This window comes from Sphingobacterium sp. UBA3519 (assembly GCF_002377215.1).
GTDB classification, from domain to species: domain Bacteria; phylum Bacteroidota; class Bacteroidia; order Sphingobacteriales; family Sphingobacteriaceae; genus Sphingobacterium; species Sphingobacterium multivorum.
This window is the reverse complement of sequence record NZ_DFPI01000018.1, coordinates 57,672-115,342: the sequence shown is the minus strand read 5'-3', so window position 1 is coordinate 115,342 and position 57,671 is coordinate 57,672. Positions and strand designations below refer to the sequence as shown.

General features: G+C 40.2%; 47 protein-coding genes and 2 pseudogenes (2 of these 49 cut by a window edge). 26 read left to right on the top strand and 23 right to left on the bottom strand.

Annotated elements, in window-relative coordinates; all coding sequences use genetic code 11:
* Positions 1-690, top strand: a pseudogene (locus B3297_RS08750) (slipin family protein); it begins 405 nt to the left of the window's first position.
* A gap of 102 nt (positions 691-792) precedes the next feature.
* The gene (locus B3297_RS08745; protein ID WP_070563998.1) at positions 793-2,214 is read left to right on the top strand and encodes an RtcB family protein; all 1,422 of its coding nucleotides are present in this window, start codon (positions 793-795) and stop codon (positions 2,212-2,214) included.
* Positions 2,215-2,274: 60 nt separating this feature from the next.
* On the opposite strand, the gene B3297_RS08740 is transcribed toward B3297_RS08745, so the two are convergent.
* The 4 genes from B3297_RS08740 to B3297_RS08725 all read right to left on the bottom strand — a co-directional run bounded on the left by B3297_RS08740 (position 2,275) and on the right by B3297_RS08725 (position 5,626).
* Positions 2,275-3,567 (bottom strand): chloride channel protein, encoded by a 1,293-nt coding sequence (locus B3297_RS08740; protein WP_236560203.1) that lies wholly within the window; start codon positions 3,565-3,567, stop codon positions 2,275-2,277.
* A gap of 92 nt (positions 3,568-3,659) precedes the next feature.
* Positions 3,660-4,118, bottom strand: coding sequence for a GyrI-like domain-containing protein (locus B3297_RS08735; RefSeq protein WP_046673474.1), 459 nt, complete (start codon positions 4,116-4,118; stop codon positions 3,660-3,662).
* Positions 4,119-4,179: 61 nt separating this feature from the next.
* Complete coding sequence (locus B3297_RS08730; protein WP_070564001.1) at positions 4,180-5,037, bottom strand: DUF6265 family protein; 858 nt, start codon at positions 5,035-5,037, stop codon at positions 4,180-4,182.
* Between the two features lie 31 nt (positions 5,038-5,068).
* On the bottom strand, positions 5,069-5,626 hold the full coding sequence (locus B3297_RS08725; RefSeq protein WP_070564004.1) for a DUF4256 domain-containing protein: 558 nt from the start codon (positions 5,624-5,626) through the stop codon (positions 5,069-5,071).
* A 133-nt stretch (positions 5,627-5,759) separates the two neighbouring features.
* On the opposite strand from B3297_RS08725, the gene B3297_RS08720 reads away from it, so the two are divergent.
* Positions 5,760-6,629 carry a DUF808 domain-containing protein gene (locus B3297_RS08720; protein WP_112374105.1) on the top strand — a complete coding sequence of 290 codons (870 nt, stop codon included), beginning with the start codon at positions 5,760-5,762 and terminating at the stop codon, positions 6,627-6,629.
* 75 nt (positions 6,630-6,704) lie between these two features.
* Here the strand turns inward: B3297_RS08720 and B3297_RS08715 are convergent, their stop codons facing one another.
* The 3 genes from B3297_RS08715 to acnA all read right to left on the bottom strand — a co-directional run bounded on the left by B3297_RS08715 (position 6,705) and on the right by acnA (position 11,852).
* On the bottom strand, positions 6,705-8,090 hold the full coding sequence (locus B3297_RS08715; RefSeq protein WP_070564010.1) for a WG repeat-containing protein: 1,386 nt from the start codon (positions 8,088-8,090) through the stop codon (positions 6,705-6,707).
* Between the two features lie 139 nt (positions 8,091-8,229).
* Positions 8,230-8,796 (bottom strand): pentapeptide repeat-containing protein, encoded by a 567-nt coding sequence (locus B3297_RS08710; protein WP_070564014.1) that lies wholly within the window; start codon positions 8,794-8,796, stop codon positions 8,230-8,232.
* Between the two features lie 287 nt (positions 8,797-9,083).
* Positions 9,084-11,852, bottom strand: a complete 2,769-nt coding sequence (gene acnA / locus B3297_RS08705) for an aconitate hydratase AcnA (RefSeq protein ID WP_236560202.1) — start codon at positions 11,850-11,852, stop codon at positions 9,084-9,086.
* Between the two features lie 233 nt (positions 11,853-12,085).
* Here acnA and B3297_RS08700 point away from each other — a divergent pair, with 233 nt between their 5' ends.
* From B3297_RS08700 to B3297_RS08685, 4 genes are all read left to right on the top strand, one after another.
* The gene (locus B3297_RS08700; protein WP_286778785.1) at positions 12,086-12,616 is read left to right on the top strand and encodes a TlpA family protein disulfide reductase; all 531 of its coding nucleotides are present in this window, start codon (positions 12,086-12,088) and stop codon (positions 12,614-12,616) included.
* A gap of 113 nt (positions 12,617-12,729) precedes the next feature.
* Positions 12,730-13,671, top strand: coding sequence for a homoserine O-acetyltransferase MetA (gene metA, locus B3297_RS08695; RefSeq protein WP_070564023.1), 942 nt, complete (start codon positions 12,730-12,732; stop codon positions 13,669-13,671).
* A gap of 60 nt (positions 13,672-13,731) precedes the next feature.
* A complete protein-coding gene (locus B3297_RS08690; protein WP_046673330.1) occupies positions 13,732-13,941 on the top strand; it encodes a hypothetical protein in 210 nt (69 codons plus the stop codon).
* 105 nt (positions 13,942-14,046) lie between these two features.
* Positions 14,047-16,050 carry a M13 family metallopeptidase gene (locus B3297_RS08685; RefSeq protein WP_046673331.1) on the top strand — a complete coding sequence of 668 codons (2,004 nt, stop codon included), beginning with the start codon at positions 14,047-14,049 and terminating at the stop codon, positions 16,048-16,050.
* A gap of 75 nt (positions 16,051-16,125) precedes the next feature.
* Here B3297_RS08685 and B3297_RS08680 read toward each other — a convergent pair whose 3' ends face one another.
* From B3297_RS08680 to B3297_RS08655, 6 genes are all read right to left on the bottom strand, one after another.
* A complete protein-coding gene (locus B3297_RS08680; protein WP_070564026.1) occupies positions 16,126-17,340 on the bottom strand; it encodes an MFS transporter in 1,215 nt (404 codons plus the stop codon).
* A 121-nt stretch (positions 17,341-17,461) separates the two neighbouring features.
* Positions 17,462-18,421: a bifunctional metallophosphatase/5'-nucleotidase gene (locus B3297_RS08675; RefSeq protein WP_046673333.1), complete on the bottom strand. Its 960-nt coding sequence runs from the start codon at positions 18,419-18,421 to the stop codon at positions 17,462-17,464.
* On the bottom strand, positions 18,399-19,160 hold the full coding sequence (locus tag B3297_RS08670; RefSeq protein ID WP_236560201.1) for a 5'-nucleotidase C-terminal domain-containing protein: 762 nt from the start codon (positions 19,158-19,160) through the stop codon (positions 18,399-18,401). The genes B3297_RS08675 and B3297_RS08670 overlap by 23 nt, the downstream gene beginning before the upstream one ends.
* 145 nt (positions 19,161-19,305) lie before the next feature.
* On the bottom strand, positions 19,306-20,373 hold the full coding sequence (locus tag B3297_RS08665) for an EamA family transporter (RefSeq protein ID WP_070564029.1): 1,068 nt from the start codon (positions 20,371-20,373) through the stop codon (positions 19,306-19,308).
* An 18-nt stretch (positions 20,374-20,391) separates the two neighbouring features.
* On the bottom strand, positions 20,392-20,865 hold the full coding sequence (locus B3297_RS08660; RefSeq protein WP_046673335.1) for an Lrp/AsnC family transcriptional regulator: 474 nt from the start codon (positions 20,863-20,865) through the stop codon (positions 20,392-20,394).
* A gap of 183 nt (positions 20,866-21,048) precedes the next feature.
* Entirely contained in the window at positions 21,049-21,552 is a 504-nt protein-coding gene (locus tag B3297_RS08655; RefSeq protein ID WP_286778784.1) for an FUSC family protein, read from the bottom strand.
* A gap of 210 nt (positions 21,553-21,762) precedes the next feature.
* Here B3297_RS08655 and B3297_RS08650 point away from each other — a divergent pair, with 210 nt between their 5' ends.
* The 8 genes from B3297_RS08650 to B3297_RS08615 all read left to right on the top strand — a co-directional run bounded on the left by B3297_RS08650 (position 21,763) and on the right by B3297_RS08615 (position 33,978).
* Positions 21,763-24,684 carry an FAD-binding and (Fe-S)-binding domain-containing protein gene (locus B3297_RS08650; protein WP_286778783.1) on the top strand — a complete coding sequence of 974 codons (2,922 nt, stop codon included), beginning with the start codon at positions 21,763-21,765 and terminating at the stop codon, positions 24,682-24,684.
* Positions 24,685-24,777: 93 nt separating this feature from the next.
* Positions 24,778-25,428: a hypothetical protein gene (locus tag B3297_RS08645; RefSeq protein WP_046673338.1), complete on the top strand. Its 651-nt coding sequence runs from the start codon at positions 24,778-24,780 to the stop codon at positions 25,426-25,428.
* Positions 25,429-25,586: 158 nt separating this feature from the next.
* Positions 25,587-26,801, top strand: coding sequence for a DUF763 domain-containing protein (locus tag B3297_RS08640; protein WP_070564034.1), 1,215 nt, complete (start codon positions 25,587-25,589; stop codon positions 26,799-26,801).
* 189 nt (positions 26,802-26,990) lie between these two features.
* Positions 26,991-27,287, top strand: a complete 297-nt coding sequence (locus tag B3297_RS08635; RefSeq protein WP_070564037.1) for a hypothetical protein — start codon at positions 26,991-26,993, stop codon at positions 27,285-27,287.
* A 178-nt stretch (positions 27,288-27,465) separates the two neighbouring features.
* Positions 27,466-28,548 (top strand): efflux RND transporter periplasmic adaptor subunit, encoded by a 1,083-nt coding sequence (locus B3297_RS08630; protein ID WP_046673341.1) that lies wholly within the window; start codon positions 27,466-27,468, stop codon positions 28,546-28,548.
* 21 nt (positions 28,549-28,569) lie between these two features.
* Positions 28,570-31,734 (top strand): efflux RND transporter permease subunit, encoded by a 3,165-nt coding sequence (locus tag B3297_RS08625; protein ID WP_070564040.1) that lies wholly within the window; start codon positions 28,570-28,572, stop codon positions 31,732-31,734.
* Positions 31,727-33,166 (top strand): TolC family protein, encoded by a 1,440-nt coding sequence (locus tag B3297_RS08620; protein ID WP_070564043.1) that lies wholly within the window; start codon positions 31,727-31,729, stop codon positions 33,164-33,166. The genes B3297_RS08625 and B3297_RS08620 overlap by 8 nt, the downstream gene beginning before the upstream one ends.
* Before the next feature lie 125 nt (positions 33,167-33,291).
* On the top strand, positions 33,292-33,978 hold the full coding sequence (locus B3297_RS08615; protein WP_286778782.1) for a Bax inhibitor-1/YccA family protein: 687 nt from the start codon (positions 33,292-33,294) through the stop codon (positions 33,976-33,978).
* Positions 33,979-34,083: 105 nt separating this feature from the next.
* On the opposite strand, the gene B3297_RS08610 is transcribed toward B3297_RS08615, so the two are convergent.
* The 5 genes from B3297_RS08610 to B3297_RS08590 all read right to left on the bottom strand — a co-directional run bounded on the left by B3297_RS08610 (position 34,084) and on the right by B3297_RS08590 (position 38,186).
* On the bottom strand, positions 34,084-34,569 hold the full coding sequence (locus tag B3297_RS08610; RefSeq protein WP_286778781.1) for an SRPBCC family protein: 486 nt from the start codon (positions 34,567-34,569) through the stop codon (positions 34,084-34,086).
* Between the two features lie 139 nt (positions 34,570-34,708).
* A complete protein-coding gene (locus B3297_RS08605; RefSeq protein ID WP_115048720.1) occupies positions 34,709-35,149 on the bottom strand; it encodes a carboxymuconolactone decarboxylase family protein in 441 nt (146 codons plus the stop codon).
* A gap of 124 nt (positions 35,150-35,273) precedes the next feature.
* Entirely contained in the window at positions 35,274-35,639 is a 366-nt protein-coding gene (locus B3297_RS08600; RefSeq protein ID WP_070564049.1) for a glyoxalase, read from the bottom strand.
* A 21-nt stretch (positions 35,640-35,660) separates the two neighbouring features.
* Positions 35,661-36,692 (bottom strand): glutaminase A, encoded by a 1,032-nt coding sequence (gene glsA / locus B3297_RS08595; protein WP_070564052.1) that lies wholly within the window; start codon positions 36,690-36,692, stop codon positions 35,661-35,663.
* A 102-nt stretch (positions 36,693-36,794) separates the two neighbouring features.
* The gene (locus B3297_RS08590) at positions 36,795-38,186 is read right to left on the bottom strand and encodes a hypothetical protein (RefSeq protein ID WP_070564513.1); all 1,392 of its coding nucleotides are present in this window, start codon (positions 38,184-38,186) and stop codon (positions 36,795-36,797) included.
* Positions 38,187-38,506: 320 nt separating this feature from the next.
* On the opposite strand from B3297_RS08590, the gene B3297_RS08585 reads away from it, so the two are divergent.
* The 6 genes from B3297_RS08585 to B3297_RS08560 all read left to right on the top strand — a co-directional run bounded on the left by B3297_RS08585 (position 38,507) and on the right by B3297_RS08560 (position 45,632).
* Positions 38,507-39,673: a porin gene (locus B3297_RS08585; RefSeq protein WP_083295856.1), complete on the top strand. Its 1,167-nt coding sequence runs from the start codon at positions 38,507-38,509 to the stop codon at positions 39,671-39,673.
* Positions 39,674-39,693: 20 nt separating this feature from the next.
* A complete protein-coding gene (locus tag B3297_RS08580; RefSeq protein ID WP_046673349.1) occupies positions 39,694-41,124 on the top strand; it encodes an anion permease in 1,431 nt (476 codons plus the stop codon).
* A 16-nt stretch (positions 41,125-41,140) separates the two neighbouring features.
* Positions 41,141-41,797 (top strand): succinate dehydrogenase cytochrome b subunit, encoded by a 657-nt coding sequence (locus B3297_RS08575; RefSeq protein WP_070564055.1) that lies wholly within the window; start codon positions 41,141-41,143, stop codon positions 41,795-41,797.
* 12 nt (positions 41,798-41,809) lie between these two features.
* Positions 41,810-43,726, top strand: coding sequence for a fumarate reductase/succinate dehydrogenase flavoprotein subunit (locus B3297_RS08570; RefSeq protein ID WP_046673351.1), 1,917 nt, complete (start codon positions 41,810-41,812; stop codon positions 43,724-43,726).
* An 11-nt stretch (positions 43,727-43,737) separates the two neighbouring features.
* Positions 43,738-44,487, top strand: a complete 750-nt coding sequence (locus B3297_RS08565) for a succinate dehydrogenase/fumarate reductase iron-sulfur subunit (RefSeq protein ID WP_046673445.1) — start codon at positions 43,738-43,740, stop codon at positions 44,485-44,487.
* A 248-nt stretch (positions 44,488-44,735) separates the two neighbouring features.
* The gene (locus B3297_RS08560) at positions 44,736-45,632 is read left to right on the top strand and encodes a polysaccharide deacetylase family protein (protein WP_236586054.1); all 897 of its coding nucleotides are present in this window, start codon (positions 44,736-44,738) and stop codon (positions 45,630-45,632) included.
* Here B3297_RS08560 and B3297_RS24855 read toward each other — a convergent pair.
* Positions 45,629-45,739 (bottom strand): GNAT family N-acetyltransferase, encoded by a 111-nt coding sequence (locus tag B3297_RS24855; protein ID WP_201639204.1) that lies wholly within the window; start codon positions 45,737-45,739, stop codon positions 45,629-45,631. The genes B3297_RS08560 and B3297_RS24855 overlap by 4 nt on opposite strands.
* Positions 45,702-46,010 carry a GNAT family N-acetyltransferase gene (locus B3297_RS08550; protein WP_070564064.1) on the bottom strand — a complete coding sequence of 103 codons (309 nt, stop codon included), beginning with the start codon at positions 46,008-46,010 and terminating at the stop codon, positions 45,702-45,704. Before B3297_RS08550 ends, B3297_RS24855 begins: the two co-directional genes overlap by 38 nt.
* A gap of 491 nt (positions 46,011-46,501) precedes the next feature.
* Here B3297_RS08550 and B3297_RS08545 point away from each other — a divergent pair, with 491 nt between their 5' ends.
* Together B3297_RS08545 and B3297_RS08540 are read left to right on the top strand one after the other, a co-directional pair.
* Entirely contained in the window at positions 46,502-49,717 is a 3,216-nt protein-coding gene (locus tag B3297_RS08545; protein WP_286778780.1) for a SusC/RagA family TonB-linked outer membrane protein, read from the top strand.
* A gap of 36 nt (positions 49,718-49,753) precedes the next feature.
* Positions 49,754-51,631: a RagB/SusD family nutrient uptake outer membrane protein gene (locus tag B3297_RS08540; RefSeq protein WP_112374115.1), complete on the top strand. Its 1,878-nt coding sequence runs from the start codon at positions 49,754-49,756 to the stop codon at positions 51,629-51,631.
* Positions 51,632-52,143: 512 nt separating this feature from the next.
* Here the strand turns inward: B3297_RS08540 and B3297_RS08535 are convergent.
* Positions 52,144-53,355, bottom strand: a complete 1,212-nt coding sequence (locus B3297_RS08535; protein WP_070564519.1) for an MFS transporter — start codon at positions 53,353-53,355, stop codon at positions 52,144-52,146.
* Between the two features lie 88 nt (positions 53,356-53,443).
* Complete coding sequence (locus B3297_RS08530) at positions 53,444-54,073, bottom strand: FadR/GntR family transcriptional regulator (RefSeq protein WP_286710292.1); 630 nt, start codon at positions 54,071-54,073, stop codon at positions 53,444-53,446.
* A gap of 234 nt (positions 54,074-54,307) precedes the next feature.
* On the opposite strand from B3297_RS08530, the gene B3297_RS08525 reads away from it, so the two are divergent.
* From B3297_RS08525 to B3297_RS08510, 3 genes and pseudogenes are all read left to right on the top strand, one after another.
* Positions 54,308-54,667 carry a hypothetical protein gene (locus tag B3297_RS08525; RefSeq protein WP_201639205.1) on the top strand — a complete coding sequence of 120 codons (360 nt, stop codon included), beginning with the start codon at positions 54,308-54,310 and terminating at the stop codon, positions 54,665-54,667.
* A gap of 368 nt (positions 54,668-55,035) precedes the next feature.
* Positions 55,036-56,831: pseudogene (locus tag B3297_RS24705) on the top strand (serine hydrolase).
* A 39-nt stretch (positions 56,832-56,870) separates the two neighbouring features.
* Positions 56,871-57,137 carry a hypothetical protein gene (locus tag B3297_RS08510; RefSeq protein WP_070564082.1) on the top strand — a complete coding sequence of 89 codons (267 nt, stop codon included), beginning with the start codon at positions 56,871-56,873 and terminating at the stop codon, positions 57,135-57,137.
* 80 nt (positions 57,138-57,217) lie between these two features.
* Here B3297_RS08510 and B3297_RS08505 read toward each other — a convergent pair whose 3' ends face one another.
* Positions 57,218-57,671: the end of a Na+/H+ antiporter gene (locus B3297_RS08505; protein ID WP_070564084.1), read on the bottom strand. Its footprint extends 1,124 nt past the window's final position; only the last 454 of its 1,578 coding nucleotides appear in the window; the start codon falls outside the window, past its right edge; it ends in the stop codon at positions 57,218-57,220.

Below are 57,671 nucleotides of genomic sequence, written 5' to 3'. Positions count from 1 at the left end.
AAAATTGAACCAAATGAGAAAGCCCTGCTTTTTGTAGACGGTGTGTTTGTGGATATCTTGAAGTCGGGAACGTATTATTGGTGGAAGAATGCAAAAACCATAGCGATTTCAAAAGCTGATATGCGGGTTTTGACCTTGGAGGTGGTAGGACAGGAGATCTTGTCTAAAGATAAAGCACAGATCAGAATCAATTTCACGCTGCAATATCAGATTGTGGATATTGTCAAAGCACTATTGAATAATAAAGACCACGAGAAGCAATTGTATTCGTTGATGCAGTAGACCCTACGGTCCTATATCGGGCAGATGACGTTAGACGAGCTGATGGAGCGGAAGACTGAAATACAAGGCTATATCTTAGAAAATACATTACAACAGGTTGCGAGCATGGGACTAACACTGTTGACCTGCGGTGTTAAAGATGTTATTTTACCAGGGGATGTGCGGGACATCATGAACCAGGTGTTGATTGCAGAGAAGAGGGCGCAGGCAAATAGCATCATGCGTCGCGAAGAGACCGCTTCGACACGGAGTCTGTTGAATACGGCGAAACTGATGGAAGAAAACAGTATGTTGTTTAAGTTGAAGGAAATGGAATATGTCGAAAAGATCGCAGAAAAGATCAATACGATTTCGGTTTCCGGAAATGGACAGATTGTTGACCAACTCAAACAATTGTTTGTGAAATAAAAGATTATTAAATTGAAAGAGGTGCAGGTAGCAACGTAAAGAGCTGTTGTTACCTGCTTTGGAGGATTTGTAAAGCTACTCTATAAATTAGAAAGTAAGAAAATGGAAAATAAGAGAATAAACGGCAATGACTTAATTGCTTTGGGATATAAAGAAAATCATAGCTTGGGAGTAGCACTGAAGATCAACAGTAAAAGACACGGTTTTACGCGGGCAGAAATGCTTGAAAAGTTTAAAGCTGTTTTGGAAAATCCGACCAGCTATTCTGATGATGCTGTTTTCGGAATTTTAGCGAGTGCTCTGCTTGGGCAAGAGGCAATTGACAAGTCATTAATTGTCTTGAACGAAAACCCGGCGGATTATACCATTTACGGTTCGTCTGAAATTGAAACAGGGGCGAAAGCACAGATGAATATCGCCATGAAATTACCAGTTTCGGTTGCCGGAGCATTGATGCCAGACGCCCATCAAGGATACGGATTGCCAATCGGAGGAGTTCTGGCGACAAATAATGCCGTGATCCCTTATGGTGTTGGTGTCGATATTGGCTGTCGCATGGCTTTGTCCATCTTTGATCTACCGGGTTCATTTGTGGAGCACAATATAATGACGCTGAAAGATATTATTCTACGAAACAGTAAATTTGGGGCTGGTAATGGATACCTGAGACATGAACGCGTAGATCATGCTGTACTGGAAAACAAATTATTCAATGAGAATAGTTTACTTTCCTCCTTGAAGGATAAAGCCTGGACCCAATTGGGCTCTTCCGGTGGGGGGAATCATTTTGTGGAATTTGGTATAGTCGAATTTGAGGAAAGAGATGAGGTTTTAAACATTGATAGCGGCAGTTATTTGGGTTTGTTGACACATTCGGGTTCAAGAGGAATGGGCGCTACCCTAGCAGCACATTATACCAAGCTGGCCAAATCCCTGTGTAAGTTACCTTATCAAGCGGAAAATCTGGCTTATTTGGACCTGGATAGCCATGAGGGACAGGAGTATTGGCTGGCCATGAATCTCGCTGGCGATTATGCGTCAGCCTGCCACGAAGTGATCCATGACAAGATCACGTTGGCTTTAGGAGCTGAATTGTTGGCGAAAGTTGAAAATCACCACAATTTTGCATGGAAGGAAACTTGGAATGGTCAAGATGTTATTGTACACCGAAAGGGTGCGACGCCCGCTGCAAAAGGGGTAATGGGGATTATTCCGGGCTCCATGGCGACACCAGGGTTTTTGGTTCGCGGAAAAGGGGAGTCGAATGCTATACAATCGGCATCTCATGGGGCAGGTCGACTGATGAGCCGTACACAAGCGATTAAAACCTTATCTTCCCATGACCTTCATGCGATGCTTAAAGATCAAGGTGTTATGCTGCTTGGAGCAGGGATGGATGAAGCGCCGATGGCCTATAAAGACATCCACACTGTCATGGCTTCACAAAAAGATCTTGTTGATGTCGTGGCAAAATTTTCGCCCAAGATTGTCCGCATGGCAGATGATGGGAGCAGAGAAGACTAATGGCAAGAAAAAGCGGCTCAGATTGATATCTGAGCCGCTTTCGTATTTAATTTCTTTTGATTACCTGGCCGTCGCCACTTCCTTATAGGTGTATACGTTATAAGGATATAGTTTTTTAGCTAGCGTTTTCGCAATAAAACTGCTGATGAGTAGGGGGGCTAGTAATAAATATCCGGAAGGAACAAGGCTTGCAATAATAAAGATCGCCGTGAAAGGTGCATGTATAGCCGCAGAAAGCATTGCTGCAGCACCAAAAAGGGCAAAATTAATAACCACCAATTGTGTGCCTAGATAATGGTTGCAAAGCTGTGCAAACAAAACGCCTAACAATGCACCTGTAACAATACTGGGGGCAAAAACGCCGCCGTCACCACCAGCACCTAGCGTCAGAGAAGCCACAAAAGGTTTTAAGAGAACAAGCAGGATCAACGGAAGAAAGTAAAGTAAATTGACAGAATCATGCAGACTGCTTTTTAGAACCTCTCCAAGACCATGATAGCTGTCGCCATAGAGTACCGGTAAGAAAAAGATAAATGTTCCAACTGTGATTGCACCCAAGTTGACACGGATAAAATTACTTTTTATGCCTGCAAAATAGGACTTCGCATAAATTACCGTTTTAGTAAAATATAATGCTAAAATCCCGCCAATCAATCCCAAAATAGCGACAAAAGGGATCGCTTGCCATCGCCATGCTTTTACCTCAAATGTAAACAAAGGACTTGCGTCAAGATAATAGACAAATACGGAAGCCAGGGCCATTGAAGTTAGTCCGCTAATGAGCAAGGTCTTGTTATATCTGCGTGCAATTACCTCAAAAGCAAAAAGAAAACCACCCAATGCACTTCCAAACAACAGGGTGACTCCAGCGATTACGCCAGCGCAGATCAACTCGGTTTTGTAAGCCCAAGCTGGATGTAATCGCTTATACGCTTGGTTACCCACCGTGGCTGATGCAACAACTGTAGAAACTTCAACACCGGTTGACCCACCAAAAACTACCGTTAGAAAACCATTGATATAATGTGAAGGAATCTTAAAAAAAGGTAAATGGTCTTTTCTTGTTTCTAGTGTCGTATAAATTTCTTTGATCCCTTTGTTTTTTCTGTTTTGAAAAGCGTATTTCCGTAAGAAGTAAATCGCTGTAATACCTATGCTGGGTAAAACAATAAAAAGTTTGGCATCCCAGGAAGATACACTTTCAAACAATTCTTCCTGTACATAAGCTGTGCTGTGTTTGAGGCTGTATGCCAATACACAACAAACGATACTGACGAGCGCTGAACTTCCAATTAATTTTAGATAGCTATATCGAACAACTTTTTTTCTGTATGTCGTATTGCCTTGCATCATGTTTTTCTTTAAATCGACACAAAGGTAAGGGTTATTTAGTTTAAAATAAACGATAAATACCTTAACACATACGTTTTGTTACGATAAAGACCCTAATGAATGCCTATGTATATATCCACCTTTGCATCGTGTGGGTTTTGGGCTTTTTCGCCATATATTTCGAGGTCTGCGGCATACGTTCTGGGTAAATCCGAACGCCATATCCTTTGCCAAGTTTCATAAACGATGCCATCTTCCAAATTTCCTTCTGCTGTAAAATGTCGGTAATGGTTTTCAGCGATATGAATACCGTCCAAGTCTTCGGGTAGTTCTTCAAGATTGCTGACTTTACAGCCTAATAAAGTCGTATAAGGCAATGTGTGATCTTTTTCATATTCGGTATAGATACAATAGAGTTCGCTGGATATCTTGTTGGGAATACGGCTCAACACATCTTCTTTAAAAAAGCGGGCCCAAAGTTCTGGAATGTCTTTCGCCGCCTGCCCATTTTGGTTGCTTGTACGGATGGCAAGACCTATTATACTGAATGAAGGGATTATTTTATTATTCATTTCGCTTAGTTTTCCCCAAAGTTAGATCGGCCAATGACAACCCTATGTCATGACCAAAGGGCTAATGTTGTTTTTTCCAGATTTTATCTACTTGGGACAGATATTCTGCCAAGGCAGCTGAACCATACCAGGGGTAAAACGAAGCTTCTAAGAGGCCGTTTTTTATCGCTGGATCGTTCTCTAAAATATGCTTTGCCGCATCAGTTGAAGCCATGTTATTTAAGATAAAAAGGCCCCGAAAGTTGTCGTCATTTTTTCCAAATGGGCCAGCAACAATCAATTGCCCATTTTTTACGAGACGATTGATATTTTCCATGTGACCTTTGAAACATTCATTAATGAATTGTTTGTCTGTTGTTTTATTCTCGCCAGTTTTGAGGAGGACAAAGATGTAGGATTTCATTCCATAATCATCAGCCCCCAATTTTTTTGCGAGCTCTTGATCGTAATTTGGGTTTCCTTCAGTCGTGGTCGGTGCAATTCTGCTCGCATAAAAAGACCTGGCTCTTCCCGATTTTCCTTCCACTACAATGTGAAGTCGGTTTGTGGCGACTGGTGTGTACCGAATGTAATTGGGGAAATCATGGGCCTCATTGATAAACGTATAGGTACTATCCTGATAACTTAGCTCAAAATTGACTTCTTTTCCATGGTTTTGTCCGATGACCAATGCTGTGTATACAACTTTATCCTTTATTTTGGTCAATTTTAGGTATTCACTGACGATCTTTTGCCCATTTTTCAACGTATAGGAAAGTCCCTTTAATTCGTGTTCATTTATACGATCCCATTGTTCGTATTGCTCTTTATTGTCCACCTTCCATGTCCCTTCCAAGAACGATGGAAAAGATACTTGTGAAAAAAGCGGTTGGGCAGCTCCCCAGCAAAAGAGCAGGGTGGCTATTACAATTGTTTTCATATAGGTTTTAAATTTTGAAGGTTAGGGACTTTTAAAGAAAAAGTATGCAGCGAAATCCACGTGCGGCATAATAGGAGATTGCGCCATTATGATAGGTAAAGACTTGGTTGTAACGTCGGTCACAGAATAAGGCACCTCCAAGCTTGCGGATGGCATCTGGTGTTTGTATCCAGCTGGAAGTTTTTAAATCAAATTCACCTAATTGTTGAAGTTGGCGATATTGTTCTTCATTTAGTAGCTCAGTCCCCATTTTCTTAGCTTCTTCCACAGCATTCCCAATAGGCTTGTTTTCTTTCCTTTCATCCATGGCTCTTTGGTCAAAACAGAGGCTTCTTCTTCCTTTGGGACTTTCTTCAGCACAATCCACAAAAGCATACTGTTCTTTGTTTGCATCAATCAGAATAAGGTCGGGTTCGCCAGCGCTCTTTTCCATTTGGAACAAGCTCCACAATTTCTTGGGATTTTCAAGTAATTTATGCGCAACATCATCCCAACTGATCTGTGGATGTCTTTTAGGAAATTTCTGAAACCTTTGTTTTAGTGTTTCAAGTAGCATTGACTGTTCCTGCAGTGTAAGTGAATTTTTCATAACGGTTGTCCTTGTGGTATTAAAATTACGTATTTAAATCAAATGTAATGTAGCTTAATATTACAAATGGATTAAATTCTTTAGTTCAAAATTGAATTAAATTTATATTTTTACGTTCAATTTTTATATAAATATGGCTTCAGGAATATTTGCAATACTAGATGATATTGCAGCGTTGATGGATGATGTAGCAGTGGCGAGCAAAATCGCAACAAAAAAAACTGCTGGAATCTTAGGTGACGATTTAGCGGTAAATGCAGAGAAAGCGACTGGTTTTTTGGCTTCACGTGAGCTCCCAGTTTTATGGGCAATTACAAAGGGTTCGCTGCTCAATAAGTTGATCATTGTACCTATTGCTTTATTACTGAACGTCTTTTTTCCAATTGCCATCAAATATATTTTAATTTTGGGTGGTTTCTACCTTGCTTTTGAAGGTGTTGAAAAGATTATTGAATACCTGTTTCACCGCAAACATGCTACAGAAGAAACGAAAGTAGAGACTGTCGTTGCTGAAAACTCAGTTGCTGTTGAAAAAGCGAAGGTAAAATCGGCTATCACGACAGATTTTATTCTTTCCGTGGAGATCGTCATTATCGCTTTAGGAACAGTTCTTGGAAAAAGCTTGTCCTTACAAATTATTACGGTTTCGGTTGTTGCTTTTTTAGCCACAGTTGGAGTCTATGGTATTGTGGCACTTATCGTTCGGATGGACGATGCGGGTTATAAATTGATTAAAACCTCCCGTGAGAAAGGCCCTGTAGCGAGTTTAGGTCGTTTTTTAGTCCGCGCACTGCCTTTTGTTATCAAGTTATTGGCTGTGGTTGGTACATTTGCTTTAATTTTAGTTTCAGGCGGAATATTTGCGCATTATATTGATTTCTTACATCACGCGCTACCCGCTCTGCCAAGCATGCTAAAAGAGCTGTTATTTGGCCTAGGTGGAGGCATAATTGTGGTGATTTTATTTACGATCGGCAAAATGCTGTTTAAAAAGAAAAAATAACCTTATACTGATCATTGATGATCAGCAACCAAAAAGGCAACAGATAGATCTGTTGCCTTTTTTGGTTGCTGATGTTTAAATTATATCTGTTGCCTCTGCCGCAGCATCTATTTCCACACGTTCGCCTTTTGTATTAATCAAAATTACATCGTCCGAATCCGCTAATGAAACAGAAGCCACGCCATCGCTGAACGAGGTAGCTCCACTGTATATAAATGGTATTGCAACTTTTCCCTGACCATCTAAATACCCATACTTTCCACCTTTGCTTGCAAGGAAAAGATTGGGTTCTTCGGTAATTGAAATCAAATCGTAGTCGGGCGCAACGATTTTATTGGTCTTAATATCAGTAAGATTATACTTGTCGTTTTCAATGCTGACGAAATGCGTTGCATTGTTTTCAGAAATAAAGCTATACGTTGCCGGGACAATTATTTTACCCGCTTGATTCAATATGCCATATTTATCTTTCACTTGAAATACAGCATAGCCCCCGTTAATGAATGATATCATATCATAATTTGCTGGGATCAAAATTTTACCAGACTTATCCATGACCCCATATTTTTCGTTTAGTCCAAAAACCAGTTGGCCAAGATGGTCATCGTAACCTAAATAATCGTATCGGAAGGGGAGGATTGGTTTACCGGTGAGATTAATGGCACCATATTTTTCATCTTTATATTGAACTATACTCAGGTCGCCAACAAATGGAGCAATGTAAAGGTATTGTGCTGGCACAATTGTTTTTTCATCGCCGTCTTTTACCCCCAAAAGGCTAGTTGCAGCATCTTCAAATAAATAGAGATTTTCAGCAATCTGGTTGCTATCTTCCGCATCCTCTTCGTCATCATAAATGGATGCTACTTGTTCATAATCCTCAGGTACAATAAAATCCTTTTCGTCCAGTTGGCTATCGGTGATGTTCTGCGCAATCATATTCATGCCAAGCGGTGTTGTTAGCTGCAGCACAGCCCCAGGTATTTTTTTGAACAGATCAAAGCCCTCCCAATAGGCGACTGGCAGTTTATCGCTATACCAAATCGATAGGGTACTGTTTTCCGCGTTATCTTCCGAAATAGGAATTTCTACCTGCGCTAGTTTGCAGGGATAACCAGCGATCATTTTCGTCTGGTTTGGGACGAGTTTGATCGCATGTGAGCTAAGCTCATTTTCTTTCACGACATATTTTGCCAGTCCTGGGTATAATATAACCGATTGCTCTTCATTTTTTTTAACGAGAAAGATGGACTCTTCGCCGTCTCCGGAAGCCGATACAACTTTTATTTTATCATTGTTAACATAAGCTTCGTAGACAGAAACTGGAGCTGCTTGCGCTTCTTCGCTGGGATCGACGGAATAGGTAATGGCATAGTTGATCTTGAATGCTTTATTGATTTGTGCAAACGACATGCTGCTGGCCGCCAAGATAGCTACGAACGATAGGGATATTTTTTTCATCTTCTTAAACTTTGAAAGACAAATATCCTGATTCAATGTAAGGTGTTATATCCCTGAAATCCGTTATTTAATGATAAATCGAAATCGAGCCGATCTCATGCAACGATCTTCAGGCCCTTATCAAACCCCATTCTGAGATTTAATCGATGGCCAACTGATATTTAAGCAATAGTCCAGGCAGCTGTTCCCGACCAAATTTACTTTTTTTCATGCGATTGGCCTCGGGATCGAGCTGGATGTTGATGGAGGACCGAAAATCACAGCCTTCGAGATTGCTTTGTATAAAACGGGCATTTAACAAATTCGCTTTTCTAAACACCGCCTGTTGCAGATTAGCTCGTTCAAAATCCACATGTTGCAACGAACAGTGATCAAACTGAAATTTCTTTATATTTCGTTCAAAAAAAGAGGAGTAATCCAATACCGAGTTGCTGAAATTAACATGAAAGGAAAATGAACTACATTCATTAAAGTGTATACCTAGCATTTTGCAGTCATTAAAGACAACATGATCTAGTTGTGTGCCCTTCAGACTGACGTTGGAAAGATTACACGATTTAAATTCACAATTTGTGAAAATGAGGTCTAACAGTTCCGCGCTCTGAAAATCACATTGCTCAAAGGTGCATTTGTAGAATTCCTGAACTTGTTTCAGTTCAGGAGTCCATGTTTGTTTCGTGATTGTTTGTTCGATAAGTTCTTTCATTCTGTATGCTGTTGGCATTGATCTTAGCGAAAATAAACAATTCTCCCGAATGATTTTACTTTAAAATGAAGTGAATGCGCTACATCCGATTATATGCAAAATACCTGATTTCAGGGATAAAAAGGGTAATTTTTTCCAACTATATTTGGCATAGCCATAAAACATAATTCTGGGGGCAAGACTGAAGTATTGTAGAACTCTGGTAGGTTTTAATATAGTTGTTAAAGGGCACTCTATAGAGTGCCCTTTACTTTTTTAGCTATTTCGATTCTTCAATTTGCCGAATATTAGTTGTTTTTTAAATATTGCCGTAGCACATATTGCAGAATACCGTCATTCTTAAAATATTCGATTTCAATGGCAGAATCGAGTCTTGCTTTCACTTGAAATGTGGTTGTTTTTCCATTGTCATGCACCGCCTTTACCGAGAGGAGTTTATGGGGTGTTAAATCGTTCGCAAGTCCCGTGATGCTATAGACTTCTGTTCCATCTAGTCCTAATTTCTCTGCATTTTCGTCATTGATAAACACAAGTGGTGCTACCCCCATACCGACAAGATTACTTCGGTGAATACGCTCAAAACTTTCAGCAATAACCGCCCGTACGCCGAGCAGGAATGTTCCCTTTGCAGCCCAATCTCTTGAGGAGCCCGAACCATACTCTTTTCCTGCCAGCACAATGAGTGCAGTGTTGTTTTTTCGATATTCCATTGCGGTTTCATATACCGTCTTCACCTCATTGCTTGGGAAATAACGGCTAAATCCACCTTCACGATCAGTAATTTTGTTTTTAATACGCACATTGGCAAATGTTCCACGCATCATAACTTCGTGGTTCCCACGTCTAGATCCATACGAATTAAAATCTTCTTTACTTACCTGATGTGCGCTGAGGTATTGCCCAGCCGCAGTTTCTTCTTTGAATGACCCTGCAGGTGAGATATGATCCGTTGTAACCGAATCACCAAGATAAAGTAACACCCTTGCATTTTGGATGTCTTGTATCGGATTTGGTACAGCCTGTAAATTTTCAAAAAAAGGTGATTCTTTAATGTAGGTAGACGTGTTGTCCCACTGGTAATTTTGATCCAGATTCACTTCAAGTTCTTGCCAGTCTGTTGAACCATCGAAGATGACATCATAAACTTCTTGAAAATCCGATTGTTTGACGCAGGCATTGACGGTTTCCATAATATCCTCGCGGCTCGGCCAAATATCTTTCAGATATACGGGCTCACCATTCGGGTCGTAGTCGAGCGGCTCCTCCAAAAGATTAATATCAACTCTTCCGACTAACGCATAGGCAACAACAAGCATCGGCGACATTAAAAAGTTCATTTTTACCTGAGGATGCACACGCGCCTCAAAATTTCGGTTACCAGACAATACCGATGCGACAATGAGTTCACCTTTTTCCACTGCCTCTGCTATTTGTGGTGGAAGAGGACCCGAGTTTCCAATACAGGAGGTACAACCGTAACCCACCGTGTGAAAACGCAGGGCATCGAGATCAGCACTAAGTCCTGATCTTTCAAGGTATTGTGTAACGACTTTTGAACCAGGGGCTAAGGAGGTCTTTACCCAGGATTTGGTCCGCAGTCCACGCTCGATAGCGTTACGGGCCAATAATCCTGCGCCGATCATCACAGTAGGGTTCGACGTATTGGTACAGCTTGTTATGGCGGCAATGGCAATACTGCCATCACTGACAATATATTCTTTATGATTGTGCTTGATGCGCACAGCATGAATAGACTCTTGGATAACTTCATGCGGTGAATCATGTTCAATAGGTACCTTACCAAAGGTAAACTCCGTACCAGACCCGCCGTCGGCAAGCCAAGCAGATTCCGATCGCTGTAGAACAGGGATATACTGTCGATGGTGTTCGCTATCCAAGAGATGTGAAAATGTAGTTTTTAGATCTTTCACAAGAATTTTATCCTGAGGTCGCTTAGGGCCGGATACAGTTGGCTCCAGACTTGATAAATTGAATTCAACAACCGACGAATATTGAATTTCTTCCTTGCCTGTCCGCCAAAGTAAATTGCTTTTACAATAATCTTCAACAATTTTAATCTGTTCGGCACTTCGATTGGTGCTATGCATGTATTCAAGGGTTCGGTCATCGATCGGAAAATAGGTAACCGTACAGCCGAATTCTGGTGACATATTGGATATTGTCGCACGATCTGTCACCGAAAGGCTGTCCAATCCATCGCCAAATACTTCAACAAATTTGCCCACAACACCTGTATCACGAAGTATTTTTGTGATGGAAAGAACCATGTCCGTCGCGGTGCATGTCGCTGGTATTTTGCCCGTAAGTTTAAGGCCGATAACCTCGGGGCAGGTGAAAAAGATGGGTTGTCCAAGCATGGCTGCCTCGGCCTCAATACCACCAACTCCCCAACCTAATACACCAATACCATTGACCATTGGTGTATGCGAATCTGTCCCTACTAATGTGTCAGGAAAAAGCCAATTGTCACGTTCAATGACTCCTTTGGCAAGATATTCCAAGTTGACCTGATGGCAGATACCCATACCTGGGGGAACAACGGTAAAATTTTTTAATCCTTTCTGTGCCCATTTAAGGAGTTCATAACGCTCACGGTTGCGTTCATATTCCAACTCGACATTCTTGTCATACGAGTACTGTGTACCAAAGTAGTCGACCTGAACGGAATGATCAATGACCAGATCCACCGGGATAGCAGGATTTATTTTTTGTCCATCCTTGCCATGACGGATAAATTCGGCACGTAGTGATGCCATATCGACTACAGCAGGTACTCCGGTGAAATCCTGCATTAAAATTCTGGCCGGTTTGAAGGGGATATCTTTGTCAACAGGTTGTGGAGTCCAATGAATCAGGGTATTGACATGCTCGTCTGTGATACTGAATCCATCATGGTTTCGCAATACATTTTCCAGTAGTATCCGGATGCTGAACGGTAGGTGCATAACATTACCTTGAGGGAGATCTTTAATAGAACTATACTGGTAAACTTTGCCGTTAATTTCAATTTCTTGTATTGATTTCTCTTTGCTCATATTCATTTACTTATTTTCATACTATATAATATACATATCCCTAAATTTGTTTGTAATATCTTTTACACTTACCTTTTCGCTTTCGTATTCTAACACCGAATTTTAAACCTCCATTGCCGCTGAAAAATCCGTTAAAAAAACGCGTGAAAAAATTCGATTAATTTTCTGCTATAAAAGCAATCAAATTAGGATACAAACGTTATGGTAATGTTTAAGCTTAGTTAAAGTGTTATATGACAAAAAAAGTAAATTATAGTCTCCTTTTATTGGTTAGTTTGTTGTTTTGCAATCCATTTTTGGTTAAAGCAAGCAAGCATTGTGTGGTCGAGGAGGAGAATAAGAGCAGAACCGAAGGATACAATCTTAGTTTTAGGGACAGTAAAAACAATATATTGAGCCTAAACCAGCTCAAAGGAAAAGTTGTGGTTATTAATTTATGGGCGACATGGTGTCCACCATGTCTTGCTGAGATGCCTTCCTTGGATCAACTCTATAAGGACTTTAAGGGCAACGATGCTATTGTTATTTTGGCTGTCGATATCGATGGAAATCTTAGCCCTTCGCGGAAGTTTATGGCGAAAAGAAAATATAGTCTACCGGTCTATCAATTAAATTCGGCTTTACCCAAAGAATTGAGTACCACAAGCATACCAACAACGATTATTTTGGATAAGGCTGGTAAGCTGGTCATTAAACACGTAGGTGGAATGAACTTTGGGTCGCAGAAATTCAGAAAATCCCTATTGGATTTAAGCAAGGAATAGCTTTTGGTCTTGGAGACTATAACAATATAATGGAAGATAATTTATGTTTCATTTAGCATTTATGGCATTTTCTTGCTAATTTTGCATGCTAATTGTATAAGGAGAAATTATCTATGCCGGTCAAACTTCCTAATAACCTTCCTGCCATTGAGCTGTTGAAAAAGGAGAATATATTTGTCATGAGTGATTTAAGAGCAAATGAGCAGGATATCAGACCGCTTCGTGTTTTGGTACTGAACTTAATGCCGCTTAAAATTACGACAGAGACAGATTTTATTCGTTTGCTGTCAAATAATCCTTTGCAGGTGGAAATGGAATTTTTGCGACTTGAAACGCATGTTTCAAAGAATACCCCCGAAGAGCATTTGGAAATGTTTTACAAGAGCTTGACCGAGGTTAAGGAGAATTTCTACGACGGAATGATTATTACGGGGGCTCCAGTTGAAATGGTTGCTTTTGAGGAAGTGACCTACTGGGATGAAATTCAGACCATCTTCGACTGGGCAAGGACCCATGTAACATCAAGTTTGTATATCTGTTGGGCGTCTCAAGCTGCATTGTATCATTTCTATGGTGTAGAGAAGAAGCCATTAACGGAAAAACTTTTTGGTGTATTTAAGCACACTGCGTTAAACAAAAGACATCCTTTATTCCGTGGATTTGACGATGAGTTCTTTATACCGCACAGCCGCCATACAACAATTGAGAAGGATGATCTCCTGGTAAAAGAGGGTTTAGAAATTCTTTCAGAATCGCCAGAAGCCGGTATTGCTATCGTTTCTTCACGCGGGGGACGCGAGTTTTATTTGACGGGACATTCAGAATATGCTCCTTTTACACTGGATGAAGAGTATAAAAGAGACTTAGAAAAAGGGCAGGAGATTGCTAAGCCGGCAAATTATTATGTTGATGACAACCCCGAAAATCGCCCTCTGGTGCGCTGGACAAGTCATGCGAATCTTCTTTTCAATAATTGGTTGAATTACTTTGTGTATCAAGAAACTCCTTTTGATTTAAAAGACGTGGTTTATTTAGGCGAAATCAAACAAGGATAATTTAATTCCTTCAAACAAAAACAGCTAAAAGAGTATTCTATTCATATGAATTGATTAAATATGAAAAAGACTGCTTTAATAGTTTGTCCTGTTTTTTCAGTTTTTTTATTGAAAGCACAGGTTACCCTGGAAGAGAATCAAAAGCTTAAAGAAGCGAATGGGACGTTATGGTATGCTAATCCGTGGATTTGGATTGCCGGTGTCGCACTGTTTCTATTGATTTTTATCCTTGTACTACGTAAATCAACACGCAATAAAACCAAGACTTAATTATCCCCATTAATTTTAGTTGCGATTAGAATCCCAATTGTTGCATTAACAATAGAAGAACTTTGCTTAAGTTTGTGTATAGCGATAGACAAACTAAATTTTTATATGAAGAAAAATCTACTTTTAGCAGCTTTGTTGACCTGCGGCTCATTGGCGGGCCAAGCGCAAAACAACGCAATCAATGTGAGTTACATGGACAAGAGTGTTCGTCCTCAAGATGACTTTTATAATTTTGTGAATGGACACTGGATGAAAACAGTCAAAATACCCTCTGATAAAGCACGTTGGGGTTCTTTCGACGAATTGCGTGAAAACACCGATATTGCTACGTTGAAGGTCTTGCAAGAATCGCTAACTGGACAATTCCAAAAGGGTACAGACAATCAGAAGATAGGTGATTTGTATAAATCATTTGTGGATATGAAAACACGTAATAAACTTGGTTTAGAACCTGTTAAACCTTATCTTGCTAAAATTGCAGCAATTAAAAATTTTGATGATTTATACAACTATCTTGTTGAGGTAGCACCGATTGGTGGAAATCCTTTTTTTAGTGGCTATGTATATGCGCATCTTAAAAATTCCGATGTTAATACAGTATACCTCGGCGGAGGAAGTCTGGGGCTTGGACGTTCTTATTATCAAGTAAAAGATAAGAAGAACGAAGAAACGTTAACGGATTATTCAAATTATATTTCTGCACTTTATGCTAAATCAGGCCAAATTACGAAGGATTTAAAAGGTCCAAAAATTGTCGCCTTTGAAAAGCAGCTGGCGGCAAACCTTAAAACCGTTGAGCAATCACGCGATGCAAATGGGCGATATAATCCGATCGCTGTAGCCGATCTAAAAAAGATTGTGAAAAACGTCGATATTGCAAAGTACCTAAAGGATGTCGGTTTTAAGGCTGATACTGTTATTGTACCGGAAATAAAGTATTACGAAAATTTGGATCGGGTTTTCAACCCTGAAAATCTACCGGTGATCAAAGAGCTATTGACATTTCATATTTTAAATAATGCAGCGTCATATACTACACAGGAGTTAAATGATCTGTATTTTGATTTCTGGGGTCGTAAGTTAAAAGGACAAAAGGAGCAGCGTGCTCTGGACAAGCGCGGTGTGGAATTTGTCAATTCGATCGCAGGTGAGTTATTAGGGAAATTGTATGTGAAAGAAAACTTCCCTCCAAAGGCCAAAGCTGAAGCGGAAGAGCTTGTAAGCTACCTCGTTAAATCTTTCGGGCAGCATATCAAGGGATTGACTTGGATGTCGGATGAAACGAAAGTAAAGGCATTGGACAAACTGACTAAGTTTAAAGTTAAAATTGGTTACCCGGATAAATGGAAAGATTTTAGCAAACTTGATGTTGGGACATCGTTGTATGAAAATGTATTAGCTTCGAGTAAATGGGCATTTTACCAGAATTTGGCGAAACAAGATAAGCCAGTGGACAAATCTGAATGGGGGATGACTCCACAGACTGTGAACGCTTACTATAGTCCACTGTTTAATGAGATTGTCTTTCCAGCAGCGATTCTTCAGCCGCCATTCTATGATTATAAAGCTGATGCTGCAGTTAATTTCGGCGGTATTGGTGCGGTAATTGGTCACGAACTTTCGCACGGATTTGACGACCAGGGTGCGAAATACGATGGGAATGGAAACCTGAACAATTGGTGGAGCGACAGTGATAAGGCGAAATTTGAAGCAGCAGCTGATGCTTTGGTACGTCAGTTTGAGTCCTACGAACCTGTACCAGGTGTTTTTGTGAACGGTCGCTTTACATTAGGGGAGAATATTGGGGATTTAGGTGGCTCATCAGTGGCTTTTGATGCATTGCAACTCTATCTGAACGATAAGGGAAATCCTGGTTTAATAGATGGTTTTACACAGGACCAGCGCTTTTTCCTTTCCTGGGCAACGATTTGGAGAACGAAAACTACCGATGAGTTTGTGGTCAATCAAGTAAAAACTGATCCACATTCTCCAGCACAGTACCGTGCTTTTGCCCCAATCATTAACCTAGATGCTTTCCATAAGGCTTGGGATACAAAGAACGGCGACAAAATGTTTGTTCCGGTCGATAAACGTATCAAAATTTGGTAGGTTTCAGGCATGTTTAATGAAAAACGGGTGTATCTCACATGAGCATACACCCGTTTTTCATTTCTCAAGTGTAGGTTACTTCATCCATCTCAGAACCAAGTAGAATCCGATCGCCGTAGCAGATAAGGTTAATGCGGTTGCCCACCATAAGGTTGTAAAACCGAAGGAATCGACAATGCTAGTCCCTAAAAGCGGCGAAAATATATTTGCAGCTGAAAATGCCAACGAATTGAACCCCATGTATGCTCCTTGTGTTTTAGGTGTCGAACGGTTAACAGAAACCGTTGCCATAAATGGTAGTGTCAGCATCTCGCCAAGGCCGAAGATAAAGAATGTGAAATATAACCACCCGAGTCCACCTGAAAAATTTAACATGGCATAAGAGCTGGCACATAAAAATGTTCCAAAGACGAGCGTGCTTATAAGCGAGAATCTTTTTTCAGCTATATGGACAATGAACATCTCCAGTAATACGATAACGAATCCACTCCAGCCGAGTAGAAATCCGATTTGGTGATCATTCAAATGGTGAACTTCTCGGTAGAAAATAGGTAACGTTGTGATCAACTGAAAGAAACAGAATGAGAAAATGCAACAAAAGATATTGAATAAGACAAAAGGCAGGTCGGTATAGGGATTTCGTGTCTTTTGAGGTAATTCGTTTTCAGCAGTAATCTCTTTTGTAGATTTAATATCGCTTCTTTTTTCTCGTTTATGAAAAAAGACAAAGAAAATCACTGCAGCGCAAAGGACGGCAAAAGAATTTCCATAAAAGATCCAATTGAATGAGATGGTGGCCAAAAATCCAGCCACCGCCGGGCCGATTGAAAATCCCAGATTTATGGCAAGACGATTCAATGAAAAGGCGCGCGTGATATTTTCGGGTTTAGCGTAACTTGCCACTGACACGGAGTTTGCAGGTCTGAAGGCATCAAAGATTAAGCTTAACGTAAAAATCATGATGGATAAGGACTGTACCTCTTTGAAATGTGGGATCAGTAAGAATAAAGGGGCCGCCAATACCAGACTTCCGAACTGAACCTTGAAGCTGCCAATCCGGTCAGTCAGCCAGCCACCAATATAGGAACCACAAACGGAGCCGAATCCATAACTCATCAATACCACACCGACCTGTTTAATGTCAAAATGTAGAACCTGGGTCATGTAGAGGCCAAGAAAGGGAATCACCATACTTCCCATTCTATTAATGAGCATCACTATGGCAAGTAGCCATGCGGCTTGAGACAGTCCCTTAAAGGAGTCGAGGTAAATCGATAAAATTCTTTTCATTGAATGACGAATCAGCGTGTATAGACCGTATAAGTTTTTACTTCATACGTCTTCTTATAGTATTGGTAAAAAAAATGCCAAATTGATTAGTCAACTTGGCATTTGTTAAAATTAGATTATATTATGCCAACATGGACTCCGGAATTGTAGGATTGACCTGATAGGTACTTGCGACCATTTGTTTCTTGTCAGACCCTGGTTCCATAATAAAGTCAATACGTCCTAGATTAATTCCAGCAAAACCGACTTGATTCACAACGGTCTTTGTTCCTTTTAAATTTGTAACCAGTGTTGGTTCATTTAAGAAGGTGTGCGTATGTCCTCCGATAATGAGATCAATGTCTGAGGTTTTGGCGGCAAGGATCAGATCCGACACCTTGTCGTTTTCATATTGATAGCCCAAATGCGATAAACAGATGACCAAATCACATTTGTGTTTTTCTTTCAATGTGCGGACCACCTTGTTGGAAACTTCAATAGGATCCAAATATTTCATTCCCCTGAAGTTATTGGGGTCAACCAATCCCTCAATATCTACCCCTAGTCCAAACACGCCTATTTTTATTCCACCTTTATGGAATATGGTATAATCTTGGGTTCTGCCCTCCAATACGGTTCCTTTGAAGTCGTAATTTGCCGTTAAGAACGGAAATTTAGCGTGATCCAGGTACTTTACAAGACCGTCAAGACCATTGTCAAATTCATGATTTCCAAATGTCCCGGCATCATAACCTAACTTTGTCATGAGGTCAAGTTCAAGTTTTCCTCCAAAAAGATTAAAATAGGGGGTACCTTGAAACATATCGCCTGCATCGAGTAATAGAAGATGTTCTTCTTCTTTGCGGATTTTATTGATCAGTGTACTTCGGCGCGCAACACCAGCCAATCCCTGATATTTCCCGCCGTCCATTGGAAACGGTTCAATACGGCTATGAACATCGTTGGTATGTAAAATTGTAAGTTTTACCTTTTTGCTCTTCGCGTCGACTTGAAAAGGAAGTGATCCCAAAGCAACTGCAGCAGAAAATCCACCAACTTGCTTGATAAAAGATCTTCGGTTAATTGATTTTAATTCTTCCATCTAATTCTGCATTTACTTTTTTGCCTTCTTTTGTTAATTCGCTCACATATTCAATCAAACCTTCACGCATGCGTTGCGGATAATTAGCCCGGGATACAGGTTGTGTCAACAGGCTGAGGTTGTCACCACCATTGGCAAGATAATCATAGGTCACTAATTTATATAACTTATTGTCTTCAATAGCTTGACCTTTGATCTTTATGTCCTGAGCTTTGTTGCCCGTAATTGTCAACGTCATTCCGGCTATAGGTTGTCCATGTGTTGTAGCAATATAGTCAGCCAGCTGACGAATCTGACTACCTTTGAGCTCGAGTATCGTCAATGTGTTCTCAAAGGGCATAACCTCAAAAATATGTCCTACTGTAATATCGCCTGCTTTAAGATCATTTCGGATACCACCTTTTGTTGCGAACGCCAAATCCGCGGGGTTATGGGCATTGTGTTCACTCATCCACAACAAGGCTTCACAAAAAAAATTGCCCATTAATGTTTCCGCTGTTTTCTCTTTTGTCAATGCCTTGTCCGCATGTCCAATCACACGATTCATCTCCGCTTCCATTTTGTGTTTGAAGGGTTCGTAGATTGACACGACTGCAGGATCAGCTTGCATATCGCTATTGATATGATATTGTTGGAAATCTTTTTGCGTTGGATGGAGTTGTTTTGTACAACCTGTAATCATCAAAAGCGAAGCGACACCAAGGCTACCAATAAAGGCAATTTGCTTCGAAATATTCATTCTTTTTAATTTAACCAAATAGTACGCAAAGTTAGCCAATTATATATGAACAAATCTTATCCAATGTTAGCTAATTTTTAAAAACAACAAAAGCTTAACATTGTTACACGTTAAGCTTTGCCCATATAATTAGAAAAATAACAACCTAATGAACTAATTCCGTCTCAGGAATATGTTTGTTGTCCGTTTGGGGATCCGCTGCTATCAAACGCTCTAAACTATTCTCCTGCTGAAGGATCTTTTTCCTTTTGCTGCGCGAGGACAGCTTGGTACGATATGCTTTCCAGTTCATTAATAGGACCGAGAATAGAATAACCGCTAGTCCAACAATTTGCAATGAGGTCACCACATGCGAAGTAAAAAAATGACTTAATATAAGTGCAATAATTGGGTTCACATAAGCATAGGTACTTACTTCCATTGCTGGACGTACCTGCAATAACCAAATATACGAGCTAAAAGCAAGGATGGAACCAAATGTGATTAAATACCCCAAGTTAAACCAGTCAATAGGTGCTACACTGCTCAGTGTAAATGATGCATATTCACCGGTAAATAGCGCCGTGATATTAAAGAGAACACCTGCGGTAACCATTTGCCAAGCAGTCTTCACCATAACATGCAGGTCCTCTTTTTCTTCTTTTTCGGATTTTTTAAAATACTTGGAAATCAATGAACCTACAGTCCAAGCGATAGAACCCAATACCAAAATAGATAGGGCAATTACCTTAAGCGTACCGTCTGTATGATCATTGGTCGCCATGATCTGTTCAGCGAAAAGCATCACAACACCACAGAAACCTAATGCTACACCAGCAACCGTGCTAATGCTGCTAAAGTTTTCTTTCCACTTGGGTTTATCCAATAAAATAAACCAGATTGCAGCGGCTGCGGCAATAATAGCGGCAACACCACCAGACACATATTGCTCGGCCCAGATAACCCCGGCCATATCGACAAAGAGCAATAAAAAACCTACGATTGCGGCCTCTTGAATAGAACGCTTGTTAAATAATCTATACCCTTTTATAGCACAATATGTCATTAGAATTGCACTGGCTGCAACAAATCGAAACGAACCCAAAATAAATGGGGGGAAACTATGCAACGCTTTTTCTATAAAGAAAAAGGTCGAGCCCCATACCACATAAATAATGAAATAAGCAACTACAACCATTAATGGGCTAGCAGCCTTTTTTTGTCCTTGCAACATGATTAAACCTCCTTTCTATTACTCAGGTATGACAACCTGCTGATCTTCCTTGACAGTCTGAAGTACAATTGTTGTCCGCGTTGAAATAATACCTTCCACTTTACTTAAGGTATTTCGCATGAGATCCACTAAACCTGTAGAATCCGCAGTTCTTACTTTAATAAGGTAACCATCGTCACCTGCAATGTCGTGTACCTCTTGAACTTCAGGGATTTCCGCAAGTGCCAACCCTACACCCTGTTCGCCAATAATATCATTGGCTTTGATAAAAATAAACGATAAAAGTTTCTGATCGACCGCGGCAGGATTGATCTTGGCACTATACTTTAAAATCACATCTTTTTGCTCGAGCTTCTTTACGCGCTCGAGGATCGCCGATGGTGCCATGCCTAATTCTCTTGCGATGTCAGCATTGTTGATCCGTCCATTATCCTGCATTAGGCGCAAGATTTTATAGTCGACCTGGTCTAAATTATATTCTACTTTTGTCATTTCGACTGCAAAGGTAGGCAAAAAAGTATAAAATTCAAAATTGTATATAAAATTCTGAATATAATTCTGAGTGATCGGAAATTTGAGTGAATTTTATTCTTATTTATAAGAAAGAAATCTTGACCATTTGGGCTATGGTACTGAAGGTAAGTATATTGCCTTTTAGACAGGTAGGCGTATAACTCAACAATTGTACCTTTTTCTTAATTTCAGAATAATATTACTCGTTGACAGGATGACGCCCAATCCAATCAGACAACCTAAGCACACACAGCCAAAGCGATCCAAAGCGGCGAAGTAAGAGCGACTTTGCTGTTCGTGAAGGTAGACGATAATGAGTGCCACCATGGATGTCCTTGCCACAGCCATAATATTGAGTAGCTTGCATGTAATCAATGATGCAACAATACCGATAATCATGGCATAGAGTTGCGAAATGGGAACGAAATATAGACTGAGACCAATTGCTGATCCTATAAAGTTGGATTTAGCCCGGTCGATGGCTATTTTTTTCGACTCATTCTCTTGCGGTGAAATGACCAATATAATGGAGATTAGTGTCCAGGAAACCGAATATTGGGGAAAAGATATGAAAAGGGGATAACCTATAAGGAAGCCAATCAATACCCGGATGGTGTATATAATAAAATCAGAATGCAGCGTATAGCGAAGGAATAGATTACGCATATAAGATATGAATCGTTAATTTAAATGATGTAGCGCCACAAAAATACGTGCATTGTCGGAAGGAACGAAATAAAATTGACTTTTATGGTAATTTGTTTGATTTTGCGTTTTTATGCGTTTTTTGTTTTTGATTTGGGTATTTCTTGCAATCTTCTCTTTTTCCGATGGATAAATTTGACTAAATTTGTTTCATACATAAATGCAGATTAAGTGAAAGATCAAAATCAATTAGCCTTATTAGCGTCTCAACTCAAAGGGGAGCTCTATTATACTCATGAAACGAAGGACCAAACGATGTTGCTTGCCTATTCGACAGATGCATCTGTTTATCAAGAAAAACCCTTGGCCGTAGCCATACCCGTCGATCATGATGATATCAAAAAAATAATTGATTTTGCGCGGCACAACGGTGTCACAATCATACCACGTACCGCCGGCACTTCTTTAGCTGGTCAGGTAGTAGGCAATGGCATTATCATGGATATTTCTCGTCATTTTAACCATATACTTGAACTTAATGTCGACGAGCAGTGGGTTCGGGTACAACCTGGTGTGATCCGTGACGACTTGAATAATTATCTTAAACCGTTCGGACTGATGTTTGGCCCTGAAACTTCGACTGCAAGCCGTGCTATGGTAGGTGGAATGATTGGCAATAACTCTTCGGGTCTGCATTCGATTGTTTGGGGCGATACACGACACAATTTGATTTCGGCCAATGTACTTTTGGACGACTGTTCTGAAGTGACCTTTGAAGCAGTTGATGAAGCAGCCTATTTTAAGAAATTATTATTAGCTGGTCGTGAGGGGGATATCTACCGTAATATGAATGCATTATTGACAGACCCCGAGCATTTAAGCGCCATTGAAGCGGGCTATCCAAAACGATCTATCACGCGCAGAAATACCGGTTATGCTTTGGATATCCTTGCCGATCGCTCGACACCTTTCAATATGTGTAATTTGTTGGCAGGGTCCGAAGGAACGCTGGCTATTGTTACAGAAGCGAAACTCAAACTGATGCCCTTACCACCGCAGGAACTAGGCTTACTTTGTGTTCATTTTGCGGATATGGTAGAGTGTATGCACGGTAATGTGGTAGCCTTAGCGCACAAGCCGGAAGCATCCGAATTGGTAGATAAATACATCATGGATTTTACGGTTGGGCATCCAACTTATAAGTATAATCGTTTTTTTATTGAGGGTGATCCCCAGGCTTTATTAATTGTTGAGTTTAGGGGGGAGACAGCCGCTGAAACAGAGGCAAAAGCGATGGCACTGAAAGCGGACCTTGTAGCCCGCGGGCTTGGTTATGCTTATCCCTACATTACGGGTATTGAACAGACCAATTTGGTTTGGGATGTACGCAAGGCAGGACTGGGGCTAATTCGCAATTTACCCGGGGATAGTCAACCTGTAAATTTGATTGAAGATTGTGCGGTGTCGCCTGAAGATTTACCTGCTTACGTGCGTGATATCCAAAAACTTTTGGTGGAAGAGGGGGTGCATGCATCCTATTATGCGCACGCGGGAGCCGGGGAACTACATATTGAGCCCTTTGTGAATTTGAAAACAGCAGCAGGGAAGCGTACATTTCGTTCAATCCTCGAAAAAACCAGCGACCTTGTATTAAAATATAACGGTTCACTGAGTGGTGAGCACGGTGATGGTCGTCTGCGCGGCGAATTTATCGGCAAAGTGCTTGGTGAAAAAGTCTACAAATTGCTTGAAGATGTAAAATATATCTTTGATCCACAGGGCGTTTTTAATGCAAATAAAATTGTCAACACGCCGCCAATGGATTCTCATTTACGTTATGACAACGATAGCAACCGAACAGAAATAAAGACCTATTTCGATTTTTCTAAAGATGAGTCTATTCTTCGGTTGGCGGAGAAGTGTTCTGGTTCGGGAGATTGCCGAAAGACTGAAATTACCGGTGGAACAATGTGCCCTTCATTCATGGCTACGCGCAATGAAAAAGATACGACACGGGCGCGGGCAAATATGTTGCGTCAATTTTTAACGAATTCCCCAAAGAAAAATCGTTTCGATCATGAGGAGATCAAAGAGGTCATGGATCTCTGTTTAAGCTGCAAAGGCTGTAAGACGGAGTGTCCTTCCAGTGTGGATGTGGCCAAAATGAAAGCCGAATTTTTGCAGCACTATTATGATGAGCATGGTGCGGGATTTAGAACAAAATTAATCGCTAATTTCACCCAGTCTCAGAAACTCGGATCTTGGGTTGCGCCCATTTACAACTTTGTGGTCAAAAATGATTTCTTGTCAGGAGTAGTCAAAAAAACAGTAGGATTTGCGCCAAAGCGTTCCTTACCTACAGTCAATGGAACGACTTTAACCCAATGGGTAAAAAAACAAGCAGTGGCAAGTGATAGTAAGCGTCGGGTTTACCTTTTTTCGGATGAATTTACCGAATATAATGATGCCGAGATCGGCATTACCGCATATAAGTTGCTGACTGCCTTGGGGTATGAAGTAGTCATTCCAAAACATGTGCAAAGCGGGCGGACTTATCTTTCTAAAGGCTTTGTGAAAAAAGCAAAGGAGATTGCGAATCAAAATATCCATTTCTTAAAGGGACTAATTACGGATGATACGCCACTTTTAGGCGTTGAACCCTCCGGGATAATTACATTTCGAGATGAGTATTTAAGTTTAGTCGATGATGATTTACGTGTTGACGCACAAAAAATAGCCAAAAATGCGCTGATGATTGACGAATTTCTGTTGAATGAAATGAAAGCGGGACGTATTCATTCAGAACAGTTTACGTCGGAAACGAAAAAGGTAAAGCTTCATGGCCACTGTTATCAAAAGGCTTTTCATCTCGTTACTGTTACGGAACAGGTCCTATCATTTCCGACGAACTTTAGCGTAGAAACAATTCCTTCGGGTTGTTGTGGTATGGCAGGATCATTTGGTTATGAGGCTGAACATTATGATATCTCGATGAAAGTAGCCGAATTGGTTTTATTACCAACCATACGCCAAACAGAACCTGGTACTTTAATTGCCTCAGCGGGTACTTCTTGCAGACATCAGATTAAAGATGGTGTAGGAAGAAAATCTTATCATCCTGTGGAAATTTTATACGATGCTTTATTGAAATAAAATAAAAACATTGCTAATAGTTGTTTGTTATCAGTAATAATGGTAATATTATAAGAGCAATATTCATTAATAACTGATAACAAACAATTCAATATGTACAAGATTCAATCTATAGCATTTCTTGCGACCGCTACGGTGCTGATGGCTAGTTGCGGAAATTCCAATCAAAAGAAAACTGATGGAAGTGATACAACAACGGTGAACAAAATTGAAGGTGTAAAAATCGAACAATTTACGAATGGTTCACCGGGCGCAGAAAAGAAGAACTTTTTTCTACGTATTACAGATGAAATTAAAACGGATTCAAGCCGTATTTATATCACAAAATCTCTTTACAAACAGGATACTGTAGGAGCGAAGTTTGAGGTTGTAGATTTTATACCCGCAGGTATAATAGATGGCCAACCGAGTGATGAAGTCGGCTTTACCAAAGGTAAGATTAGAATCTCGTCGTCGGGTCAACAGTCTGACAATTTAATTAAAGCATTAGGTGATTTATTTCAAATAGCTACCACTGATTCTTTTACAAAAGATGTAATTCTTCCAAATGTGTTTTCATCCAATAAGGTGAATGCTGATTTGTCCAAAAAAACAGCGTACAGCTTTAAACTATTTTTGGACAATAAAAAAGCTGCTCCAGCGGAGCTCTTCTTTAATGTAGACACCTATAAGCATTCGATCGAGTTTTCGGAGAAAGATCCTTCGTTCCGGGCTGGATTATTGTCAGCGTTGACCGGTAAGTAGTGAAGCTGTGACTTGTGCCGCTACTTCGATGCGCCCTAAGTTATATGCTCAGATGTAGTGTATAGATTGATCATAAAATAAAAACGGCTAGAAGCTATCTAGCCGTTTTTATTTTATCTAAAAAAGAGATAGATTTGTACTAATATATTTAGTTTGAAATGAAACGATCCGGAACCGCAGATCTCCCATTACACTATGGAAAAGTACCAGCGTGGCTTTACGAACGTATGGCTTTGCTAGGTCGCTCCATTGTTGAAGTAATATTAATGGATTATGGTAAAGACGAGGTTTTGAGAAGACTGGCAGATCCCCGCTGGTTTCAAAGCTTTGGTGCTGTTCTCGGCATGGATTGGCATTCTTCAGGGATCACAACGGCTGTTATGGGGGCATTAAAACGCGCTATTAATCCCGATGCGAAATCTTTAGGACTATATATCTGTGGGGGTAAAGGCAAGCTTTCCATGCAGACCCCACAGGAACTACTTCGGCTTTCGAACGATATGGGACTAGATGGCAACGACTTGATTCGCAGCAGTAAGCTTGTTGCTAAAGTGGATAACACCGCTATTCAGGATGGTTACCAATTATATCTCCACAATTTTATCGTGACGGATAATGGCAATTGGTCGGTCGTGCAGCAAGGTATGCATGAAAAGGATGGAACTGCCCGTCGTTACCATTGGCATTCTGAAAAGGTCAAATCGTTCGTTGAAGAACCACATGCGGGTATCAGTGGTCCTTCACAAGGTATTATCCTCAACTTGACAGCTGCAGAAGCGGCGGCCAATAGAACAGGTATTATGACGATCGTAGCGGAGGATTCAACTCAAGTGATGCAAGACTTCGCTAAACTTATTATGCCATCCCATCACGATGTCCGTGCTTCGGACGTTGACTTGAAGAGGCTAGGAGCGATGTTGTACGTGGCTCGAGAAAGTCAACCAAGCCATTTTGAAGACTTATTGCTTTTAAAAGGAGTTGGGCCCCGTACGTTACAGTCATTGGCTTTAGTCAGTGAGGTAATCCACGGTGCGCCTTCACGGTTCAATGACCCCGCTCGATTTTCCTTTGCTCATGGCGGGAAAGATGGGCATCCTTTTCCAGTTCCTTTAACCATTTACGATGAAAGTATTCAAATTTTGCAAAAAGGCATTGAAAAATCTAAACTGGGTTACGGTGAAAAATTAAAGTCGATTAACAAGTTGCACCAGATTGTCTTGGATAGCGAAAAAGATTTTCAGCCACAATTTGATATTCAACAAATTATAGCAGAAGAACGGCGAGATACTTGGAAATATGGTGGCAGAACAGTCTTCGGAGATGCACAACCCTTGAGAACAAATGGTCGGGGTTTGCAATTGTCACTTTTCTAGCGGAAATCTACGAATTGTAATTGTTTTGTTAAAATGTGTTAAAGATCGTTAAAATTAGTTGTCCGCTAGTATATTTGCTCCGCAATGAAAGCGGTTGTTACGATATTCTTATTCTTATGCTTCTTATTTATCAGAAGCAGTAATAGCCATGCCGTGCTCATTGAATCCGACCGACCAACTGTTAGTTTTATGTATCAGCATAATCATGCTGATGTACAGCAGTATATTGACGCATCAGTTGACCACATCGATCCGCTATTTTACGGTAATATTCACAGTGATAATCCAGTTATCGAGGAATTTGATGCCGAAAATTTTCAACTGACCAAGGATTTGCAGGTGACATCCCAATTTGTTGCGCTGCTACTTTTTGCTATTGTCCTTTTTGTTTTCGTTTTTCGATTTGCAAAGAAGATACCTTTTTGCAATTTCATAGCCTATCTTTTCCCTCAAAGATACGTTCTTCAACAAAACTGGAGAATTTAAAATATACCCTTCGAAATTTCATATGCTTTGGTGGATATCCTAAGGGATGCTCTGCTCAGTCGTAATCGATTTGTACAATCTATGAACAAGTCGGAACGACCATAAACCAAAATAGAGGTCATTTCACCAACCAAGACAACAAACAATCAAACTTATTTTTTTAATTAGACGCTTACAAATGAAAAGAGTATTTATGCTCGCTAGTTTGGCTATTACCTTATGCCAAATCGGGTGTACTTCCAAAAAGGAAGAAAAGGAAGAAAAAGAGAAATTTACAGCGACCTCTCCGGTGCAAATGGACACAACTATCCGTAAGGACTTTGTTTCCCAGATTAGGTCTTTCCGAAATATTGAGCTTCGGGCTCAGGAAAAGGGCTATCTCGAGCAGATTTTCGTAGATGAAGGACAATTTGTCCATAAAGGGCAATTACTTTTTCGGATTATGCCGAAGATGTATGAGGCCGAATACCGTAAATCTTCGGCAGAAGTTAATGTAGCAGAAATTGAAGTTCAAAATACAAAAACGCTTGCCGATAAAAATGTCGTATCGCCCAATGAACTCGCGATGGCTAAAGCAAAACTTGAGCAAGCCAAAGCTGAGGCTGCGATTGCAAAATTACATCTCTCCTTTACAGAAATCAGGGCACCTTTTGACGGAACCATTGATCGGATTCCATTGAAATTGGGAAGTTTGGTGGATGAAGGTGAATTATTGACAAGTCTGTCCGACAACAGTGAGATGCTGGTTTATTTCAATGTCTCCGAACCTGAATATTTAAGTTATCAAACTAACGTGAGTAAACGTGGAGATACTCATGTCGGCTTGTTGCTTGCCAATAATGAGTTGTTCGCTCAAAATGGTCTTGTGGAGACCATAGAAAGTGAGTTCAACAGTGAGACGGGAAATATTGCTTTTAGAGCGAAATTTCCCAATCCAAACCGTCTATTAAAACATGGCGAGAGCGGCAAGGTGGTGATGAACTTTCCGCTGAAACAGGTTTTAATTATTCCACAGAAAGCGACATACGAAATGCAGGACCGTAAATATGTGTATGTAATCGATAAGGAGGGCAAATTAAAAGCCCGTCATATCACCATTGGTAACTCCCTACCAGATCTGTATGTGGTAACGAGCGGACTTCAAAAAGATGATAAATTTTTGTTGGATGGTATTCAGAAAGCAAAAGAGGATGATAAAATCAGCTACAGCTTTGTGCAACCTAAAGACGCCATCTCAAATTTGAAGTTAAAAACAGAATAGATCCCTTACAGTTAAATTACTATGTTTAGTCGTTTTATAAATAGACCAGTACTTTCGATCGTGATATCACTGATCATTGTGTTTTTGGGTGTGCTTTCTATGGTACAGCTTCCTGTAACACAATTTCCGTCAATATCGCCACCGAAGGTGAACATCACTGCCGAGTATCCTGGAGCCAATGGTGAGTTGATGATTAAATCAGTTATCATTCCGCTGGAACGTGCGATCAATGGGGTTCCTGGAATGAAATACATGGCTTCCGATGCCGGTAATGACGGGGAAGCAAGTATTCAGGTCGTATTCAACCTAGGAACGGATCCGAATCAGGCTTCTTTAAATGTACAGAACCGCGTAGCCTCTGTGGTTAACAAGCTTCCGCCAATTGTGGTCCGTGAAGGGGTGAAGATTACACGTGAAGAATCCAATATGTTAATGTACATCAATCTCTACAGTAAAGACAAGGAGCTTGATGGAAATTTTATGTATAACTATGCGGACATGAATATTGTCTCCGAATTACGTCGGGTAGACGGTGTCGGGGTGGCAAATATTCTTGGAACACGCGAATTAGCGATGCGTATTTGGTTGAAACCTGATCGTATGACAGCCTACAAGATTTCTGCAGAAGAGGTGATGAAAGCCTTATCCGAGCAAAGTTTGGAAGCTTCACCAGGTAAAGCCGGGGAGTCGTCTGGTATGACCTCCCAGTCTTTTGAATATGTATTGAAATACCCGGGGCGTTTTACAACTACGGAAGGTTATGGCAATATCGTTTTACGTGCGGGTGAAAATGGTGAAATGTTACGTTTAAAAGATGTTGCGGAAATCAAATTCGGTTCGGCGATGTACGATATCTACTCTACACTGAATGGAAAACCATCTGCAGCGATTGTCTTAAAACAATCCTATGGAAGTAATGCTTCTCAGGTAATCCAAGACGTTAAAAGCAAAATGAAGGAATTGAAAGCTTCCTTTCCGAAAGGGCTGGATTACGAAATTAGCTATGACGTATCAAAATTCTTGGATGCATCCATGGAAAAAGTAGTCCATACTTTATTGGAAGCATTTGTGCTTGTTGCTATTGTGGTTTTTCTATTCTTAGGAGATTGGCGCTCGACCTTGATTCCAACCATTGCAGTGCCGGTTTCATTGGTGGGATCATTTTTGTTCATGCAGTTTTTTGGCATTACCATCAACTTGATCACATTGTTTGCACTGGTGCTTGCCATAGGTGTGGTTGTGGACGATGCGATTGTGGTTATTGAGGCTGTCCATGCTAAAATGGAAGAGCTTCATATTTCGGCCTATAAGGCGACCAAAAAAGCGATGCACGAAATCAGTGGTGCCATTGTTGCGATCACATTCCTTATGGCGGCGGTTTTTATTCCGGTTGCCTTTATGTCTGGCCCCGTAGGGATATTCTATAGGCAGTTTTCCATTACCATGGCTACTTCCATCATCTTATCGGGTGTTGTGGCATTGACACTCACTCCGGCTTTATGTGCGATTATGCTGAAGAATAACCATGGAAAGGCAAGAAAGAAATCCATTATCGATAAATTCCTGGATTCTTTCAACAGATTGTTTGATAAGATGTCCAACAAATATGTTTACTTGTTGAAGGGCATAGTGGATAAGCGCGTTTTTACATTTTTAGTATTAATTGGTTTTTGTATTGGCGCATATTTTTTGAATAATGCTGTTCCTGCAGGTTTTATCCCCAATGAAGATCAGGGGATGATTTATGCTATTATTCAAACGCCGCCAGGATCGACATTGGAACGGACCAATCTAGCGGCCCAGACATTGCAAAAAGAAGCTGAAGACATTGATGGTGTACAATCGGTATCTTCATTGGCTGGTTATGAAATCCTGACTGAAGGAACCGGGGCAAATACAGGTACTTGTTTGATCAACTTGAAAAGCTGGGAAGAACGTAAAGAATCCTCGCAGGAGATCATAGAGCAACTGGAGGCCGCTGCCAAAAATATTCCAGGAGCGTCTATCGAGTTTTTCCAACCGCCGGCCGTACCGGGCTATGGTGCTGCGGGTGGATTTGAGCTTCGTCTTCTGGACAAAGCAGGTTCTGGCGACTACAAGAAAATGGAAACGGTAAGTAAGGATTTTGTGCGTGAATTGAACAAAAGGCCTGAATTATCGTCTGTATTTACCTTCTATAGTGCAAGTTTTCCGCAGTATATGTTGCATATCGATAATGATCTGGCGCAACAGAAGGGTGTTACCATTGATAATGCACTGAATACGCTTTCGACTTTGGTGGGCAGTAATTACGAAACAAATTTCATTAAGTATGACCGTCAATATAAAGTTATGGTTCAGGCTTTGCCGCAATACAGGGCTTTGCCGGAAGATATCTTAAAACTATATGTGAAGAATGATAAAGACGAAATGGTACCATTTTCAGCATTTATGCATATGGAAAAGGTTTACGGTCTTTCTGAGATCACCCGGCACAATATGTATATGGCATCTGAAATTTCGGGCTCTGCCGCACCAGGTTATAGCAGTGGTGAAGCAATTCAGGTGATTAATGAAGTCGCTGCCAAGACCTTACCACGAGGCTATGGCATTGATTGGGCTGGTATTTCCAAAGATCAGGTAGGTCGTGGAAATCAAGCAATTTATATCTTCTTAATTTGTCTCGGTTTCGTTTACTTGATACTTTCCGCTCAATATGAGAGCTTTATTATGCCCTTTGCGGTGTTGCTTTCTTTACCAATCGGAATCTTTGGGGCATTTCTACTATTGAAGTTATTGGGATTGGAAAACAATATTTACGCGCAGGTTGCTTTGGTCATGCTTATCGGTCTACTTGGTAAAAATGCCGTGTTGATTGTTGAGTTTGCCGCTCAACGGCATTCGCAGGGATTGAGTATCATTGAGGCTGCCTTGGACGGTGCAAAAGTAAGGTTTAGACCTATTTTGATGACATCATTTGCTTTTATCGCCGGGTTGATTCCCTTAGTTATGGCTTCAGGCCCAGGTGCAATTGGAAACCGTACGATCGGTACAGCGGCAGCGGGAGGTATGTTGTTAGGGACGGTTTTTGGTATTGTGGTGATACCGGGCTTATACTTTATCTTCGGGACTATTGCCTCCAAACGCAAGCTTATTAAACACGAAGATGAAAATCCATTAACTGAAGAACTTGATAATAATGACTAATCGCAGAAAAATACAATGGGTCATTGCATTTTCGCTTTCAGCAGCAGTGACGGGATGTAAGGTTCCCAAAGCGACACAAATACAGGAGAATAAATTCGTTCCGAAGCAGTATACAGATGTAGCTCAATCAGATACAACGAATTCAGCGTCGGTTAAGTGGCGTGAATTTTTTACGGATCCAAATTTAGTTGTATTGATCGATACAGCGTTGAAAAACAATCAGGAGCTGAATGTTACTTTGCAGGAGTTGGCGATCGCAAAGAATGATATTCTTTTACGAAAAGGAGCATTGAAACCCACTGTTGGTTTACGTGCCGGAGGTGGTGTTGAAAAAGTTGGACGATACACCAGTCAGGGGGCCGGTGATGCCAGTACAGAAATTGCCCCTGGAAAGGAAATGCCGGATCCACTAGGAGATTTGACCATTGGTGCGTATGCCAGTTGGGAAATCGATGTTTGGAAAAAACTGAAGGACTCCGAACAAGCAGCACTGAACCGTTATCTTGCTACGGTAGAAGGGAAAAATTTTGTCTTAAGTAGCCTTATTGCCGAAGTTGCCCGTTCGTATTATGAATTATTGGCATTGGACAATCAGTTGGCTATTATCAAACAAAATATCGAGCTTCAGGACAATGCGCTTTCGGTAATCCGATTGCAGAAACAGGCTGCTCGTGTAACAGAACTGGCGGTTCAAAAGTTTGAAGCCGAAGTGTTGAAGACCAAAGGTATGGAATTTGAGACGCGGCAACAGATCAAAGAAACTGAAAACCGTATTAATTTTCTATTGGGACGTTTCCCACAAGAGATCAAACGTGACAAAAGCAATTTTGTCGATCTGATCCCGGCGAAAGTTAAGACAGGTATACCGAGCCAACTACTAAGCAATAGACCTGATATTCGTGAGGCCGAGTATGAGCTCGCTGCCGCGAAGTTGGACGTACAGATCGCGCGGAAAGAGTTTTATCCTTCTTTGGAGATTTCGGCTGCTCTGGGTTTACAGGCATTCAAGCCTTCTTATCTATTTAAGATGCCTGAATCAGTTTTGTATAATCTAATAGGGGAGCTTGCAGCACCTTTGATCAACAAAAATGGGCTTAAAGCGGAATTTAATACAGCCAACGCGAAACAAATACAGGCGGTATATAATTACGAGAAGACGATTCTGAATGCTTACTTAGAAGTCTCTACACAACTTTCTAATATTGAAAACCTCGGGCGCAGCTACGATTTCAAAACAAAACAAGTTGAGGTTCTGAATAATTCCGTGTCTGTGTCAAATGATCTCTTTAAATCAGCGAGGGCAGACTATATGGAGGTTTTAATGACACAACGCGATGTACTGGATTCAAAACTTGAATTGATAGAAACAAAGAAGCAGCAGCTCAATGCTGTTGTCAATATCTATAAAGATTTGGGAGGAGGCTGGAAATAAGTTGTTTGTTTGAATGGACCCCGCTAGGCGGGGTTCTTTTTTTATAAGCCTATGCAAACTTCTTTCTTGTGAAAATAGAATAAATGCTTATTTTTAATCCTTATTTAATCTATTGTATTTGTTTTATGGAATCACAAGAGTATATTCTTATCAATGATGACGCTGAAAGGGGCGTTTTTTATAAAAAAACCTATCTTCATGTTGCGCTTTCGATTTTAGCATTTATCGTTTTGGAAACTTTGCTGATCAAATTGATCCCTTATGATTTTATCGTTTGGATGGTTAGCGGAAAATTTATTTGGTTGTTCTTATTGGGATGTTTTTGGTTGGGCTCCACACTTTCATCAAGATGGACACTTTCGCAAAGCCGTCAAACCCAATATTTAGGCCTAGCATTCTATATTGTACTGGAGGCAATCATCTTCCTGCCGATGATTTTTATGGCGGTATTTATGACCGAAGGAATTAGTGTCATTTATCAGGCAAGTATAATGACTTTGGCCTTGTTTACCGGCCTTACTGTCGTTGCATTTGTATCCAATAAAGATTTTTCATTTCTCAGAAATATCCTGGTGATTGGAGGCTTCTTATCTTTGGGGGCAATTGTTGCTGGAGCTATTTTTGGTTTTGAACTTGGATTATGGTTTTCGGTTGCCATGATTGCACTTGCTTCTGGAAGCATACTCTATCAAACTCAAAATGTGAAGTATAGTTACGGCAACGAACAATATGTAGGGGCAGCCTTGCAGCTATTTTCATCAATCATGTTGCTGTTCTGGTACATTCTACGAATTTTAATGCGCAGAAGATAAATTTTGTTCCTTTTAAAAATGAGAAAAAGTGGTTAAAGTAAAGTTTATTTTAACCACTTTTTTTTGCATTGTATAGTCGCTATTCTAGTCTATTTTTTAAGTTTTTCAGACCTGATCGAAGTCTTTATTCATATTCATAAATAAGTTCATAAAGTTCCATGGATAGGGCGATTTTCCTGAAATTCCCCAGGTCACCAAAGTTTGATTAGGCGAGATCTCTTTTAAGATGAAATAACCCTTGGCTGGTTCACCCATACCGAAATCGAGGGCCGTTTCAATTGTTTCGCCCTCGACGATTTTTGTAATGGTCTGTGAACCTTTACCGACTTTCTTACCATCCCAGCTGGATTTATAGCCGACTTGACCATCTACACCCTGTTCAGTTTTTTTCATTTGCGGGTCTGATAGTTGCCATACACCAAAGTTATCTTGGTTCTTAAGCATTTTCACGTAGTTGAACACTTCCTGCTTTGGCTTATTGATTGTTATCTCACTCTGGGCCGAGAAGTCTTTACTGACGAAGATTGCAGTAATTAAGGGAATAGCGATGATGATCGCCAAAACAATTAGGATTTTTTTTAGGATTTTCATAATCATGCATTCATATTGGTTTTCCTAATAAAGATAAAGGATAATCGGGATTTTTATTGGAAAAAACAGGAATATATTTAGCAATGAAAAAAGCCTCTTCCAATATTGAAAGAGGCTTTTTTGTAATCAAAGCGTAGCACTACTTTAATAGTTCTAAATGGGTGCTGATGCCAATTCTATTCCACGCATTTATGGTAATGATCGCCATAATAATCTGTGCAATCTCCTTTTCTTCAAATATTTCTTTTGCTTTTTGAAAAGTGCTTTCTGTCAAACCCTTTTGATGTATCAATGTGATCTCCTCTGTCATCTCCAACAAAATCTGTTCTTCCTTAGTGAATAGATTCGTTTCCCGCCAGGCATTTAATAAAAATATCCGTTGTGGCGTTTCACCATACTTCAGCGCATCCTTCGTGTGCATATCTAAGCAAAAGGCACAGCCATTGATTTGAGAAGCACGTATTTTTATGAGTTCCTTTTGAATTGGATTTAAAAAAATATCATTGAGATAGGTTTCCAATCCCATCATCGCCTTATAGGCTACCGCATCTACTTTTGCAATATTCAATCGTGTGTTCATTGTTTTAAGTTTTGATAAGACAAAGTTGCGATTAGTATACGCTAAAAAAATTAAACTGGTTTAAGAATGGAAATTTTACGTATGAAGACAAGCCTCCATTCAATCGATATACAGCTATAGTAGCCTAGTTTGATACAATCAGGTAATAGTTGTCGGGGTCACGCAGGATAAATTGATCCTTTAGCGAGTTCTCATTGTAATGTATATCTTTCTCTATGAATGCATTTAACAAAGTAGCGTTTTCGAAGATTTGCTGTAAATTGTCTACTCTAAAGAATAAAATAAATCCATTCCCCGCATGTTTTTGATCTTGCATAGTAGGGTGGTCGTGCTCACCCCATTTGTGTAAACAGAGAATGACAGTCCCGTTATCCGTGAGAATTTCAAATGTTTCGCCGCCATGTTGACTGGTACAGCCCAAAAGCTTTTGGTAGAATAGCGAGCTTTTGGAGACGCTCTTTACAGCAATTATGGGTTCTGTTCGTGTCATATGATTTTGAAAGGTTGAAAACTAATTAAAGAGGCCCAGCGATTTCTCTTTTACCAAGTCCAATATCATGCGATATGCTGCAACAGAGTTGCCATGTTGATCCAATGCTGGACTGTAGGCCCCTATACCCATTTTATTCGGTACACTTACTGTGATTCCGCCACCAACGCCCGATTTACTTGGAAGTCCGACAGTTCTGGCATATTCGCCACTAAATTCGTACATCCCTGCAATGAGCATTTGTGATTGAACTAGCTGAGATAGATCTGGGTTATAGTATTGCTTATTTCCATCATAGCGCACGCAATGATGGGCAAAAAAGAAACCTATTTTAGCCAGATCCTCCGCAGTTATCTCAATGGAGCACTGCTTAAAATAATTATTGAGTTTGTCTTCACCTTCACCATCAATGAGTCCATTGTTGCGCATCAGGTAGAACATGCCTCTGTTTCGATTTCCAGTCTCCCGTTCCGAATGGTATACAGATCTACTGTAATCGATTTTTTCATTATTCGTTATAAAGCGAATCATATCCCTTATTTTAACAAAAGGTTCCTCACCTGTTCCTTTAATAAGCGATGTCGTTAAAATGGCGCCGGCGTTCATCATCGGATTGAGCGGTTTACCCGATGTTTCCAAATTCGCAAAATGATTGAAGGGTTTATCTGTTCCATAGTATCCCATTTTATTAAAAACAACTTCCTCGCCATTTTCCAATACAGCAACCATCAAGGAAACAATTTTTGAAATACTCTGAATTGTAAATCTTTGTTGTACATCTCCGATACTAACGATTGTTCCATCACTATTTACCACCGAAAGTGCGATAGATGCTGCATTGGCTTTACTTAATTCCGGGATGTAATCAGCCACTTTACCTTCTTTGAATGATTGCCTATTTTTATCCAATATTTTATCCAATAGCGCTTTATCAATGATCGCGCTCTTAGTACTGCGCTGGTTTTGAATGTTGTTTTGAGCAAACGATACAGTAATTGATCCGGAACATATCAAACCTATAATACAGGCTACCAACCTGACATTTTTTCTCATTTTTTCAGTATTTGTTTGTTCCAAAGATAGGGAACAGTGTATTAAAAGAAAAGAGGTGCCAAATAAGTAACATTTTAGCACCTCCATCTAGTAGGTCATCCTTTAGGCTGCATTTGGAGCTGGATCAACATTCCAACCGGAAAGTATACCGCCATAGAAAAAGAAGGTGACGTAAAAATTCTTTTTGCTCACCTGATCAGTAACCAGGTATTTTTGAGTTACATCGTATGCATCTATTTTTTTATATTTTGATAATGCTATCGGGCTGGCAGCAGGATTTTCTGAGCGTACCAAATCTTGTATCTTTTGGTTGATTAATTTCATAATACCTTCTTTTTTGAAAGGATTATTTTCGATTTTCACATGTGCCGAATGGGTTAAAGTTCCATTATTTTGCGCTTTTTTAGCTTTCGCAGCAGCTGTATAGTTTTTAAATTTTTCCCTTATCTGCGGATCTTTTAAGCTATGGATGGTAAAAATAGAAATTCCCTGCGCACCATTATTTAGCGCCTCATCCATATCGGCAAATATTTCTTCATTATTTTTAGCCATCAATCCACAATATAGCGTCGTATTTGCTCCTTTATCGCGCACATTTTCTAATGTACAATCTCTAATAAAGCTTGGATCTTCTGTATAAAAATTGCTGTATACCATCGGAAAAACAACATCCAAATTCCACTTACCCCAATCTTGGCGCACCATACGAGAAGCCATTTTGGGAGTCGGAAATGGGGATGCAGCCATTGTTTTACCATGGGAGTGAACGATGTCTGCAATCATATTGGCGATATCGGTTATCTGATCGCAACGAAATTGGCGCCATTTTAGATCTTTCGATGGATCTTTTTGTGCTCTCGGATCATAACCATACTGTTTCTTGAACTTCGCTATTGCAATTGGATGGTAACCGTAATCCCAAGCTGGGTATTCACGATCTTGAACAATATTGTATTTAGGCCAAAGGGTTGTAGGGAGGACAACATCCACGTAGCGATTATAGTCAATAGAAATCCCCTCCAATCCCTCGACTTCACAATAGGATTCGATTTTTTTACGGATATACTCTTTTACTCCGGGCACAACAGGTGACAAAAATTTATAATAACCAACGTATGCAGTGGTATCTGCCAGACTTTTACCATTTCGATTGACGCTGAACCAATCCGGATGTTCTTGGAGTATTTTATCCCTGTCATGTTCCAAGTTCATCGTCCAAAGCCACGCGATAACTTGGATGCCATATTTTTTTGCAATGGGAATTGCTACCCGATACTCGTCTGGACTGGCGGCATTTAACATTACGCCATCGATTCCTAAATAATTCATCTCACGGCAAATTGAATCAAAGTTTGTTTTGGCGTTGTAATCTAGCCAAGTCCAAAACATGGCGGGTTTTTCTTTGTCAGCAGCGTGGCTTGTGGTTATTGAAAAACCCTGAATGATCAGGAGAAGCAGGCAAATAAAACATGTCTTGATTAATTTTTCTTTCATAATATTTATCGATTCTAAAAATTGCATACCATAATTTACGCGCGAAGTTTTCAGTGAGTTCAATGGCTCCTTAAAAGATCAATCTGCGAATTTGAAAATTAGATTAGTTTAATGTTCGTCCGTGAAATTACACAAAAACATGGAATTTACACGATACCATTTTAGAATCGGACTGGTTTTCTTACAGTTATTAAATTATATTAAAATAACAAAACATTTTCTAATGTTATCTGTTGTTACTACAATACCAAATCGAAGAAGTAACATTATTAACAACGAAAAGTAGGCCGGGCTACTCGCTAAGGCCAAATTGTTTTGATATGAAGAAACATTACATTCCACTCCTTATTGCGTGCTCACTATTGAATAACCTGGCCAACGGGCAAGAAGTAGGGACCGAACAACAAAGCAAAGTAGATTCTGTAAAACTAACCAAGGATGATACGATTTATCCCAAGCTTCAGGTAAAAGGTTTATTTCAGGCCAGATACCTTGTGAGTGGCACAAAAGATGTAGACGTTAATGGACTGCATCACAGTGATGGTTCTGGTACGGACAACAATTTTATGGTGAAGTATATGCGCGTTCAGATGCGTGCCCAAATTAGCAAACGCACAGAGGTGACAGTTTTGGCAAATCTCGCGGATTTTAAAAGCGATCCGAAAACAAAAGTTCTCGAAAATGCTTATTTGAAATATACATTTAGTCCCAAATTGGCGATTACAGTAGGCCAATTCCGTCCCTGGTTTGGTATTGAAGAGACTTATCCAATTGATATTATCAAATCATTGGATTGGTCCAATCAATATCTTGAGTTTGGCAAACTCGGCTGGGCAAGCTTTCAGATCGGCGTGGCAGCGACAGGTGAGACCACGCTTGGGGAAATGCCTTTTAGCTACTCGTTATCCGTGGTAAATGGAAATGGAAAAAATCAGGTAGTCGATAACGACAATGGCAAACAATATGCTACGCGTCTTGTCTTTGGCCTTTCGAAGAAGTATAGTGTTAACTTAGGGCTCAATGGGGGGATTGGCGAGGTTATGAAAAAACAGGTGCACGCATTGGGTGTTGATCTAACCGGAAATGTGAACTTTGGCAAGCGCTGGAATCTCGATATGCAGCTGGAAGCAAAACAGGCGATCAATCATAGCCTGTACTATTCGTTGGACGAGAGTGCTCGTAGCTCCAAATTGAGCGATTACCTTGTACGGGGTATTTATTTTCTTCCAAACTTAAGATACGAAGTAAATTATTTCAACCTAAGCGCTTTCGAGCTATCTTGCCGATATGAATACATTGATCCTAATTATAAACTAAATGCAAATGGACGTCAAACATACACACCGATGTTCGGTCTAGAATTTTTAAAAAATTATGGTGCAAGGATTCAGCTTGGTGTCCAGTTAGACCGGTATAAAAAGCAGACCGAAAATACCAGTGAATTCAATAAGAACTTATTTATTATTCAAGTGCAAAGTCGATTCTAATTTATTAAACCACGCTTATTATGAAAGAAATCAGTATTAAAAATATTGCCATCACTTTTCTTGTGGCACTCATTTTATGGTTTATCCCAATACCGAAAGGAGTCAGCCCAGAAGCTTGGCATCTCTTTGCTATCTTCGCAGCAACTATTCTTGGGATTATTTTAAAAGCAGCTCCAATGGGTACCATGTGTATGATGGCCATAGCATTTACTGCGCTGACACAAGTGTTGGCCCCCGGAGATGCTGGTAAATCCATTACCAAAGCTTTGACCGGTTTTGGCGACAAAGTTATCTGGCTGATTGGTATCTCTTTTTTTATTGCTCGCGGTTTCATAAAAACCGGTCTTGGCAATCGGATTGCATTTCTTTTCATTCGTGTTTTTGGAAAAAGTTCGCTCGGGTTAGCCTATGGATTGGGACTGGCAGACGTCTGTTTAGCTCCAGCAATCCCGAGCAATACGGCTCGAGGCGGTGGAATTATATATCCAATTATGAAATCCATGGCTATTAGTTTTGATTCCGTCCCCGATAAACCAGAGACACATCGGAAATTGGGATCCTATCTTACTTTAAATAGCTATTATATGAATCTTATCGCATCTTCGATGTTTTTGACTGGGACGGCCAGTAATCCAATGTGTCAAAAATTTGCTGCTAACCTGGGAATCGACATTACTTGGATGTCCTGGGCCATTGCGGGATTCATACCTGGTATTGTCGCCTTTTTTGTGGTACCGCTTGTTCTTTACAAATTATATCCGCCTGAATTAAAAAAAACAGGCGATGCGCCGAAGATGGCGGCACAGAAACTAAAAGAGATGGGGCCTATTTCGAGGAATGAGTGGTTAATGCTTTTGGCATTCTTTATCTTATTGGCATTATGGATCTTTGGTGGATCCTTTTCAATTGATGCTACAACGACGGCTTTTATAGGTTTAACGCTACTGTTACTAACCTCTGTGTTGACCTGGGAGGATGTTAAAGCAGAAAAAGGAGCATGGGATACGATTGTTTGGTTTGCTGTGTTGGTCATGATGGCCAGTTCATTAAACGAATTGGGATTCATCGGCTGGTTTAGTGATTTGATTAAAGTACAGATTGGTGATTTGAGCTGGCAAATAGCCTTTCCTGTCATTATTCTTGTTTACTTCTTTAGTCACTACATTTTCGCTAGCGCCACTGCCCATGTAGCAGCGATGTATGCCGCTTTGTTGGGTGTCGGTGTTTCTTTAGGCATTCCACCAATGCTGCTTGCGATGATGCTTGGATTTCTAGGCTCCATCTATGGTGTATTAACACATTATGGCCATGGCCCTGCACCGGTATTTTTCGGAAGTGGCTATGTTGATTTAAAATCATGGTGGTTGCGTGGATTGGAAATCGGTATCGTATTATTGGTGATTTACATGGGTGTTGGTGGATTGTGGATGAAGGTTATAGGTTATTATTAAAAATTAGGATCTTATTATGTTATCTACTTTGTCAAAAAAGATGCTCATGTGCCTGACTGGATTGTTTTTAGCGTTCTTTTTGCTGATTCACTTCCTAGGGAACTTACAGCTATTCTTGCCGCAGGAACAAGCACATTTACAATTTAATGCCTACTCACATTTTCTAGCGGGCAATATCTTGATCAAGATTATCTCTTATGTACTTTATGCCAGCATTATCCTTCATGCCTTAGATGGCCTTGTCATTACATTAAAAAATAAAAAGGAGGGAGCTGTTTATAAATCGGATCATCGCGGAAGAGCAAGCAAATGGTACTCGCGTAATATGGGAATTTTAGGTACTATAATTCTCATCTTTTTAGTTATCCATTTTCAGAATTTTTGGTATGTATACAAATTTGGTGCAACCCCGCTTGATGAGCGGGGGAACAAGGACTTATATGTTTTGGTCATCGCTGTCTTCCAACAATGGTGGTACGTCCTTATCTATGTATTATCTATGATAGCCTTGTGTTATCATCTTATTCACGGGATTCATAGCGCAATTCGAACCTTAGGATTATTTCATCCAAAATTTGTCAAATGGTTTAAGATCCTTGGCATTGGCTATTCGGTTATCATTAGTTTGGGCTTTGCCATGATGCCTGTTTATATATTCTTTACAGTAAACTAAAGCGGATAAATCATGATATTAAATTCAAAAATACCAGAAGGGCCATTGGATGAAAAATGGACACGCTATAAGAAGACTGCCAAATTAGTTAATCCCGCCAATCGCAAAAAATTGGATGTTATCGTGATTGGTACAGGGTTGGCGGGTAGTTCTATTGCAGCCTCCCTTGGCGAGATGGGGTATCAGGTGAAATCATTTTGTTTTCAGGACAGTCCGCGACGGGCGCATTCCGTCGCAGCGCAGGGCGGGGTAAATGCGGCAAAGAACTATAAAAATGATGGAGATAGCGTTTACAGAATGTTTGTTGACACCTTAAAAGGAGGGGATTTCCGTGCACGTGAAGCAAATGTATACCGCATGGCAGAATGCTCACTTAATTTGATCGATCAAGCTGTAGCCCAAGGAGTTCCTTTTGGACGAGAATACGGCGGCTATTTAAATAATCGCTCTTTTGGCGGCGTACAGGTAAGTCGGACGTTCTATGCAAGAGGCCAAACCGGGCAGCAGCTTCTTTTGGGCGCCTACCAGGCACTTATGCGCCAGGTAGGAAAGGGAACCGTGCAACTTTTTACACGACATGAGATGCTTGATGTTGTTGTTATCGATGGAAAGGCACGTGGTGTTATCGTACGTAATCTAGATACGGGCGATATTGAACGGCATGCGGCCCATACAGTTGTATTAGCAACAGGAGGTTATGGTAAAATATATTACCTATCGACCTTGGCTATGGGATGTAACGGTTCGGCAATCTGGCGCGCACATAAAAAGGGCGCATTAATGGCTTCTCCGAGCTGGATTCAGATTCACCCGACGTCCTTACCACAATCGGGCAGTTATCAGTCTAAATTAACCTTAATGTCGGAGTCTTTGCGCAATGACGGAAGAATATGGGTCCCCATGAAGGAAGGTGAGACGCGAGAACCCAACGCTATTCCGGAGGAAGAACGGGATTACTATTTAGAACGACGGTATCCCGCATTTGGAAATCTTGCCCCACGGGATATTTCCTCTCGGGCGGCAAAGGAACGGATCGATGCCGGCTTTGGGATTGGTCCACTCAAAAATGCTGTTTATCTTGATTTTGCGAAGGCTATCAGAGAACAGGGGAAACAGAAAATACAGGAAAAATATGGTAATCTATTTGACATGTATGAAAAGATTACGGGATATGATGCTTATAGCGTACCGATGATGATTTCACCGTCTGCACACTTTTCCATGGGCGGTTTATGGGTCGATTATGAGTTGATGACGAGTCTGCCAGGTTTATTTGCGCTTGGCGAAGCTAATTTTGCGGACCATGGTGCAAACAGACTTGGGGCAAACTCACTGCTTCAGGCATCTGTCGATGGCTATTTTATCGGTCCCTATACGATTGCCAATTATTTGGCAAACGATATTCATACGGGGAAAATTTCCACAGATCATATTGCGTTTGAACGTGCTGAAGAGGATGTTAGAAAACAAATCGACGTATTTTTGAAAATCAAAGGCAGTAAAACTGTGGATTATTTCCATAAAACACTCGGCAAAATACTCTATGACTATTGTGGGCTGGCACGTAATGAAAAAGGGCTTCGCTATGCTATTGAAGAAATTAGAAAGCTAAAACAAGAATTTTTCAAGGACGTTATTGTCAGCGGCGAGGCCGATACGTTAAATAGCGAACTGGAGAAAGCCGGACGTGTAGCAGACTATTTTGAGATTGGAGAACTGATGTGTTATGATGCATTGACGCGAAATGAATCCTGTGGAGCGCATTTTCGGGAAGAATATCAAACTGCAGACGGAGAGGCGCTACGTAACGATGCCGAATACCAATTTATTTCCGCTTGGTTATGGAAGGGAGAAAATGAAGAACCTGAGTTGGTCAAAGAACCGTTGACCTTTGAAGAAATACAACCAACTGTTAGGAGCTATAAATAAAATGAATGATTATGGATTTATATCTTAAAATATGGCGACAAAAGGATCGCAATGCTACAGGCAAATTAGTGACGTACACATTAACTGACCTAAATCCGCATATGTCTTTTTTGGAAATGTTGGATACTTTAAATGAACAGTTGATAACAGGAGGAGAAGAGCCCGTCGAGTTCGATCACGACTGTCGTGAAGGAATTTGCGGGCAGTGCGGAATGATGATTAACGGCATTGCACATGGGCCCCTTAAGCATACGACGACTTGCCAGTTACATTTACGTTCATTTAAAGACAAGGATACCATTACCATAGAACCTTTTCGTTCAGCCGCATTTCATATAAAAAAAGATCTGAAAGTGGATCGTTCCGCATTCGATCGAATTATTTCTTCTGGTGGATTTGTCTCTATCAATACAGGACAGGCTCCAGATGCAACAGCCATTCCTATTTCTCATGAATTAGCTGAATCGGCATTTGACTCGGCAGCCTGTATAGGTTGTGGTGCTTGTGTGGCGACGTGCAAAAATGGCAGCGCGGCCCTTTTTACCTCAGCAAAGATCACCCATATGGCACTATTACCACAAGGAAAGGAAGAGCGTAGTCAACGGGTATTAAATATGATCAAACAAATGGATAAGGAGTCCTTCGGTCATTGTTCAAATACAGAAGCGTGCGAGGTAGAGTGTCCACAAGGTATATCTGTACTGAATATCGCACGTATGAATTTTGAGTATAACAAGGCACTATTTTTTAAAAAGAAATAAAGACCAACGGTCGAAAAAAGTGGCACGATAGTTTCTTATATCGGATTTATAATAAAGACTGAAGCCATAAAAAGAGCGATACCGGATCGTTGAAGATGACTCACCTTATCCCTGAAAGTAGGGATTTGTAAGATTTTATGGTTAATAAATAGGTTTTTGTAGTAATTTTGAAAAAAGAAATTCATTAAGTTATAGCGATTGATATGAAGTGTAGTAGGTTGTTTGTGGTACTTTTCATTTGTAGTATAGTGTTTAGTGTAACCGCATGTAAGGATTTTTCAAACAAAGTCTTGGGAAAAGGCGAACTGAAGGACACACTTACGGAGAAATTGGTTGTTAAGGAAAAAATACCACATTTGTTGAATAGGTGGGATTCGCTTCAGAAAAATCAGATACACTTTACAGTAGATAGTCTACACCCTGTTCCGATCAAACAACAAAGACGTGAGCTAAAGGACTCCCTGCGGAAAGCATTTGATAAGCAACCAAAACATATTTATTTGACTTTTGATGATGGCCCATTAATTGGTAGTGCTTTTATTGATTCTATTGCGAAAGAAAAAAACATTAAAGTGAGTGTATTCTTGATTGGTAAACATGCGAATATGAGCAAAGGAAGAAAACGCGATCTTGCCCGTTATGAATCCAATCCACTTATAGCCTGTTATAATCACAGCTATACGCACGCAAACAATCAATATTCAAGATTTTATAGTAACCCCCAAAATGCTTTTGCTGATTTTGAAAAGAATGAAAAAGATCTCCATTTAAAACATAAAATTGTTCGGCTTCCAGGAAGGAATATTTGGATATATGATAATGTTCGTAAGATTGACCTTAAGAATGGATCCAGCACAGCCGATCTATTGCATAAGAACGGATATACAATTTATGGCTGGGATGTCGAGTGGCGGCTTAATAGCGTTACTGGTACGCCCATACAGAGCCAAGAGTCTACCTTGTCTCATATCCGAAATTATATGAACAACAAAAGCTCAATGGTACCTAATAATGTTGTTTTCTTAATGCATGATGATATGTTTCAAACGCGAAAAGGGCAGCAGGAGTTATCCACTTTAATTGATGCATTAAAAAAAGAAGGCTACCAGTTTGAATTGATGCAAGATTATCCGATTAAGTATTAGATAGGTTCGCCAGCTGTCATCTCATCAAAACCCATTTCTTTTGCAATCTGATGAGCACCAAGAATTAATTTACCGCCAATTCCCTGTCCTTGAAACTGAGGTAGCACAGCGACAGGAGCCAAGGCAAGAGAATCGGATGTTTTTTTGATTCTCTTTATCGATAATCTTCACCTTTGTCAGGAGTATATAGCCTGCTATTTCTCCTTCAGCTTCAGCTACCATTGACAGTTGTGGTATAAATTCTGCTGTCCTTCTTAGTTTTTCTACTAAAATGTGCTCTTGATGATCGCTATACTGTTCGTTTTCAAAGGCGAGTCGGATCAGTTCGAATACAATCGTTGTGTCACTTGACTTTTCTGTCCTAATATTTACAGTCATAGTTTTTTTGTAGATACAACTATTTCTTCGCTATTAATAAAGCCGTTTTTGGCCCCATTATTTGTAGGTACATAGTTGTTTAGAAAAAATCAATTATAGATCTAATTATATAGGATAAATATGCGTATTAATATTTGAAAAATTGATAATATAGTTTCTAAATGATAAAAAGTACTTTTCCTCAGGACTTTCTATTTGCAGTGTTTTACTAGTTCTTTGATCTTGCGTTGAGTAGCAAAAGCGCTGGAAACAATTTTGAGAAAATGAATTTACAATTGATTTGTTTTTCAATAAATTATCTGATTACCAATCACTTAATAACAATAGTGTTAAATAGTGTAAAAATAACACTTGCAATGTATATTTATTTTCGTATTTTCATGTTAAATAAACAATTATAAATCGCCTCCAGTAGACACCTAAACCGATACGTCTTAGAGGTAAAAAAAATAACTAATTAAACACAAAATTTAAACAACTAAACAGTTTTTATGATTAACTGCCATTATTTCTCAAATCAATGGAAGAGAGCGTTTTGGACTGGATCATTGTGCTCACTAGTGGCCTTGAGTCCCCAAATCGTCGATGCTACAACCCTCGCAAGCTATGGAATTCTCTTTCAGCAGGAGCAAAGTGTTTCTGGAACGGTGCATGATGAATCTGGAATGCCAATTCCTGGAGTAACAGTTTCCGTCAATGGAACAAAGTTAGTAACTAAAACCGACGTTCAAGGTAGATACAAGTTAGACAAAGTCCCCGCAAGTGCGATTATTAATTTCCGGATGGTCGGCAAACAATCTATGGATGAAGCTGTAAAAGGAAGACAGACCATCGATATCACACTTCTTAATTCGGAATCGAATCTCGAAGAAGTCGTTGTTGTTGGTTACGGAAAGCAACGCAAAGAGACTGTCACCGGTGCCGTAGCCACTGTGAAGGGAAGCGATCTAGCACAATCACCGGCATTGAACGTTTCCAATGCATTAACAGGACGCGTCCCGGGCGTTACAGCAACCAACGGGAGCGCCGAGCCTGGCTACGATGGTTCCAATATCAAAATCCGGGGAACGAATACACTGGGTAATAGCAGTCCCTTAGTCGTTATTGATGGAGTTCCTGCGCGTGAAGGAGGAATTGATCGTATTAATCCCCGAGATATAGAAAATATCTCGGTTCTAAAAGATGCTTCTGCTGCTATTTATGGAGCCAGGGCAGCCAATGGGGTTATTCTCGTTACGACAAGAAGAGGAAAAACAGGAAAACCGCAGTTTTCTTATACGTTCAACCAAGGGTATTCCCAACCTACCGTTATTCCTAAATTAACAGATGCCTCCCAGTTTGCGGCAATTAGAAATGAACTCGAAATTTATAACCTCCCTGTTGAAGAATGGTCTGCTGCTTATACAGCGATCAACGAGAAAGGCAATTACAATAAACAAGGTGGAGGAGTTTTGGATGCGCCGTTTAAACCAGAAGATATCCAAAAGTTCAAAGACGGATCAGATCCTTGGGGGCATCCCAATACTGACTGGTATAAAGCTACGCTAAAAAACTGGTCACCTCAACAGCGCCACAACCTCCAAATCAATGGCGGTACTGAGGATGTCAAGTATCTGATGTCTTTGGGGTATCAAAATCAGGATGCCTACTATAAAAATTCGGCTACAGGTTATAAACAGTATGACTTAAGGATCAATCTGGACGCCAATATAAGTCAGTATATCAAAACACAATTTGGTGTTTTAGGAAGACAGGAAAACCGAAATTTCCCCACCAAGAGTGCTGGCACGGTCTTTAGAATGCTGATGCGGGGAAATCCAACACAACCAGCAATATGGCCTAATGGAATGCCGGGACCAGATATCGAAAATGGCGAAAACCCCGTGGTAATTACGACCAATGCGACAGGTTACGATCATGATAAACGCTACTATTTTCAAACAAATGGTCAGGTTGAGATTACAAATCCCTGGATAGATGGTCTTAAATTAACACTTAATGCCTCTGTTGACAAATATGTAAAAAATCAAAAAACATGGGTTACACCCTGGACTTTGTATTCTTGGCAGGGCGCTTATGAGGCCGATGGCAGCACACCACAACTGGTTCCTGGAAGACGTGGCCCTGCCGATCCAAATTTAAACCAAAGCAATGAAGATCAACTGAATATCTTACTTGGTGGAATCTTAAGCTTTGAGCGGAAATTTGGTGACCATCAGGTAAATGCTATAGCCGGTATCAACAGAGAAACAATTGATAATGATAAATTCAGCGCGTATCGTCGCTATTTTCTTTCAAATGCGATCGACTATCTTTTTGCCGGTGGAGAACAGGAAAAAAATAACGATGGATCTGCATGGAAAAGAGCGCGGCTAAATTACTTTGGGCGATTTGGCTATAATTATAAAAGCAAGTATATCGCAGAATTCCTTTGGCGTTATGACGGATCGTATATGTTCCCTGAAAGTGAAAGGTTCGGTTTCTTTCCAGGTGCCATGGCGGGATGGGTCGTGTCGGAAGAGAATTTCTGGAAGGAAAATGTCCCTGTGATTAATTATTTCAAGATCCGTGCGTCATATGGCCAGATGGGTAATGACAACATCTACTATGATGATAAATTACAAGAATATCAATATTTTTCAACCTATTCCTTTGGTACTTATATCGTCAATGATAAGCTAGCCAAAACCCTTTTTGAAAGCCGTGTTCCTAATGAGATGATTACTTGGGAGGTTGCCAATAACTATAATTTAGGGTTTGATTTTCAATTTTTACAAGGAAAGCTGAATTTCGAGTTTGATATTTTTAAAAATCGCCGTAATTCCATTCTATGGAGAAAAAATGCGTCAATACCACAAAGTACAGGGATGACATTACCGGCAGAAAATATTGGCAAAGTGGATAACAAGGGTTGGGAATTTAACTTAGGTTATCGTGGCAAGGTGGGAGATTTGGGGTACACGGTTGGTGTGAATGGTGGTTATGCTAAAAACAAAATTATCTTCTGGGATGAAGCCCCGGGCGCCCCTGCATGGCAGCAAAGTACAGGTAAACCTATCAAAACGGATATTTATTATGTCTATGACGGCGTATTCCGTGACATGGAAGATATCGCCAACAATAAATTGGACTATAGTGCCATTACGAAAACTTTACGCCCTGGAGATATGAAATATAAAGATTTCAATGGTGACGGAAAGATTACCCCCGATGATAAAGTAAGACGAGACAAGAATAGTGACCCAACATTTCAGGGAGGTTTCAATTTTAGTCTGACCTATAAGGATTTTGACTTATCGGTACTATTTCAAGGAGCTACAGGAGGAGAGATACGTGTAGGAACAGATGAATCTGGATCGATCGGAAATTTTGTGGAAGAATTCTATGATAAACGCTGGAGCATCAGTAACCCAAGTAGCGTTTATCCACGTTTGACAGACCGTGGCAATCAATATTATTCTTATAACAATACCTATTGGATGCGGAGCACCGATTATTTGCGGCTTAAAAATGTGGAAATAGGATATAATCTGGCCTCAAGCATTTGTAGTAAAATTGGCATTGGTTCTTTACGGCTATATGCAAATGGCATGAACTTAATGACGTGGAGTAAGATCAAAATGTATGACCCAGAAGCCGTTAATGCATTAGGGCAATATTATCCGCAGGCAAGATTGATTAATTTTGGCGCATTATTATCGTTCTAACCAACTGTCATATTAAGAACTTAACGAAGAATAAAAATGAAAAAAATTAAGAATATATCACTTATACTACTTGTACTTTCTGCATCATTACAAGCTTGCAATGATGATTTTGTGAGCACGAAGCCACTCAGTGAAGTTCCACAGGAGATCGTTTGGTCGGATGCTGGTTTGTCTGAGGCTTTCGTGACAGAAATCTATAACGGTTTTGGAGTAGGAGGCTTTTATGAGCAAGAAATGGCATCCATGACCGACGAAGCCTTATTTACACACCCTAATCGGGGCATAAATACCGTGACCGAATCTCGATCAAATCCAGCTGATCAAGGCTATATTATGGATACTTACGAATACGGTCGCATGTATACGCGCATCCGGGCAACTAACATTGCCATCTCCAATTTGAGTGCACCCAAGTTTGACAAAGCAAAAGCCGATAAGCTGTTAGGCGAAGCTTATTTCCTGCGTGGGTATTATTATCAACAGCTCTTACGCTTTTATGGTGGCATCCCCATCGATAATAAGATATATACATTGAACGATAAAGACTATATGGTTCCGAGGAATAGCTATGAGGAGTGTGTCAATGCCATCGTGAAAGATCTAGACAGCGCAGCTCTTTTGTTAAAGGGCAGTTCATCAACAAAGGGACGTGCAAATGAAACTGCAGTATTGGCCTTAAAATCAAGGGTATTACTCTATGCTGCCAGCGATCTCCACGATGCGGGTAAAGCCAAAGCAAAATCAACATTATTGGCAGGGTATAAGAATCCAGAATATCTAATGTACACGAGTGGCAATCAGGTGGAGCGTTGGACAAAAGCAAAAGCCGCAGCAAAAGCCGTACTGGATCATACAGAATTCGCCTATAAGTTAGACCTAACTCAACCCGCTTCGCCTAATGAGGGTACTGCCAACTATATGGCCGTATCGTTAGGAGGGGGGAGCAAGACAGTTGATTTTACAGCAGGAAAAGATATTATTCTGGGGAGATTCTTTATTGACGAAAAGGACGAACGTGGTGGCTGGGTAGGGCGAGACAACGGTCCAAATGGCTATCATAACTGGGCCGGAAATACACCGATACAACTCTTGGTAGACGACTACGAGACTATTGATGGCCAAAAATTCAGTTGGTCAAATCCTACTATGGCAGCCAGCCCTTATCAAAATCGTGACCCACGTTTAAAGGCAACAATTTTATACGACGGTGCGGATTGGAAACCTAGGACAGCCGATGTCGCTGAAAGAGATAAGGCGAATCAAATCCAAACAGGTCAATACGAAATAATGAATGCCAAAGGACAAAAGGTTATCCAATTTGGCCTTGACACAAGAAAAAGCCCGATTGAAGATTGGAATGGTTCACGGACAGGATATTATATTCGTAAATTTACAGATCCGGACCCTACAATGCAGGATCAAAACACAAGACAGCGCATTCCCTGGCCAATGTTTCGCTATACAGAGGCGATATTGAACTATGTAGAAGCATGTCTTGAATTAGGAGAAGAGAATGAAGCTAAAACATGGTTAAACAAAATCCGCTTTAGAGCTGGAATGCCTGCAATTCCAACCGCCGAAACCGGAGCGGCTCTAAAAGCACGTTATAGAAACGAGCGCCGTATTGAATTAGCCTACGAGGAGCATCGCTTCTTTGACGCGCGACGCTGGATGATAGCCGCGGAAACTATAGGTCGTAAAGCAAATATTATAAACATCACGGGAACCCTTAAGGCGGGTAAAAATGTAACTCTTTATCAATATAATCCCGATAACTACACCTATACCTATACGGTATCCAATATTGATCCAGGTATCGAAAATAGGAACTGGGATGACAAGATGTACTACACGTCTTTGCATCGCGATGAGGTTAATCGAAATACAAAATTGATCCAAAATCCAGGTTACTAGTATTTAAAGAAGCTGTCCAAATGTGCTGTGCCCCCGGAAAATGTCTAACTTTTTGGGGGCACTGCATTTTTTTGGACAGCTTTTTTTGCGGCTAATTTTTAATACGTGAATAGGTCCAATTTTAGTAACTATGCTGTATTGATAAGCGACAGGAATAAGTTTCAGTATATGCTGCTAGTGGCGGCAATATGCCTTAGATACCTATTGTGTTCGTACCTGCTTCGGACAAGCTTCGGAGCTCACCAGATAAGGATTAGCTATTGGCCAGTTCCTGACCAGTATTTTCCTGTTCGGAGACTGGTCAATGACTGTTCAGCATCTGTACGGAATCTATTGATGATCCGAAGAAAGTACGAAGCAGGTACGAAGCAAAGGGCTTCCCACTCGCTTATTTTGGTTATTTTTCATAGAATTTCACCATAGCTCTTTGGACAGGTTGAAACTTTCTCTGCTATTCAAAAATAGTTTCCACAAAACAAGTGACAAACTTTTCGGACACACGGATTATATAATTACTTTTTCTGCTGACTTATATTAGGTAATAGCCCTGTAACTACTCCGATTAATGGAAGATAAGCACAGATATTAAATACATATTCGATTGAGGTTTGATCTGCAAGCCAGCCCAGAACTGCTGAACCAATTCCCCCCATACCAAAAGCAAAGCCAAAAAATAAACCAGCAATCATTCCGACCTTTCCTGGGATGAGTTCTGTCGCATAGACCAAGATAGCAGAGAATGCAGACGATATAATAAGACCTATTAAAATAGCGAGGATAATGGTTAGCCCTAGACCAACGTGTGGCAATAGTAATGTGAACGGAGCCGCTCCGAGAATCGATACCCAGATAATTAGTTTACGCCCATAGCGATCTCCCAATGGCCCCCCTAATATAGTTCCCGCAGCTACAGAAGCAAGAAATATAAATAAGTATATTTGAGATTCCTGAACCGAAACATGGAATTTATTGATCAAATAGAAGGTGAAATAACTGGTCATGGAAGCCATGTAAAAATATTTGGAAAAAATGAGTACCAATAAAATTACAAGTGCAAATACTACTTTTGATTTTGGCAGGTCGGCTTTTGAAGCACCAACAGCAGTTGTTTGTGTCTTAGGCTTGAGATGTATTTGATACCAATTACCGACATAAGTAAGAATCATAACGGCTACAATGGCCAATACGCCAAATACACCAATGTATTGTTGGCCCAAAGGGATCACAATAAGCGCTACAAGAAGGGGACCTATCGCACCACCAGCATTACCACCGACTTGGAAGATAGACTGCGCGAGCCCCTTTTTGCCTCCGGAAGCTAAATGAGCAACTCGAGAAGCTTCAGGATGAAATATAGACGAACCCATGCCAATAAGACTTACAGAAAGGAGAATGTAGATAAAGTTTGACGCAAAAGAAATGCATATCAATCCTGCTAAAGAGAAAAGCATACCGACAGCGAGTGATCGTGGTGTAGGGTTTTTATCTGTATACAAACCAACGAAGGGTTGCAAAATAGAAGCAGTAAGCTGAAAAACCAACGTTATAATACCAATTTGGGTAAAACTAAGCGCATAATTTGATTTTAACATGGGATATACTGCCGGGATGACCGACTGAATCAAGTCGTTGAGCAAGTGTGAAAGACTAATCGCAAATAAAATCGGATAGACGGTTTCGGAGCTTTTCCAAGATCCACTCGGGTTTAAAGATTGTGTTTTCATAAAAGAAATATTCATCAGGTCATCTGATGTTTTAATTGATAAAAATAAAGTATATTGAGATTGATGATTTGCATATGCTATAGGAAAATTACAGCTGTTGGATAATTCGGTTAGCAATATCAACAGCTTTTTTCACTTCTTTATCTTTGATTGCCAACATCAGTTCCTCGTGTTGCTGTTGTGAAGTTAAGAAGGGTACTGTATCCTTATAAATAGTCATGAAGAACTTATTGACATGTTCAGATAAAGTTGTATATAAAGCGGTCAAAATACTATTTCCACATGATTCAGCAATTGCACTGTGAAAGGCAATATCGGCATCCACGCACGCCATCAAATTTCCCATTTCGGCATATTTTGCTCTATTTTTGAGCGCTTGAGCCATATCCTTGAGGCCTTTCGAAGTACGATTTAAGGCAGCTTTTTCAATAATTCGCAATTCCAATACGTGTCTAACTTCAAAAATATCGTTAAAATTGGCTTTTTCAATTTTTGAGTCAAGAGCATGATGACCTGTGCTACTTTTAACAAAAGTACCAAGACCTTGTTGTACATTGAGATAGCCTGATTGACTTAAATATTTGACCGCCTCACGAATGCTGGATCTGCCCACAGCAAATTGTTTCATCAATTCTGGTTCCGTAGGAAGTTTAGATTCTACCGGGAATTCACCTAATTTTATTTTTTCTTCTATTGCCGCGGCAACTTCCTCTGCCAAGGATCTTCGTACGATAGCTTCAGTCTTCATATAGTCATATCATCTGATGATTGCAAAGGTAGTAGAATTTTTTGAATTCTTAGTTATTTTCAAAAATTTGATCAAACCAACCGAATATTGTTACGACTACATCAGATATTTATTACAGTGTTTACAGTGCCAAATTTATTGGCAGTTTTAGGTTTATTAACAGTGAGGCTGGTCCTCCAATGTATTTATCAAAAACTTAGTAACATGAAAAAATTAATGATGAGCGCCGTAGCCTTGGCTTTAATGTCATCTGCTACTTTTGCGAAAACGGGGCCAAAAGCGGCCGACAACAGCCTTGTTGAAAAATCAACGATTTACAAATCACAAACTGGAAAAGCTAATTTGAATATCGTGAGCGAAGCCAAAGAGATCAAGCTCGGAAAGTCTCGTACGCTATGTAGATTGACGATGAGTATCTATAATACAAGCGGTCAGTTGATCGAAACTCAGGATCTCACGTACACCAGCTATGGAGCCAATGATATGTATTATAGCAGCTGTGGAGCATGGTTTAGTGCTACCATTCAGAATTATCAAAACTATTATGGTAATCCGAATCATTAAGTATCAATTAATCAAACAATGTAACGGGGCTAGTATGCCCCGTTTTCATTTTTCCACAATTCAACCAAAAGGAAACTTCTATTGGCGATCCTAATACGACAATGAAGATGCTACTGTATGCGAACATGCTATGGGGCTGACAGCTGATGATGTTAGAAAAGCGAGATACCGCTTAGTAAAAATAAATTGATCGTATTCGGNNCCGAATACGATCAATTTATTTTGGAATACTATTGCATAATATTGTTTTACAGTGATTTATGGTTTTGGCAATAAAATTGGCATCTACTGTCAATGAAGAATTACAAAGAAGCGAGCAAGAGATAGGAGAGACGCTTCGTATCACCATTTAAACGATCATAAATAAAATGAAAGCTTTACCAATTACTGGAATTTTTGCGATACTAGTGTCAACCGCATGTGCTCAAACGACCCCTCAAAAAATAAAGGAGATTTCTCATGTCGAATCCAGTCTCATACCGCCTGTTCGTTTTGAGGGTGAGCCGGCCTGGAATATTAAATCGCGCATGGAATTTTATCAGGTTCCAGGTGTAAGCATCGCCGTGATAAAAAACGCTGAAATATTATGGAGCAAAACGTATGGTTTTGCCGATCTCGATTCGAAAACACCAGTTAGGTCAAACACCTTATTTCAGGTGGCGTCCATGAGCAAGCCCGTAAGTGCATACGCTGCATTGAAGGAAGTGGAGCTTGGCAAGTTGGCATCCAATGCCGATGTGAATTTATACCTGAAATCCTGGAAAATACCCGAAAATAATTGGACCAGAGCGAAAAATGTTACACTCAAAAATATCATTAGCCACACTGCGGGACTTACTGTAAGTGGGTTCCCGGGCTATCGGACAACAGACCCAATTCCTACAGCGGTAGAAGTACTGAGTGGTCTAAAGCCTGCTAATACACCAATGGTGTATGTTGATAAACTTCCTGGCTTAAATTTTCGGTATTCAGGCGGTGGCTATACCGTACTTCAACAGATGCTCGTTGATATTGAAGGGAAAGATTATAGTAGCATAATGGAAGAAAAGGTACTCTCACCTTTGGGTATGAAAATAGCACTTTTGCCCAGCCTCTTCCTGAGTTGAAAAAACAATTTGCGGCGACGGCTTATACTGTAGATGGTAAAAAAGTCGAAGGAAGATATCATGTCTACCCAGAGCAGGCGGCTGCTGGCTTGTGGTCAACAGCAGAAGATTACGCTAGATTCGTGATCGATATTCAACGGACCTTAAATGGCAAAAGTAATGCTGTTATTTCCAAGAAGACGGCCGAAGAATTCACAAGCCCCTATATTGAATCTATTATAGGATTAGGTGTCTTTCTGGAAGATTACGACGGTTCATCTTTTTTTTGCCATGGTGGATGGAACGAAGGCTTTAGCTCCTATTTTGTTGGAAATAAAACAAGCGGTGATGGCGTAGTTATTCTTACAAATACAAACAAACCTGAATTTATCAACGAACTTGTCCGAGCGGTTGCACTAACCTATCAATGGCCCAATTACCTGGCCCCAATAAATAAAATTTTGCCGCTCAGTTCTCAAGAACTGAATGTCAATAGTGGACGTTATCGATCTGGCAAATACGGTGTTATAAGGGTCTATAGTCAGAGTGGCAAGCTTATGTCAGTCCAAAATCTAGACAAGCCTGTAGAGTTGGTTAAAGTGTCGGCAAATACTTTTGTTATGCGAGATCGAAACGTGAACGTAGTATTTTCAAAGGATACCGAAAGCGGTCAATATGAGCTTGTACAGGTTTTGCGTGATAAAAAGATTTATTCCAAAAATCCGAAAGTCAATGCAAATGACCGGACTCCACTAGAGCTTATTTTAGAAGGAAATTTCGAGGATGGATTAAAAGCTTTTCAAAAAGCAAAAGAACAGGATAGTGACGATGAGTTGCTTTCAGAAGGTTTCCTGAACGGTGCAGGTTATGAATTGCTCAATCAGCATAAAATAAACCAAGCTATTGACATATTTAAGGTGAATACGGTGCTATATCCTAAAAGTGAAAATGTTTATGATAGTTTAGCGGAAGCCTACCTGAAATCTGGACAAATAGATAGTGCCAAGAAGAACTATCAAAAAGTTCGCGAAATTAATCCTAAAAACGAAAGAGTAAGTAAGATTTTAGAAACGTTATAACACAAATATAATGAGCCATATTTTTGTTAATTTGCGAGCATGTCAAATCAAGCTAATAATTATCAATTGTTTTCCAAAGAAATTCTCTCACTTTGGAAGAGCCAGGATGTATCATATGTTAAAGTAGAAGAATTATCCATTGTTGAAGGAATCACTTTTTTTGAACTTATACCAGATTCCGAACTTTTGGATGAAGGTGGGGTAGAAACACTCTATGCCATAGATTCTGAAGATGTAGCGGATATGTTGGTGTTTAGCAAGTCTATTCGTTTTGTTGTTCACGACATTTATTTGGATGAAGACTAATAAATTAGTTATTTATGATCGACAATTCAATCTGCATTGTCGATCATAAATGTACGGCAGTAGGCTGAGCTAGGGATAAATTAGCTTCTCATATTCAACCTTTCTTCCTGAAGATCTAACAAACGAAGGTGTTTACGGATAATCTCTTCGTCCAATAAAAGTTCTTCGCGGTTTTTATTGATAAGCCAAATGCGCTGTGTTTCAAGGATATCGATATAGATTTTACGGTATTCGGCATAATTAATGATAATCTCGGAGCTCCGCAACTGATTTTCATACTTCTGTAGTTGATCCTTTAAGGTCGGAAAACTTTCAACTTTGTCCGCGTAATCATTACGAATCTTGTCAACGGCGACTTGAGCCAATCTATTCTGAATTTCATAATCGATCTCCTTTTCACTTCTTACAAAATCTCTATCTACTAATTTGATTTTCCTCAAGATAAAAGGGAGGGTTAACCCTTGAACAAGTAAGGTTAACAGAATCACAACAAATGTGATGAAAAGAATGAGATTCCTTTGAGGAAAAGGAGTT

Coding starts and splice junctions, on each gene's coding strand:
- B3297_RS08745 (WP_070563998.1), top strand. CDS start 793: ATGGAAAATAAGAGAATAAACGGCAATGACTTAATTGCTTTGGGATAT.
- B3297_RS08740 (WP_236560203.1), bottom strand. CDS start 3,567: ATGATGCAAGGCAATACGACATACAGAAAAAAAGTTGTTCGATATAGC.
- B3297_RS08735 (WP_046673474.1), bottom strand. CDS start 4,118: ATGAATAATAAAATAATCCCTTCATTCAGTATAATAGGTCTTGCCATC.
- B3297_RS08730 (WP_070564001.1), bottom strand. CDS start 5,037: ATGAAAACAATTGTAATAGCCACCCTGCTCTTTTGCTGGGGAGCTGCC.
- B3297_RS08725 (WP_070564004.1), bottom strand. CDS start 5,626: ATGAAAAATTCACTTACACTGCAGGAACAGTCAATGCTACTTGAAACA.
- B3297_RS08720 (WP_112374105.1), top strand. CDS start 5,760: ATGGCTTCAGGAATATTTGCAATACTAGATGATATTGCAGCGTTGATG.
- B3297_RS08715 (WP_070564010.1), bottom strand. CDS start 8,090: ATGAAAAAAATATCCCTATCGTTCGTAGCTATCTTGGCGGCCAGCAGC.
- B3297_RS08710 (WP_070564014.1), bottom strand. CDS start 8,796: ATGAAAGAACTTATCGAACAAACAATCACGAAACAAACATGGACTCCT.
- acnA (WP_236560202.1), bottom strand. CDS start 11,852: ATGAGCAAAGAGAAATCAATACAAGAAATTGAAATTAACGGCAAAGTT.
- B3297_RS08700 (WP_286778785.1), top strand. CDS start 12,086: ATGACAAAAAAAGTAAATTATAGTCTCCTTTTATTGGTTAGTTTGTTG.
- metA (WP_070564023.1), top strand. CDS start 12,730: ATGCCGGTCAAACTTCCTAATAACCTTCCTGCCATTGAGCTGTTGAAA.
- B3297_RS08690 (WP_046673330.1), top strand. CDS start 13,732: ATGAAAAAGACTGCTTTAATAGTTTGTCCTGTTTTTTCAGTTTTTTTA.
- B3297_RS08685 (WP_046673331.1), top strand. CDS start 14,047: ATGAAGAAAAATCTACTTTTAGCAGCTTTGTTGACCTGCGGCTCATTG.
- B3297_RS08680 (WP_070564026.1), bottom strand. CDS start 17,340: ATGAAAAGAATTTTATCGATTTACCTCGACTCCTTTAAGGGACTGTCT.
- B3297_RS08675 (WP_046673333.1), bottom strand. CDS start 18,421: ATGGAAGAATTAAAATCAATTAACCGAAGATCTTTTATCAAGCAAGTT.
- B3297_RS08670 (WP_236560201.1), bottom strand. CDS start 19,160: ATGAATATTTCGAAGCAAATTGCCTTTATTGGTAGCCTTGGTGTCGCT.
- B3297_RS08665 (WP_070564029.1), bottom strand. CDS start 20,373: ATGTTGCAAGGACAAAAAAAGGCTGCTAGCCCATTAATGGTTGTAGTT.
- B3297_RS08660 (WP_046673335.1), bottom strand. CDS start 20,865: ATGACAAAAGTAGAATATAATTTAGACCAGGTCGACTATAAAATCTTG.
- B3297_RS08655 (WP_286778784.1), bottom strand. CDS start 21,552: ATGCGTAATCTATTCCTTCGCTATACGCTGCATTCTGATTTTATTATA.
- B3297_RS08645 (WP_046673338.1), top strand. CDS start 24,778: ATGTACAAGATTCAATCTATAGCATTTCTTGCGACCGCTACGGTGCTG.
- B3297_RS08640 (WP_070564034.1), top strand. CDS start 25,587: ATGAAACGATCCGGAACCGCAGATCTCCCATTACACTATGGAAAAGTA.
- B3297_RS08635 (WP_070564037.1), top strand. CDS start 26,991: ATGTATCAGCATAATCATGCTGATGTACAGCAGTATATTGACGCATCA.
- B3297_RS08630 (WP_046673341.1), top strand. CDS start 27,466: ATGAAAAGAGTATTTATGCTCGCTAGTTTGGCTATTACCTTATGCCAA.
- B3297_RS08625 (WP_070564040.1), top strand. CDS start 28,570: ATGTTTAGTCGTTTTATAAATAGACCAGTACTTTCGATCGTGATATCA.
- B3297_RS08620 (WP_070564043.1), top strand. CDS start 31,727: ATGACTAATCGCAGAAAAATACAATGGGTCATTGCATTTTCGCTTTCA.
- B3297_RS08615 (WP_286778782.1), top strand. CDS start 33,292: ATGGAATCACAAGAGTATATTCTTATCAATGATGACGCTGAAAGGGGC.
- B3297_RS08610 (WP_286778781.1), bottom strand. CDS start 34,569: ATGAAAATCCTAAAAAAAATCCTAATTGTTTTGGCGATCATCATCGCT.
- B3297_RS08605 (WP_115048720.1), bottom strand. CDS start 35,149: ATGAACACACGATTGAATATTGCAAAAGTAGATGCGGTAGCCTATAAG.
- B3297_RS08600 (WP_070564049.1), bottom strand. CDS start 35,639: ATGACACGAACAGAACCCATAATTGCTGTAAAGAGCGTCTCCAAAAGC.
- glsA (WP_070564052.1), bottom strand. CDS start 36,692: ATGAGAAAAAATGTCAGGTTGGTAGCCTGTATTATAGGTTTGATATGT.
- B3297_RS08590 (WP_070564513.1), bottom strand. CDS start 38,186: ATGAAAGAAAAATTAATCAAGACATGTTTTATTTGCCTGCTTCTCCTG.
- B3297_RS08585 (WP_083295856.1), top strand. CDS start 38,507: ATGAAGAAACATTACATTCCACTCCTTATTGCGTGCTCACTATTGAAT.
- B3297_RS08580 (WP_046673349.1), top strand. CDS start 39,694: ATGAAAGAAATCAGTATTAAAAATATTGCCATCACTTTTCTTGTGGCA.
- B3297_RS08575 (WP_070564055.1), top strand. CDS start 41,141: ATGTTATCTACTTTGTCAAAAAAGATGCTCATGTGCCTGACTGGATTG.
- B3297_RS08570 (WP_046673351.1), top strand. CDS start 41,810: ATGATATTAAATTCAAAAATACCAGAAGGGCCATTGGATGAAAAATGG.
- B3297_RS08565 (WP_046673445.1), top strand. CDS start 43,738: ATGGATTTATATCTTAAAATATGGCGACAAAAGGATCGCAATGCTACA.
- B3297_RS08550 (WP_070564064.1), bottom strand. CDS start 46,010: ATGACTGTAAATATTAGGACAGAAAAGTCAAGTGACACAACGATTGTA.
- B3297_RS08545 (WP_286778780.1), top strand. CDS start 46,502: ATGATTAACTGCCATTATTTCTCAAATCAATGGAAGAGAGCGTTTTGG.
- B3297_RS08540 (WP_112374115.1), top strand. CDS start 49,754: ATGAAAAAAATTAAGAATATATCACTTATACTACTTGTACTTTCTGCA.
- B3297_RS08535 (WP_070564519.1), bottom strand. CDS start 53,355: ATGAAAACACAATCTTTAAACCCGAGTGGATCTTGGAAAAGCTCCGAA.
- B3297_RS08525 (WP_201639205.1), top strand. CDS start 54,308: ATGAAAAAATTAATGATGAGCGCCGTAGCCTTGGCTTTAATGTCATCT.
- B3297_RS08510 (WP_070564082.1), top strand. CDS start 56,871: ATGTCAAATCAAGCTAATAATTATCAATTGTTTTCCAAAGAAATTCTC.